The sequence below is a fragment of the Nocardia sp. NPDC003345 genome (assembly GCF_053589395.1).
Window position 1 is genome coordinate 1 of record NZ_JBSFRU010000001.1, and the last position, 54,696, is coordinate 54,696.

Below are 54,696 nucleotides of genomic sequence, written 5' to 3' on the forward strand. Positions count from 1 at the left end.
GCATCGAGTTCCGCGCGCCGGACTCCTCGGGCAACCCGTACCTGGCCTTCGCCGCCATGCTGATGGCCGGCCTGGACGGCATCAAGAAGAAGATCGAGCCGCTGGCCCCGGTCGACAAGGACCTCTACGAGCTCCCGCCGGAGGAGGCCAAGAACATCCCGCAGGCCCCCACCAGCCTGGCGTCGGTGATCGACCGCCTCGAGGCCGACCACGAGTACCTCACCGAGGGCAACGTCTTCACCGAGGACCTCATCGAGACCTGGATCGGCATCAAGCGCGACCAGGAAATCGCCCCGGTGAACCTGCGCCCGCACCCCTACGAGTTCGAGCTCTACTTCGACGTGTAATCCCTACCTGCATTACCAACTCCGTTGCCGGCGTTCGGTACGCAGTGGGTGCGCAGTAGAAGGTTTTCGAGTCCACCCGCTCGGTGATATCAGATGCGGTCACCGAGCGGGTGGACTCGTCTATGTCGGGCAAGAGATTGCCGTGGCGAGTTCATTGCCGAGGAGATCGCCTTCGGCCAGGCGGATCCGCGAGCGGAGTCTCCGACTGTTTCGTCGGTGCCGAACACGCCACGGTGCCCGAAACCACATGAGTGCACTATGAGTGCACTTTGATAGCATCGATAACATGACGACGAAAGCCAAGGCCAAAACCCGCAAGTCCGTCGCCAAAAAGGTTACGGCCGCCGCCTCGAACCTGAACGTCCGCAACCTCGACCCCGCGGTCAAGGCCACCATCCAGCGGCGCGCCACCCGCCACGGACGTTCGATGGAAGCCGAGGTTCGTGACATCCTGGCTCGTGCTGTGAACGAAGACGATGCCCCCGGCGCACCGAACCCACTGTCCGGGGCGGCCCTGCTGGCACGTCTCGCAGTTCTGCGCGAAGCCCTCGACGGTGAGACCCCGGAGTTCGATACGTCATTTCTCGAAGCGTCCGAGGGTCGCTGAATGCTGATCTTGGATACCAATGTGATCTCCGCTGCGATGGCCCCGGAGAAGCACCCCATCGTCGCCGGGTGGCTGGCCACCCAAACTGGTTTATATACAACGTCTATCACTGTGTTGGAAGTAGCGAACGGCATCGCCCTGCTGGCCGAGGGCCGTAAGCGGTCGATGCTCGAAGCTGCCGCCCTGACCGTGTTCGAACCGCTCGAGACAGCCGGGCGTGTCTTGCCGTTCGCCCATGCTGCCGCATACCTGTATGCCGGGTTGATGGTGAAGCGGCCGAAGCCGACCGCCGCGGAGATCTTCGACGCCCAGATCTTGGCTATCGCGTTGGCCCATGACGCGACGGTGGTTACCCAGAACGTGAAGGATTTCGGCGGGCGCGGCGCGGCGATATTCAATCCGGCGACAGGAACTGATCATTGAAGCGCTGAACCGTCCCTCCAGCGTCCGCCGCGGTCCGCATCCCGGTCACCGGCAACAACCCGAAGGCCAAGCGCATCGAGTTCCGCGCGCCGGACTCCTCGGGCAACCCGTACCTGGCCTTCGCCGCGGTGCTGCTGGCGCTCGTGGTCGCGGTGCGCCGGTGGGGCTGGGGCTGATCGCGCAAGGCTGGCAGGGTGCCCGGCCGGACCCGGTGGGTATAGCGGCCGGGTTGGGTGCGGCGGTGTGTTCGGCCGGGTTCTTCCTGCTCGGCGAGCACGGCGCGCGTAGGCACGACCCGTTCGGGATGACGGCGGCCGGATTGCTGCTCGGGGCGATGGTGATGGCGGTGGTCGCCGCGCCGTGGACACTGCCCTTCGACCTGTTCCCGGCCGTCGCGACGCTGGGCGGTCTGCAGGTCCCCGTATGGCTGGTCCTGCTGGTGCTGGCCGTGGTGGGTACCGCGTTGCCGTACCTGGCCGGGCTGTGGGCGCTGCGCGAGTTGCCGGCGCCGCTCGCCGGTGCGCTGGGGCTGCTGGAACCTATCGTCGCCGCCGCGCTGGCCTGGATGCTGCTCGGCCAGGCGCTTCGTCCCGCGCAGCTGGCCGGGGTGGCGCTACTGCTGCTGTGCGCGGTCCTGGTGCAGCGTGGCATGCCTTAGTCCTCCGGCGACGACCCTCATGCGGTCGATCGGCCGATCCTCAGGTGTAGGTGTTCCAGGCGTCTGACCAGCAGGCTCGGTAACCACCGCCCGGTACCCGCGGCCCGCACCGTGGTGGTGTGCTCGAGAAGGTGGCCGAGCACGATGCGTGCTTCGAGCCGGGCGAGTGCGGCGCCGACACAGAAATGTGCCCCTTTGCCGAAACCGAGGTGATTCTTCGGGGCGGGCCGGTCGAGCCGGAATTCGCCGGGATCGTCGAAATGCGACGGATCCCGGTTGGCCGCACCCCACAGCAGGAACAGGCGCGTTCCGGCCCGCAGGCGCGTCCCACCCAGTTCCGTATCGCGGACAACGTGCCGGTAATGGCCCCGGAAGGGCGGCTCGTAGCGCAGGACTTCCTCGAGGAAGACGCCCAGAAGATCGGGTTGTTCCCGGATCCGCCGCTGGATATCGGGACGGGTCGCGAGAATCCATGCCGCGGACCCGATCAGCGAGGCCGTGGATTCTCCACCGGCGCTGAACAGGGTGATCATCATGGTCAGCGCGGTGGTTTCGTCGAGCTGTCCGGTGGCGCATGCCGTGGCCAGATCACCCAGGAGATCCCGGCGTGGGCCGGCGGCGGCCTGCCGGAACTGTGCGTCGATGTAACCGGCCAGTTTCAGCACAGCGACGCCCGCGGCTTCCAGCGTCGCTTCCGTGACCAGTCCCTCGACCACCTGGGTAGCGGAGTACCCCCATCGGATCAGCCGGTCGACGTCGGTATCGGGAACGCCGATGATCCGCGCCACGATCATCATGGGCAGTCTGTCGGCCATCGTGGCCATCCATTCGATATCGCCGTCGCCGGTGTCCGGGTTCCACAGCCGCTCGGCGGTCCGCGCGATGAAGGGTTCGGCGGCGCGGATGTGTTTCGCCGCCAGATGCGGTAGCAAGAGCTTGCGATGCACCGTGTGGTCCGGGTCGTCGGCCGTCGCCAAGGCCTGTGTGGCGCCTCCGACCTCACCCATCGGAAACGCGGTGACGCCACCGGCGGGCCGGTACATCATGGTGGCCGTCAGGTTGGAGGAGAAATCGTCGCAGCGGGTGAGCGCTTCGTGCACCGCGTCCCAGCCGCTCACCGCGTAGAACCCGGAATCACCGATCCGGTGTACCGGTCCGGTTCGATGCATCCGCTCGTACAACGGGTACGGATCCTGGATATTGCGGTCCTCGAACAATGCGAGGCCGAGGCCGCCCTCGAGCGCAGTCATGACCCAACGGTGCGCGGACGCCGCGACCACGTCAACGACCTGCGGAAAAGCTGAGATACCGCGTTCGACCACCCGACTCGGATCGTCTCACCGCCCCGGCCGCACCTGCGAAAAGGCTGAAACAACTCTCGTTGGACGTCTCAGAATTGATAATTCGGATGGATACGACTCGAGGAGGTGGTCACGGATGGTCCGCGACGACTGGGTGGCGGGGAAGAGCCGGCAGGCGGCCGCGGCCGAGCGCATCTACGCGGCCGCCACCGACCTCGTCGTCGCGCACGGCCTGGACGCTCTCGATATCGACACCCTCGCCGCGCGGGTGCACTGCTCGCGCGCCACCATCTACCGATACGCCGGCGGCAAGGACCGGATCCGCGACGCGGTACTGATGCGCCTGGCTTCCGGGATCGTCGAGACGGTCCGGCGCGCTGTCGACGGCCTCGACGGCGCCGAACGGGTGACCACCGCCATCACGGTGGCGCTCGATCAGATCAGGTCCAATCCGCTGCGACCCATGCTGCTCGGTTCGCAGACGCTGGAGCTGGGCCGGATGCACACCTCACCGCTGCTCGGCCGGATCGCCGCGGATCTCACCGGGATCGCCGGTGACGATCCGCACGCGGCCCAGTGGATCGTGCGTGTGGTCATGTCCTTCGCGCACTGGCCCATACCGGATCCCGGCGTCGAAGAGCAGATGATCCGCGACTATGTCGCGCCCGCGTTCGGCCCGTGAACCAGCCCTTTCTGCCCTCCCCGCGATCAGCTGGAGAGTGATACGGGACACAGTCCGATGGTCGGCGATGAATCTGCGATCGGTGGCTCGTCTTCTGATCAGGTTCACAACGAGCGAGGAGATCGACCATGCCGAACGCCCCCAAGGGCCCCGCGTCCTACTTTCCCTCCATCGAAGCGAAATACGGGCGCGGCATCGACGAATGGAAAGCGGTACTCCGCGATTCCGGGCCGGCGTCGCACAAGGAGCTGGTCGAGCTGCTGAAGACCGAACACGGTTTCGGCCATGGGCACGCCAACGCCCTCGTGCAGCACTACCTGCACCCCGAGAAATGGGCGGCCGCCTGAGCGGTCCACCCGGCGTGGTGGACGAGCCGGACGGGAGAGGCTCCGCGGGGTGCGCCTCTCCATGCGGCACTGGCCGCGGCCGACCCCGCTCGGCTCGACACGGCCGGGCCGGCCCGGTGCCGAGATCGCCGACTCGCGGGAACCCGCGGGCGGGCGCCGATTCGATACGTTCACCGGGGAGCGGCGGTAGGCTGACCCGGGTTGCCGCCGGCCGGACGACGAGGAGGCTCTGTGGAGCAGCGGGCGCATTTCCTGACACTCGCGACGGCCGACCTCGACGCGGCCCGCCGGTTCTATGTCGACGGACTCGGCTGGCAACCGCTGATGGACGTACCGGGGGAGATCATCTTCTTCCAAATCGCGCCCGGACTGGTTCTGGGCTTCTTTCTCGCGGAGAAATTCAATGCCGATATCGCCGACGGCGCCGATCGTGCGACGGTATCCGGCCTGACCCTCTCGCATAACGTCGGTGACCGCGACGAGGTCCTCAGCACCGTGCGGGCCATGACCGCCGCCGGCGGTACGATCCTGAAAACACCGCGGGAGAGCGATTTCGGCGGGATCTTCAACGGTCATGTGGCCGACCCGAACGGGGTCGTCTGGGAAATCGCGCACAACCCGGCCTGGCATATCGAATCGGACGGAACGGTTGTGCTGTGACCATTCGCGAAAGACTGGGCCTTCCGGCCGCCGACACCACGGCGGTCTACGGTGAACCGTTCGAAACGGCCGACGGCACGATCGTCATCACGGTTTCCCGCCGCAGCATCCTGAGTGCCACTATGCGGCCCGCGGGCGTCTTCGTCGTCCGCGACGGCGCGGCTACCTGGGTTCCCGCTGTCGATGTCAACCGGCTGGCGCTCATGGGGGAGTTGATCGGACTGCTGGCCGCCGTGATCGGCAGCCTCGCGGTCCTGCGCCGCCCACCATGGCCGGACCTGCGGTTCCACAACTGATCGGCTACACCGATATCGCAGTGCTCTTGGTCGGCGGCTGTTTGACGACACCGACGATCTGCCCGGACCCCATGGCGTAGTCGTTGCGTTGCACCCGGTCGCTGGAATTGCCTTCGATGGTGTGGATCCGGCCGCCCTGTACGGATTCCACGATGCCGATATGGTCCGGAGTGCCGTCGCCCTTCCAGTCGAAAACGATCAGATCCCCGGGCTGCGCTTCGGAGGCCCGCGCCGCAAGATCCATCTGTGGCGAATTGGCGTCGTTCCAGATGGCCGGCACGTAGTTCTTGTTCGTCCAATCGACGTCGTACCCGGCCTTTTCCCACAACCAGCTGGTGAACGATGCGCACCAGGCATCGTTGATGTTGTAGGGCGCGTCGACCCGGTTGTTCGCGAACTCGCTGACGCCGAGCTGGCTTCGGGCGAGGTCGAGTGCGCTGCCCACTGGGTCGTCCGGATCGGTGACCACGTAGCTCGCGTTGCTGAAGCCGCTGGGTCCGGCGGTCGCGGTGTACGCCGTGGTGATACCGCCGCCGCTCGGTACCGAGGGAACCGACGCCGCGATGGTGCGGGCATGGGTGTCGATATCGCCCTGGGCGTCGGCGACCGAGCTGTCCACCCGGTCCACTGCGGTGAGCAGCGCGGCGATCAGCCCGATTTCGGTGGCGGCCGACAACCGGTAGATCCCGTCCTCGCCTTTCCGGGGCGCCGGGGCGTTCGCGAGCGTCGACTGCAACTCGCTCACGGTCGTCCGGATTTCCTTGAAGGTTTTGTTCGTAGTGGAGAGTGTGAGAAACCGTGAGCTGTCCACGCTGTCGTTCTGCCGCCTGAGCTCGGCGGCCCGGTCCGTGATCTCTTTGTGGTGAGTCGAATAGCCCTCGGCCATCATCGATTCGCCCGGCCGTTCCTTCAGACCCTTGTCACTGAGCAGACCTTTGTCTTCCAGCCAGTCGACGAGGTCCTGCTGATTGCCGGTATCGCCGGTGGCCAGCGTCAACACGGATTTCCGTAGCGATTCCTGCGAGGCGTCGATGATCGCGTCGAGGCCCGGGCTGGACCCGTCCGGGTGTGAGAGCGTGGTGTCGATCGGTTCGGCCTTGGTCGGACTCATCCGGCTCCTTCACTCCGACGGCCCGGCCGGCTACCGGGACGGCCTCGCCTACAACGAATCCGCCGGCGGCGCCGGGGCTTCGACGCGACATATCGCCATTATCGGACATTCTCCCGGTTGGGAAATCGCCGACCGCCGGAGTGGTGATACCAGCCGATCAGTTCGTATCGCCGCGGCGCGCGTCGCCGAGCAGCCGGATCGCGCGCGGTCCCACGCCGTGCAGGGCGAGAAGATCTTCGAGCCGCTCCGGCAGGTCGCTGATCGACAGGTAGCCGGCGTCGATCAGCGCCCCGGTCGCCGGCCGGCCGATTTTCACACCGTCGAACAGCGGGCCGCGATCCCCAGACGTCATAAGCCGAAACCTACCCGAACGCCCCCGAGCCGGAACGATTCATCGGCGATATGGGGTGGCTGCCTTTCACCCGGACGGGTCACAACTCCGACGGTATCGATTCGAACAGCCGCCACCACGCAGCCGCGGAACCCTTCGGCCCGATCAGCGGTCTGCGTGCGCAGGATCGTCGAAGTCGTGAGATCACAGTGGAGTCGGGCGAGAAATCCTCTGTCTACGGCGACGTCGGATCGGCGCGACGGTGCCCCATGTGGGGGTGCCGTATACGTTGAGTTTTCCCGGGCCGCGGTCGGTGGACAAACCCAACCCGATGGCCGAGTACCTCCAGTCTGCTCCACTGGATCGCGCGGCGTCGGTCAATGCGTCGACCGGCTCGGTCGATCCGTAGTGCCGGGCAGCCAGTGCTCGCACGGTGCCGGTGAGATCGTCACCTTGCTTTGCGCCGAGATGCAATGCGAATCCTCCCCTGGTGCAACAGGCGAAGAAGCTGTACCGGTGGAGCCGCGCGGCATCGATGCCGCATTCGACGAGTTCGTTCAACACCTGCCATGCCGGATCTCCGAAATGCCGGACGAGTTTCATCGGAACGGCGATGTCGTTGTTACGGGCCCCGTAGTAGATCTTGTGGTTCACTTCGCCGCGGGCGTCGATTTCGATGGCCGCACCAGCGGGCCGGATCAGGTCCTCGGATTCCGGCACCGAGGCCAGATCGGCGAACTGTGGCCATTCGCCACACAGGCGCTGCATCCCACCCTTCACGATCGCGGGACTTCCGTATACCTTGAGCCGCGCCAGTTGAGAGGGGATGTCTATGTGGTGGACGATTCCCGTCCAGGTCGCGAATCTGAATCGATCCGGGATATCGGCGGGAGTGGGATACAGGGTTTCGACAAAGGACCGCAGCAACTCGGCGGTCCGGTCGTCGCTACCGGGCAGGCGGGTCACCAGTTCGCCGATCGCGGACAGTTGAGCAGCCAGCCGGGAATCGAACCGCATATCCTGGCTCGCGGCCTCGGCCGTGTACCGGACGGCAGGAACAAATGTCCCGCCACCACCGGCCACGCTCACCTCGAAGGGGGTGCCGGAGATCGTCAGATTGCTGGCACGGTCTCCATCCGGCGCTGTGGATTCGAGTCGGCCGCCACATGCCAGTTCCACCACGGTGCGAATCGCCGCCGTATCGGATCCCGGAGCGATTCGATCGGCGAGATGGGCGAGGAAGTCTCCGGCGTCTTCAACTGTCACGGTCACTCCCGTCATCCCTGCCGCCCGAGCGCTGGGCCGGAGTCCCCGCAGTCACGATCGGAAGGTGTGCGTTGACATGCTCCAGGCGGTGGGAGGCGCGTAGCCGGGCCAATTTGTCCAGATCGGCGCCATAGAGCCGGCGGGCGAGTGGGTCATCGAGTTCGTTCGCGCCGTACAGGTATGGGCGGCCACCGAGATCATGGCAGCGTTCCAGAAGTCGGCGGAACACCGCACGCACGGATGCGATCGCCCGCGAGTCCCGGGGCACCGATGTATAGACACCGAGGCCGATCGACAACGGCGCCTGTCCGGCGGCCGCGAATGCGAAGGGAGTCGCGGCAGCGGGACGCCGGATGACCAGGATGTACAGCATGGTGAGGAAGGAACCCAGTGGGGTGTGCTGGCGCGTTTTCTCGACTGCGGTGAGCATGGCCACGAATTGTGTCGATGGCACTACGAAATCGGTCCATAGCCGTACCTCGTCGGTCGACGCCGGGTGAGGCCGGGCGTCGGCGTGCCCAGCAGCGGGCCGGTTTCGCGCGACGATACAGTCCGGGCGATCGTGGCACCCTGTTCTGTCGTTCGCACGCCAACCGGTCACAGAACTGAACACGCCGTCACGCCAGAAAGCGCTGTAGGTGTCCACATCCTCGCGCTGCGCGACCGATTCGGTGAATTCGGCGAGTTCGCGTGCGGTGGCGTGGAATGTCCGGTGCAGGTGCGTGAATCGAAGATACGGCGCACAGCGCAGAACGGCACGCTCGATCAGCCCGACGGTGCCGAGACCACCGAGTGCGAACCGGAAGAGTTCCGGATGCTCAGTCCGTGAGCACCACCGGCTCCTCCCGGTGCCGTCGGTCAGCTGAATCCGCTCCACGTGATCCGGCTGCATACCACGGCGGATCGAGTCGATCCCTACCGCGCCGACGGAGAGAGTTCCGCCGACCGACATCCGTAGATAGTCCGGCAGTACCGGAACGGACAGGCCATGCCGATTCAGAGTTCGCTCGAGGTCGTACCAGCTCATATCCGCGGGTACTTCGACCAGTCCGTCTCCGAGGTCGCGGATCCGGTGCATTGCCGAGCCGGACGAGTAGGCCACGAGCAGATCGCCGTCGGTAATGGTCTGACCGCCGCACGAGTGGCCCGCACCCCGCAGGGTCAACGGTTGCCCGGCGCCGAGCAGGGTGGAGGGAAACGCAGCGGGGATCCTGTGCACTGCCTTCGGTACGGCGAACCGCGAACGACCGTAGTCGGTGGCGAACTCGTCGATGATGGCCTCGCGGTATCCGTGGTGGCGCCGGGGATGGGCTCACTCGAAGTATAGGCAATATTCCCACTGTAGGGAATGATTGCGGATTCCGGTGGGTGCCCGTACGGCAAGTAGGGTCGACAACTGTGTGCTCGGAGGCCGGACGCCCGGAGTCGAGAGATTCGAGTGAGCGACGGCAGGGCCGGAAGTATCTCCTCGACCCGAACTGTTGCAACGGGGATGCCGTACGGCCCGGTCGGCGAATGAGTGAGGAACCATGAGGGAGATCCACCCCGACGTACGTGCCGGTCTCGCCATGATGAGGGAATTGCGGCACCGTGTCGCCGCGGTGCGCGAACGGGCCGACGAGATATTTGCCCGCCGCCCGTCACCGAGTGGGTTGGTGATTCCCGAAGTGGACGCGCGGGGCCGCCTACGCGATCTCTATCTGGCGCCCGGCACCTGCGCTCGCTTCGGAAGTGAGGAACTGGCCGCGGAGATCTTGGCCGCGATCAGCGAAAGCAGCGCGGACGCGCGTCGTCAGTACAGCATCGTCATGAACGACAGCGGGAACTACCCGCGGCCGATTTCCGAAGTCATGCGGGAGTGGAGGTCCGGAACCGGCACCGACCAGCAGATCCCCAACTTTGGGAAGGCGGAACAATAATACGGGGATAGATGGCGGGAGGATTGTCCGGAGCATGGCTTACCTGGATATCGAGCCGGACGAGCTGCGTAGAATGGCCGGGCAGCACCATGCGCTGGCCGCGAAAATCCGGAAGTGGGGCGAGATTCCGCACACCTGGCTGGCCGATTTCGCCCCGTCGTACGGCACGATAGCCGATCCTGTCCGGGCAGCGGTGTCCGATTACTATCAGGACCGGCATGAGAAGGCCGAGCGGCGCGCTCTCCATCACGAACAGACAAGGGATCTCCTGTTCGCGGCGGCGACCGAGATGGAAGCCGCCGATGGGAGTGGCGGCCGCCTGGTCGACGGCGCAGGCGACCGGATGGGTGACATCCCACCGAACGGTTCGGGACCGGGATCGCCCTCGCCCTTGCAGCAGGCGATTCCCACCGGGCCGGTCGGTATCGGCCCCGGACCCCGGCCGGCTGCTCATCTCGCTGCCGATCGTCCCCCTGCCGTGTCCGATACGATGCGGCCCACCGCATTCGCCGAACCGCCTGTTCGTTCCGAGTCGCGCAACGGCGCCCCGCCGGTATCGCCACCTGCCCAGGCGGCGAGTTCGTCTCCCGCGGCACCGGTTGCACGGATGCCTTCGGATGCAATCGGCGCGGTCGGGGCGCCCACCGGCGAAGTGGTCCCTCCCGCGGGCTCGCAGCTACCGGGATCCCCTCCTGTGAACCCGCCTCCGGTCGCCGCCGTTCCGGCTGCTCCGTCTGTAGTCGGGGCGCTTGTGCCGTCGCCGGGGATACCGGCCCCCAGTTTGTCTTCGACACCCGATACTGCCGGCGCCGGAGCGGCACCGACCATGCCCGTACCGCTGTCTCCCGGCCCGCTTGTAGCGGTTGCCCGCACCAGCGGTGACGGCAAGGAGGTTCGCTCGCTCGTAGTGGGGGAGCGGGCAGCCGACGATATGGAGCTGGCCCGCAACCTGCTCGCGGCGACCCTGGCCGCCGCACCGGTCTCGCCGCGTGGTCTCGAGTGGGCCGTCGCGGTTTTGCGGACCCCGCTCGGGCCGTTGGTCTTCGTGACCTCGACCGAAGGCAGGGGATGGCTGCCGCCGGGGGTTTTCTTTCCAGCTGAGGTCGCTCTTCCCTGGAAGTGGGATGCCGCTCTCGGCTCCGCGGCCGGGAAGGCGACCTCCGCCGTCGAGGGAACCGCCGATCCGGCACGGATGCTGGTCGAATTCGGTCTGATCGCCCGCCGTCGGGGGGCTCGTATCAGCGCGGTGGCGTCCTCGGCGCCGATACCCGACTATTTGGGCGCGGCGCTCGGCGATGAGGTACTCCTCGAGGGCCGGGTATCGGCTACCGATTCCGTTATTGATCTGTTGGAGCCCGGTGCGGGTTTGGTCGACCGGCTGACTCTCGCCGGTTCGCACGCTTTGCTGGAGCGAGCGGAAACGGTGCCCGATTCCCAGGTGCGAGCCGCCTGCCTCGAGTTGGCGTGGATGGCCGACGCGCAGGTCCGCGCCGCCGCCGCTCTGTCCGGTATCGGCACGTCCGAGACCGGCCGCATACGCCGGGAGATCATCGGGGCGTTTCGCGGCGGTCGTCCCGTGCCCACGAGCCTATGGGATGCGCTGCGGGTCGCCGATGAACGATCCGCCGCGAGCTTGTCGTCCGCACGGACCCATATCGTGCATGTTCCGGTCGGTCGTGCCCGGGCGCCGGGGGTGGGGGCGGAGGCGATGCGCTGTGCGGTGTTCGAGCGCCGTGCCGATGAGATCTTGCGGTCACTCGCGGCCGGCCCGCCGGATCGGCAGACCTTGCGGGACACGCTTTACGCCTATGGCCAGATAGTCGAACATCCGCAGTTCCCGGCGGCGGCGCGGGCCGCCATTTCCGAAGCGGCGGCCCCGGGGGGTGTCGCAGCGCGGATACCCGACGCAGTGGCCGGGGCGATCGCGGACGGGGTTGCGGCGGGGTCGGCTCGATACGAGAGGGGCCGTTCGCGGCCGGAGGAACCCGATGTCCACTATCCGATAGCGGCAGATCGCGTGGTAGTAGGCGAGACCGGACCGGGCGGTTTCCTCGGTGAGCAGAGGAGAAGCTGATGGGCACAGTAGATTACGGCAAAGTGGACAAAGTCGTCGATACCTACAACAAAGAAGAGCATGTGGGTTTCTGGGATGGAAATACGAACTTCGCAGACGACGAGGACAAGAAGGTGTTGGATGAAATTGCCAAGTTGAATGGCGATGAATTCCAACACTTCCTGAACAGAATCGACGAAGAGTCCAGGATCAACCTGGTCGAAGATGCCGACGATGATTTATTGAAGGATCCGAAATACAAGAATATTATTCTGGGACTGTCAAGCGGCAACGCCGACGCCTACAAGAAAGAGAAGATCGATGCCGACAAGCCGGAATTCGTCAAGGGTGGATGGGAAAAGGCGGACGGTAAAGAGAAGCATGCATATTGGGTGGATCTCTATCAGCCGAAAGGCGCCTCTCAGTCGTTGATAATGCTGATCGAGGACACCGAATTCACGATGCAATGGGGTTTCGATACGCTGGGTGTTCGTAATCCGAAAGCGGCGCCGGACTTCAATAAATATCTCGAAAGTAAAGAGGATATCTCCGCGAAGAGTTGGTCCGAACTGGTCAGTAGCCACGGCGACTTGACGACCGAATTGCAGAACAGACAGACCATCGCGGGTACCACCCTCAAGGGTGTCGAATTGGATACCTTCGACACGAAGGTGTTGGGCCATGACACATTTGAAAAACTCAAGACCATTGTAACCGAACTCAACGAACACCTTCAGTACGAGCCGTCGGATCTCAAGCGGGATGGCGACATGCTGACGGAAAGCTCCGGTGGCCGACCCACCTCCGAAGTGCAGGTTCCGGTCTACAAGAAGAACACGAACGAAGCCGACAAAGACAAGGAAGGATCTTCGTACGGTAAATTCGTTCTGACGCCCGAAGCGGAGCATCGCTACTATGTGCGGAACATAGACGAAGCGGTCGAAAGATGGGAGAAGGTGTACGCGGACGCGACCGAGAAGTTCCAGAAGAAATCCGGTGAAATCGATGACAAGGGTGGCACCGGCGAGGGTGGCAACAAGGGGAACAAGGGCGGCAACAACAATAACAACAACAACAACGGCGGCAACAACGGCGGCAACAACGGCGGCGGTAACAACAACGGAGACCCCAACTTCGGCGGTAACAACAACGGCAACAACGGCGGCAACACGAATACCGAGAAGCCGGGGGATGCCGAGCCGATCGATGTCGAGAGTGAATTCGACAAGATCGTCGGGGGCGATTCGACCACCACACCGACCGGCTCCAACGCAGTCGATGATTTACTCGGTGGCGCCGGCGCGGGGACCGGGGAGGATTCCAAGAGTTTCCAAGACAAGTTGATGGATTACGTCACCGGCACAACCGGCGAGCAGCAGCAGGGCGGCACCCAGCAACAGCAGCAACCCGCCGTTCAGCAGGCCGGGCAGCAGGCCGATCCCACCGCGGGGATCGGGCAGGCATTGATGATGTCGAGTCTGATGGGGCCGCTGTCGAAGGGGCTCACCGGTGACGACGCCGGCAAGGACGACAAGGACAAGGACAAGGACGAGGACGACGATCCGCGGGAAGAGGATCGGCCGGTCCCCGGACCCTCGCAGCAGTCTCCGGGCGTGACGGCAGCCGTCGATCAGGGTGCGCAGCCGCAGCCGCAGCAAGTGGTCACCGCCCAGGCCGACAACGCGCCGCCCCCGGTCGTCAATACTCCCGGCGCCCCCGTGGATCACCGGCTGCCGGATGGTTCACCTGTCAAGGTGACCCAGGCCGTGGCCGACGCGTTGACCAAACAGGAGTCGAACCCGGCGATCGACGCGGGCACCGCCTATGCCGATACCCCGGCCGCGCAGAGTGTGGAGAAGCCCTGGGAGGTGCGGGATGTGGCCAACCTGCAGACCGGCGATGTGGTCGCGTGGGAGAAGCACAGCGCGATCGTGATCGACAACGGGAACGGCCCGCATTTCATCGACAACGGTCAGCTGGTCCGGCTGGATACCACCAACCTGGACAGTCAGCAGTACGGAAAGTTCCAGAACTTCTTCCACCCGACCGGCCTCGATTCCGGTACCCCGGCCGGCCCCGGAGCGGAAGCCCCCAACGAACTGCCCGACCCGAAGGTCACCCAGTCGGCGCCGCCCGCGCCGCCGCCGGTGCAGGCGCCGCAGCAGACCTGAGATCACCGGAAACGTCGCGGAGGTTTCCGGCTCCCACCGGTGACCTGAAACCTCCGGCGGCGAATGCTAGTCTCCGCTGGAGATCGCCAGAGGGAGGCTGCCATCGACGCGCTGTTGCTCGTTCTGCTGCTCATCGTGCTCGTGGTGGCCGGTGTGGCGGTGTATCTGCTGCTGCGCAAGCGCAGGACGCCCGCGGCTCCGGCGGGTCCGGTGGATCCGTTCGCCGATAAGGATTCCGATGCCCTGCGCGGGGATCCGCGTGCCCTGAAGGCCGGGGATATCGTCGATATCTTCGGCGAGACCTACAGCGTTCGCGGGTCGCTGCGCCTGAAGGAGGGCGGCTACCGGTGGAGCGAGCATCTGCTGGATACCGCGAAGGGCAGCCGGAAGTGGCTGTCGGTGGAAGAGGACCCCGATCTCGAACTCGTGCTGTGGACCGAGACGCCCGGGATCCCGGCGCCGGGCGGCAAGGATATCGAGCACGACGGTAAACGGTTCCGGCTGGACGAGTCGGGGAACGCGCAGTACGTGAGTGAGGCGACCACCGGGCTCACGCCGTCGGGCACGTTGGCCTACCACGACTATGTCGCCGAGGACGGAACGCGGCTGTCGTTCGAGGATTTCGGGGAATCCGGAAAAAAGGAAGCCGCGATCGGGCAGGTGCTCTACCGGAGTGCGATTATGATCTACCCGCAGTCGCCGTCCTGAGGAACTGCGTAACGAGACGGGCTGCGTGCCGGACGGGGGAAGGTTTCAGTGAGTCGTAAATCCTGGGTGATCGCTGCCATGTGCGCGGTCCTGGCCGCGGTGCTCGTGGGCTGTGGGTCCGATGACGACGACAACAGCGGTGCGCGCTCCTATATCGGATCGCATTACACCCGGGCGGCCAAACTGGACGAGGCGAACAACGGGATGGCCTACACCGCGAACAAGGCGCCCAACACCGCGGCCGACGAGATCGCGAAGGCGTCGCGCCCGCTGGACCGGCGGACCTCGGGTCCGATGACGTTCCTGCAGTACCGCGACGACATCATCGCGGTCTCCCCGAACGGGTCCGGCGCCAAGATCCTGGTCGACGACTACCGCAACGGTCACCGCCGGCATCACAGCTACGTCAGCGCGTTCGGCTGGCCCAGCGATAACAGTGGTTTCCGCGGCGGCGGTTCCGGCGACGGTAAATAGCCGCGTTTCGCAGACAGACCGATTTCCAGGAGGAAGCAATGCTCGAAGACCTGCCCGCGAACGCCGGGGCCGCGGCGGCCTACTCCGGGCTCGGCATCGTGCTGATGGTGCTCGGGTTCGTCATGGTGGATGTGCTCACCCCCGGCAATCTGCGGCATCAGATCTGGATCGAACGCAACCGCAACGCGGCGCTGCTGGTGGCGGCGAACATGCTGGGCGTCGGGATCATCGTCGCCACGGCGATCTGGACCTCGGAGGGCGCGATCGGCCGGGCGCTGGTGTCGAGCGCGGTGTACGGGATCATCGGCCTGGTCGCGATGGCACTGGCGTTCCTCATCCTGGAATTCACCACGCCGGGCGAGTTCCGGGGTGTGGTGAACGAGCACGAACTGCATCCGGGGGTGTGGGTGAGCGCGGCCATCCATATCGCGGTCGCGGCGGTGGTCGCGTCCGCGCTCACCTGAGTTGACGGCGCGAGAGACCACCGGAGACCAGGTCGCCGTCGACGCCGGTGCGGTGCGTCGGGAATCCGGAACATCCGGGGCCGCGCCCGCCGCCGGAGCGGGCTCCTCGTCCGGAAGCGGCGACGACCCCGGTAGTGGCCACCTGCCCGGGAATTCCGTCCCGGCCAAGGACGATCCGGTATCCGGCGGCATCCCGGGACGGTTCGCCCGGGTCGCCTTGCTGACCACGGTTTTCGTCTGCGCGGCATGCGGGCTGGTCTACGAACTGTCCCTGGTGACGCTGGGCAGCTACCTGATCGGCGACACCGCGACCCAGGCGTCCATCACCCTCAGCGTGATGGTCTGCGCGATGGGCGTCGGCGCGCTCGCCGCGAAACCGCTGCGGCACCGGGCGGCCGCCGCGTTCGTCGCGGTGGAACTGGCGCTGGCGCTGTTCGGCGGGCTGTCGGTGCTGATGCTGTACGCGGCCTATGCCTGGCTGAACCTGTACACGGCGGCGCTGGTGCTGGCGGCGTGTGTGATCGGCGCGCTGGTGGGCGCGGAGATCCCGCTGCTGATGGAGATGCTGCAGCGGATCCGTCGCCAGGACGCCGGGAGCGCGGTGGCGGATCTGTTCGCCGCCGACTATGTGGGCGCGCTACTGGGCGGGCTGGCGTTTCCGTTCCTGCTGCTACCGGTGTTCGGGCAGATCCGCGGCAGCCTGATCGTCGGCGTGGTGAACGCGGTCGCCGGGCTGGTGCTGATCATCGTGTGGTTCCGCCGCGACCTCTCGCATCTGCTGCGGGTGGCGCTGGGCGCGGTGACCCTGGCCGTCGCCGCCGTTCTCGTCGGCAGCTATATCTACGCCGACCGGTTCGAGGCCACCGCCCAGCAGGCGCTGTTCGCGTATCCGATCGTCCGGCAGCAGCAGACCGAATACCAGAAGATCGTGCTCACCGAATCGGTGTCCCCGTTCGGCACCCGCGACACTCGGCTTTTCCTCAACGGCGACCTGCAGTTCTCCTCGGTGGACGAATACCGTTACCACGAGGCGATGGTGCATCCGGCGCTGGCCGGACCCCGCAGGAATGTACTGGTCATCGGTGGGGGTGACGGTCTGGCGCTGCGGGAGATCCTGACCTACCCGGACGTGGAGTCCGTGACCCTGGTGGAGCTCGATCCCGCCATGACCGAACTGGCGCGTACCGACGCCCGGCTCACCGAGCTCAACCGGAACGCGTTCGCCGATCCCCGGGTGCGGGCCGTCAACGCCGACGCGTTCGCCTGGCTGCGCACCGCCGAATCCGATTACGACGCGGTGATCGTCGATGTCCCCGACCCCGACCAGACCTCCATCGCCAAGCTCTACTCCACCGAGTTCTACGCGATGGCGACCCAGGTGCTGGCGCCCGGCGCGACAATGGTGGTGCAGTCGGGTTCGCCGTTCTTCGCGCCCCATTCGTACTGGTGTATCGGGGCGACGATCCGCGCCTCCGGACTGCATGTGCTGCCCTATCACGTGGATGTGCCGAGCTTCGGCGACTGGGGTTTCTTCCTGGCGACCCGCGAACCGGCCCCCCGGCTCGCGCTCGATCCGCCGGCCCCGCTGCGTTCGATCGACCGGCAGAGCCTGCCCGCGGCGACCGTTTTCGCCCCGGACCGCCGTGATACCGGCGAACAGCCCTCCACGCTGATGCACCCGGTGATACTGGACCTCGCCCGGAGCGAATGGGTCTGACCCGGCGCGCACTCCGCTAGGCCCGGCCCGGCGGCTCCCAGGCCAGCACCGGCCGGAGGGCGCGCAGCGCCGCGCTGCCCGGCGCCAGGCGCAGTGCGGTGTTCCGCACCGAAACGGCCGGGCCCCAGGGCAGTTGCAGCGCGATACCCATGCGCCGGGACAGGCGCAGCAGGGGTTCGACCCGCCGGCGCCGGACGCGATCGTATTCGGCCAGTGCCAGCGGGATCCGCGGTAGCCGGTCGAGGACCGCGGCCAGGTTCACCGCGTCCTCGATCGCCAGATTCGCGCCCTGCCCGAGGTTGGGGGTCATGGCGTGGGCGGCGTCGCCGAGCAGCGCCACCCGGTCGCGGGCGTAGGTGCGCAGGGGCGGTAGCTCGTAGATGTCGTGATGCAGGACGGCGGCCGGATCGGCCGCGTCGAGCAGGGCGGGGACGGGGTCGTGCCAGTCGCGGAAGCGACGGCGCAACGTCTCCAGGTCACCTCCGGGATTCCGCTGTCCGGCGGGTGCGTTCGCGGCGGCGAACCAGTACACCCGGCCGTCGTGCATCGGGGCGATACCGAAACGTGTGCCGCGGCCCAGGGTCTCACCACCGGACCGCACGGGTGTCGCGGGTGTGACGATCGCACGCCACGCGGTGTATCCGGCGTAGACGGGAGCCGGAGCGTCCGGCCACAGGGCGGCGCGGACCGTGCTGTTGATCCCGTCCGCGCCCAGCACCAGATCGGCCTCGGAGCTGCCGTGATCGTGGTGGACGCGGACTCCTGGAGCGGTCGGCTCGACGGTGCGCACCCTTGTTCCGATCCGCAGCGGCTCGCTTCCCAGTGCGGTGCGCAGGATCTCCGAGAGCGCGGTGCGGTGGATCATCACCAGATCGCCGTAGCGTTCGCGCAGGTCGGCGATATCGATACGCGACAGCCACCGGCCCGAGGTGTCGCGCATCCCGCCTTCGGTGGCGGTCAGGGCCCGGGCGCGCACCTGCGGGCCGACTCCGATCGCATCGAGTCCCCGTAAACCGTTGGGCCACAGAGAGAGCCCTGATCCGGCGGGCCCGATCTCGGGAGCACGTTCCAGCACCTCGACCTGCCATCCCCGCTGCCGCAGGGCCAGGGCCGCGGTGAGCCCAGCGACTCCGGCGCCGACGATAACGGCCCGGCGGTCTGTGCCTGCGGTTTCCGGTGTCATCGCTACCTCCGAGGCCGGGCTCCGCTGCCCGGGTCGAGTCCGATTATCGCCTGCTGCCCACCGTGGCCGATGTCCGCGACCGGTGTGTGATCGGACTCCTCATAAGGCTTGGAGCACAGACGCGCAGACCGCTCGAACAGGCAGGTGGACGCCGTTGCTGCTCTGGGCCCGCACACGTAGCCGCACCGGGCTGACGATACCTACGTCCCGTCGGTGGGCCTCGACAGGTGATACCGACCCGTGTGGATGGCGCCGACGGGCCTTACCCGGTCGGCGTGACCTCAGCGGTGGTGGTTGTGCTGCCGTCGAGGGTGGTGGCGATCGTGCTGCCGTGCGGGGTGGACGGTGTGCTGCTGGCCGGGGCGGTGGCAGTACCGGTCGTGGTGGCGGCCGGGCTCCGCGTACCGGTCGCCTCTCTCGTCATTCCGGCCGCGGCCGAGGTGCCCTTGGCGGACGGTATCGCGGAGGGGGTGGTCGAGGGCGCGGAGGTGGTCGTGGGCGGAGTCGAAGCAGCGGTCGTCGTCGGGTCCGGTGTCTCGGTGGTGGTGTCCGGCGGTGGCTCGGAGGTTTCCGTTGCGGGAGGTGGGACCGGTGGTGGGGCGGGCGGTGTCGTGTCGGGCGGTGTCGTGTCGGGCGGGGCGGTGGCCCCGGGCTCGGCCACGGGATCGCCGGGAAGGACCTGCGAGGTCGTCGGAGCGGGTTCGGCGGCCGGGGCGCCGGTGGCCGGTACCACGGTGACGGAGGTGGGCGGTCCCGCCGGGGCCGGATCGTCGGCGGGAACCGTCCCGGCGGGCACGGAGTCGTCCGGTAGCGGAGCGACCGGATCACCCAGCGGCGCGGCCGGGGCCACGGTGGCCGGGACCGGTGCCCCGGGGGCCGGTGCGTCTGTCACCACCGTGGACCCGGTGCGGGTCAGCGCCAGCGCCGAACCCACGGCGACCGCGAAGATCAGTACCGCCGCCGCTGTGCCGAGGGCCCGCTGTGGCCGGCGCGGGGGAGCGTCCATCCGGGCCAGGGCCCGTTGGGCGGCCGCGGCCAGGTCGCCGGCCGACGCGTAGCGGGCGTCCGGCTTCTTCGCCATGCCCTTGGCGATCACCGCGTCGAAAGCGGCCGGGATTCCGGTGGTGGAGGGCCGCGGCGGCTTCTCGTTGAGATGTGCCGCGATCTGCCGCTGCACGCTCTCACCCGTATACGGTTTCGCGCCGGTGAGGCATTCGTAGAGCACACAGGTCAGCGAGTACACATCCGAGGGCACACCGGAGTCGTCGTCGGTCAGGCGCTCCGGGGCCATATAGGCGAAGGTGCCGATCATCGCGCCGGTGGCGGTGAGGGTGGTGTCGCCCTCGCTGCGAGCGATGCCGAAATCGATCAGATACGCGAAATCGTCGGCGGCGATCAGGATGTTCGACGGTTTCACATCCCGGTGCACCAGCCCTTCGGCGTGCGCGGCGTCCAAGGCGGCGGCGATCTGGCCGATCACCGCGACCGCGGCGGCGGGGGTGAGCCGCTTCTCGTCGGCGAGCAGGCGGGCCAGGTTCGGGCCCTCCACCAGCCGCATCTCCAGGAAGAGCCGGCCGCCGATCTCACCGAAATCGTGGATGGGCACGATATGCGGTTCGCGCAGTTTCGCCGCGGCCCGTGCCTCCCGCTGGAAACGGCTGCGATACACCTCGTCGTCGACGAACTGCGGGGCCAGCACCTTCAGCGCCACGACGCGGTCGGTATCGGTGTCGTAGGCACGGTGCACCTCGCCCATGGCGCCCGACCCCAGTGGTTCCAGCAGCCGATAGCGACCGAACGGTGTACCTTCCACGAGCTACCGATACCACATACCGTGACGGGTCACATCACCGCTCGAGGGTGTGACGAGAACGGGGACGGCTCTGGAAACCCCGTGGAGAACGCTTATTTCGACTCCCCGGAACGATCGGCCGGGCCGATGGACGGGTCGGCGAAAACGGTGATCGCCGGATCGGCGGCCAGGCGGGCCGCCGCGCGCGCGGCCACCCGCAGCGCGAACCGGCCGCTGCCCGGATCGAGATCGATCAGGCCGTACTCGCCGTCGACCTCGTCCTCGGCGAGCCCGAGCGCGCGCACGGCGTCGGCGAGCACCGAGCCGGGCGCGAGAACTACGGTCAGAAGCGGCACCCCTTCACGTTACGCGCGTGCGGCGACCTTCCGCAGTTCCGCCAGCAGGGCGCCCGGATCGACGATGCCGTGACCGAAGTCGTAGTCGAAACCCGCCGCACCGGCCGCGCCGGCGGTGCTCAGCAGCAGTTCGCGCAACCGGGCCGGCGGGACCACGGTCGCCGGCCACCGGGTTCGGAACGCGGCCACGACCCCGGCCAGGACGGGGCAGGCGGTCGAGGTGCCGGAATCGGGCGCCTGCGGGCCGAACGCGGTGGAACCCAGGAAATGCGAGTAGGCGCAGATATCCGGTTTGCGATCGCTGAGCCGGCCCGGGCCCTGCGAGGAGTAGCCGATCCGCCCGGCTCCGGTATCGACAGCGGCCACCGACAGCGCCGACGGATGCGAGTTGGCGCCGGTGATGGGCCGTTCGGGGTAGGCGCAGCGGCCGTCCGGGCAGTCGCGACCGCAGTTGCCGGCGGCGAAGAGGATATCCGCGCCGGCCGCGTCCAGCGAACCCACGATGACGTTGAAGGGGTGATCGGGGTTGTCGGAGTAGTTGCCCGGATCGCCGACCGGGAAATCCCAGCGGGGGGAGAACGATCCCCAGCTGTTGCTGATCACCAGGGCCCGGCGGTCCTCGGGTTGTGCGGTGAGCACGGTACGCAGATGCGCGAAGGCGGCGATGGCGTCGGAGAGCAGTCCGTCCATCCGGCTGCCCCCGGATCGGGTGCTCAGCATCGCGGGGATATCGAGGAAGGTCGCGCGCGGGGCGGCGATGAGCGCGTCGAAGGCGCACATCGTGCCGTGGTCGACCTCGAATTCACCGGCCTTGCCGGTGACTCCGGCGGGATTCCAGCTGCGGGCGGCGTCGACGGCGATGGTGGCACCGCTGACCTGATTCACCTTCGCCGCGTTGATCCCGGTATCCACGATGGCCAGCGCCACGCCCGCACCGGTGAGCCCGGCCGCGGCCAGTTCGTCGCGGCCGAGCCGGGCGGCGACATCGTTCCAGGTGCCGACCGGGCCGTCGTCGCCGCAGGTGAGTACCGGCTCGATCACCGGATCGGCGAAGATGCCGGTGACTCCGGCGGCCCCGGCCAGGGCGGTGCGGGCGGCGGTATCGTCGTCGGGGATCTCGCCCCGGACCAGCAGGGTTGCGGTCTGCTGCCGGGTGGAGTCGCTGACCGGTGTGGCACCGGGCAGGACCACCGGCGGGAATACCGGGTCGAGAGTGAATCCGGGGAGGGGGCCGGTGATATCGGCGGCCGAGATCGCGGTCGCGGATTCGATTGCGGCGGATACCACTTCGGGCGCAGGACGGAGCTCGATCACGACTCGCATGCCCGCCATAGTGCCCGCCACTCCCGGGCTTGGCAATCGCCGGGCATCCGCGAGCCCGCTGGGGCAGACTCGACCTACTGTGCGCTGTCCCCGAGTGATCAGGAGCAGGTCGATGAGAATCAGTCGTATCGCCGTCGCGGGCCTCGTATGCGCGGCGCTGTCCGGAATGCCCCTGGTGGCGGGCGCCGCGGAGCCCTGGATTCCCCGCAATACCGTCCCGGCGGGGGAATACCTGGTGATCACACCACCGCAGGGGCCAATACCCACCACGTTCTCCGGTACCCCGCTGGAGAACTGCCGGATGTTCGTCGCCGGTGACGGTATCGGTGTCGAATTGGCCTGCGGTGCCCATCGTTTCCCCGGTCGTCAGACACCGAACGGGCCGAACGAGACCTATCTGACTTTCGGGGCCGTACCGCTGGGGCTGGCCTTCACCCCGCAGGTCACGCCCGGATACTGGCAGGGCCGGGTAACCGTCGCGGGCACACCGGTCGTGGTGTATCCGGCCGGTTTGTGGTTGCGTCCGCTACCGCTGTGACCCCGGATCAGACCGCGGCGGGAACGCGGTGGGCGGCCAGCCGGGCGAGTACGGCCTGATTGGCCTCCCAGCCGTCGGGGAATTTGACCGGCACCCCGAGATAGACCGGTTCGGCCGAGGGGTGGGCGTCGAGCAGTTCACCGATCCCCGCGCGGCCGACGACGATACAGGCGTGCCGGTGCCGCGACGCCAGCACGCACAACCGGCCGGCTTCGAGATGGAAGGCGCCCGCGTCGCGCCGGCCCGACAGTGGATGCAGGATGACGGTGACATCGTATTCGCGGCCCTGCAGCCGGTTCGCGGTATCGACGGTGACCGTGGCGGCGACGGTACCGGCGAGCGCGTCCCGGACCGCCTGGGCCTGGTCGCGGTGGGCGGTGCCGACCGCGATCCGGCTCGCGTCGATCTCACGGGTGCCGTGTTCGGAATGCGCCACCCCGCCGCGTTCCAGCAGCCGGCAGGTGAGGTCGGCGATGGCGGCCACCGCCTCGGCATCGGTGCGCAGCGTATGCCGGGCGGGCAGTTCGTAATACGCCCAGCCGTGCGCCGCCGCAACGTCGAGCACCTCGTCGACCGGGCCCCGCAACCCGCGGGTGGTGAACTCCATACTCCGCTGCTCGGGCCGGGTGCCCGCCGCGAACGGGGCGAAGGGGTAGAAGGCCGAGGACACCACCTCCGCGGCCGAGGGCGGCAACCGCCACGACACCGGCAGCGTATGCACCGGAATGCCCTGGTTGTGGTTGAGCATCACCGCGACCGCGCTCATGGTCGGGTCCCAGGACAGGCCGGCCCAGCGGTCGGAATCGACGGTGGCGAAGGGGTCGAGCTGGCCGGGATCGCCCACGAAGAGTCCGCGTTCGAACCGGTTCGCGATGCGCAGCAACATATCCGAGCGCATCTGATAGGCCTCGTCGACGATCGCGTGGGTCCAGCGGCCCTCGTCCAGGGTGGCCCATTTCGCGGCGGTCCCGATCACCAGCGCGCAGCGTTCCAGGTCGGCGGCGCGATTGGCGACGTCCACGTTCTCGCGGTCGATGCGGGCGCTGGGGCGGTAGTCACCGGCGGAGAGGCGGCCGATACGCAGCGCGGGGTCGGCGGTGGCGAGCCGGTCGATGAGATCGTCGACCTGTTCGTTGGTCTGCGCGACGATCATGCGCTGTTCGTCGTCGGCGGCGGCCATCTGGCGTGCCGCCCGCACCACCAGGGTGGATTTCCCCGCGCCGGGCGGGGAGTCCACGACCAGCGCGCGATGGGCGGGATCGTCGAGATCGGCGAGGATCCGGCCGATGACCTCGTCCGCGGTGCTCACGACCATTCCTCCACGGGTTCGAGGCCCGGTTCCGGCGGGGGCCCGCCGTGGGTCCACGGAGTTTCCTCGCGGGGCGGGAGTTTGGCGGGCGGACCGGCGAAACCGGTGGGGGAGAAGCGCGCGAAACCGATGGCGTCGCCCTCCTCCGGCACGCTGCCCGGGGCGGGGTTCTTGCCCTGGCCCATACCGCTCACCAATTCGAGCTGGATGAGGTCGTCGTCCACCGCGACCACCTCCGCTTTCTGGGCGGGGCGGTCGATCCGGATCAGGGTTTCCCCGATTCGCCCGCGGAATGGGTCGGTGGTATGCACCCAGAGGTAGGGGCGCGGCACCTCCCGGGATTTCGGTTTGGCCCGCCGCTCGGGTTCGCAGTCGGCGACCGTGCCCTGGAATGCCTCGCCCACCAGCCGGTATTCGATGAGGACCCGGGGGTCGTCGAAGGCGCGCTGCGCCTGGAAGGTGTCCAGGGCCTGTTCCTGTTTGAGCAGCCGCCGGGTGGCCGAGACCGCCGAATCCCGGCGCGCCTGCGGATAGCCCTCCGGGATATCGGAGACGAACCAGGAGAACGCCGACCGGTCGTCGGTCCACCGTTTCTCCACGCTCGCTCCCTCCGGGAGGGCGCGCAGCAGTTCCACCGCCCGCCACATCAGCTGCCAGGTCGGTTCGAGCTGACCGCGTAGTGCCTGTTCGAGCCGTTCCGCCGCGATCACCTTCGCCCATTCGTGTTCGGCGCCGTCGTAGGCGGTGATCAGCGGTGCGAGTTCCTCGTTGTCGAATCCCGGATCGGTGGCCGGACCCGCCGGGGGTGCGGTCAGCGGATCCTCGGCGAGCGCGGCGGCCTGCGGTCCGGTCAGGCCGGCGGGCGGGTCGATCCAGCCGAGCAGGGCGGCCAGATTGCCGTCCTCGAGCGCGGACTGGCCGGAGGCCCAATGGGTGGTGAGTACCGAGGTCATCGCCAGGCAGGCACTCGACCCCGGAAAATCGGAGCGATCGCCGAACCAGGTGAGCCAGCGGCCCAGCAGCGGCAGCGATTCGACCACGGCGTTATCGCCCTCGGTGCGATGGAAACGCACCGAACGGCCCAGCAGGCGCAGGAATTGCACCCCGGCGGGGTTCGGCAGCAGCAGTTGCGGTGCGTCGAGGTAGCGCAGATAGGTCTCGCCGGTCGATTTCACCGTCAGCTCCTCGGCCTCCTCGCAGAACGCCGAGATATAGGGGAGCACCCGGTCGGCGAGTTGTTCGACGAAACGCAGGCGCAGCACCCGGTCGCGCGGCTGGGCCACGATCAGCACCGTCGAATCGTGCGGCCCCGACCCGAACATCACCGCCAGCGGTGCGGCGGCCTCACCGGCCAGCCGCAGCGGCACCAGCACCAGCGGGCGGGCCGAGAGGTGGTAGTGCCGCCGGTCGGCGATGGGCTCGGCGCGGCCGGTACGGGCCGCGGTGGCCTTCGCCAGCGCGCCGAGCACGCTCATCGGGCGACCTCCAGGCGCAACGCGTGTGCCCGCCGCAGCATTTCGGCGATATCGGCGTGTTCGGGACCGGGGGTCAGTGCGCCCTCGGCCAACCCGAGCACGGTGTCGAGATTGTCGATACCGCCGAGATCGTCGCAGACGCCCCGGCCCAGGGTGTCCACCGAGCCGTTGTCGCGGGCCTCGGCCCGGCAGGCGAAAGCCAGTTCGCAGCTGGACATACATTCCGGCGCGTATCGCGAGGGGATGGCGGCGACGGTGTCGCGCAGTCCCTCGCCCGGGGTGAACGAGGCGCCCGGCGGTACCAGATCCAGCAGTGCGTCCACGGAGGTGAGCCGTGACAGCTGGCGGCCGATCACCGCCAGTTGTTTGCGCAGATCCAGCATGGCCGCGACCGGGCGGTTGGTGAAATCCCGGGCGGCCACCAGGATCGCCTGGTGGGCCACGTCGTCGGGGGAGCGCCCGAGTTCGCGCAGCAGTTCCCGCATCGCCAGCACGTACACCGCCGACTGCCGCGCCGCCGAGGCGACCTGCGCCGGATCGGCCTGGCCGTCCACGACGGCGAAGGATTTGATCTCGACCACGTAGAACTTGCCGCCGATCTGCAGTGCCACCACATCGGGTTCGAGATAGGCGGGGGCGCCGGCGATCTCCAGGCGCAGCATGGGGTGGTCGAACAGCGTGCCCTGGCCGGAGGTGAGCGCCTGGCCCAGGAGTTGTTTGGTGCGCTGGTAGCGGATCGAATTCGTCGCGTTGTCGCCGACGGTCGCCAGATCGTGGTACCCCACTTCGGGAATGGTGAGACCCAATTCCTCCCGCAGCAGACGTAGTAGTTCCGCGCAGCCGTGCGCCTTCACCATGGCCTCGAAGGAATTACCCCGGGTGATAGCGAAGGGCGACTGACCGAATTGCGCCGGGAATCCCAGTTCCCGGGCCACTTCCGTTTTGTCCACGGCGGCGGCGTCGAGTAACGCGCGGCGCGCGCAGCCGGGATTGGCGGTGAGCGCGGCGATGGTGCGAGCGTTGTGGCGGCTGGTGGCCGCCGCCCCGCGTAATTCGTCCAGGCGGGCGGTCAGTGATTTCTCGGCCGGCATCATCTCTTTCAGGCCCCGTTCCGTCGGCTTTCGGCCACCGCGAGCCGAACGCCGAACAATTGCGCCGCGGGATCCGCCAATTGCCGCCCCGCCCGCTCCGCGGCGTCGGCCCGCTGCTGTGTGTCGTCGTCTCTGTGTACCTCTAGTTCGCGTTCCGCGGCCGCCAGCACCACGTCCGGGTCGATATTCTTCCCGTCCGCCGCCCCGGGTATCGATACCGCCAGCTGCCACAGCACCCGCTGCCCGGCCGGTGGGCACCCGTGATCGATGGTGTGCCGGGAGAGCCGGATGGCCGCCGTGAGCAGATCCACCCGCGGACTCAACGGCCCGACCATACGCTGCGCCAACGGCCAGGTACTCACCGCCAGCAGACCACGCGCGGGTGCCAGCAGATCCGTGGTCATGGCCGCACACAGGTAGTACGGCCGCGCGAACGGCGCGGCCCGGAAGGACCGCTCCTCGTCACGGCGCAGGCTGGTGAGCCGGGCCGCGACCAGGTCGCCGGAGAAGAACGCCTCGTGCACCGCGAGCACCAGCTTGGGGGCGGCGGGCACCGACAGCAGTGTCAGCGCCCGGTGCACATGTTCGCGCACCGGCACCGCGGCCGAGGTCTGCCGGGGCGGCTCGGGATTCTCGGCGCCGCCGAGGACCGCGGTATCCCAATCCGCCTCGGCGGCGCGGAGTTCGGCACGCAGCCGGCGGGCCGCGGTCCGGTCTCCGGAACCGGCGGCGCGGCGCACCTGGGCGCGCAGCTCGGCTATGCGCTGTTCCAGCGCCTCGGCGGTGGGCATGGGGGAGAATCTAAACGGCGATTCCAGGGAAGTCCAGTAAATGCCAGTATTTGCCGCGGTGTGTCGGGAATGTGAGGGAATATTCGAAGGCTCCGCTCCATACTCTCGGGTATGGTACGGTCCGGATATGACTGCGGCAGAGTCGGATAACGCGGCGCTGATCACCCAGGATTTCGTCGACGAACTCGCCGATCGGGCCCGCGAAGCCGAGGAATTGCGCCGATTGCCCCAGGCCACCCTCGATGCCGCCGCCGCTTCCGGATTCTTCGAACTGCTGGCACCCAAGCGATTCGGCGGACACGAGGCGAAGTTTCCCGCCATCCTCGACCCCATTCGCCGCATGGCACACGGCTGCGTTTCCAGCGCCTGGACCCTCGGTTTCTATTCGCTGCACAACTGGCTGCTGGCGCTGTTTCCCGAACAGGCCCAGATCGACGCGTCCGCCGCCCGGCCCTTCCTGTGCCCGGCCCCGCTCGCCCCGACCGGTCGCGGCACCCCGGTCGAAGGAGGTGTGCGCCTGTCGGGCCGGTGGTCGTGGGCGACCGGTGTGATGGGCGGGAACTGGATCATGGTGGGCGCGCTGTGCGGTCCGGCCGACGGCCTCTACCCGGCGCTGGCGCTGCTCCCCGCCGCCGCGATCACCATCGACGATGTCTGGCATACCGAAGGGATGCGGGCCACCGGCTCGAACGATGTCGTGATCGGCGATGCGCTGGTACCCACCCACCGCCTGGTGCGTTCCGCCGATATCAACAGCGGCTCGGCCCCCGGCTCCGCCCTGCACGACGCCACCACCTACCGCTGGCCGCTGGTCCCCGCCCTCGCTCTGGCGGCATCGATGCCCGCGCTCGGCGCCGCCGAACGGGCCACCGCGCTCTACGCCGACCGGCTCGAGGGTCGTGTCCTCTATGAGGGCGGCACCCGGCAGCAGGACAAGCCGATGGCACGGTCGCACCTCGGCCAGGCCCGCGTGCGGTTACGGGCGCTGCGGGGTCTGCGCGACGATACGGTGGCCGAGATCGAGGGCCTGCTCGACGCGGGTGTCCCGGTCGCGGTGGGGGTGCGTGCCGACGCCCGTCTCGCCGCCGCTCATATCGTGCGCGAATCCCGCGCGATCATCGCCGACCTGCTGCACGCCTCCGGCGGCAGTGTCCATTTCACCGATCATCCGATGCAGCGGCTCAAACGCGATGTCGATGTGCTGAGCGGGCACGTGATCTTCGACTACGACACCACCCGCGAACTCGCCGGATCAACCGCCATCGGCCTGAAGACTCCACGTACCGCCCTGCTCTGAACCCGGTCGGTCGGGCTCGTCCGGATGTGGACCGTAGCGGGCCGCGGCCAATCCGACGACACGATGATGCCGACCCGGACTCGGACCGGCCGGAACCTAGACGATCCCCTGTGACCGCAGCGCCTCCAGGTCGGCCGTGGACCTGCCGAGCAACCCGCCGTAGACCTCGTCGTTGTGCTGACCCGGCCGCACCGAACCGGCGTTGCGGATGGTGCCCGGTGTCGCCGAGAGCACCGGAACCACGCCGGGCCCTTTCACCGTGCGTTCGATCCGCTCGTCGTAGTGATCGGCGATCATGCCGCGCGCCAGGAACTGCGGATCCTCGACCACCTGTGCCACGGTGTTGATCGGGCCGCTGATCACACCGGCCTCGCTCAGGGTGGCGATGATCTCGTCGGGCCGGCGTCGCGCGGCCCAGGCTCCGATGATGTCGTCGAGTTCGTCCTGGTTGCGGCCGCGGGCGGTATGGCCGGCGAAGCGTTCGTCGGTGGCCAGTTCGGGGCGGTCCATCGCCGCGCACAGGCGGCGGAAGACGGTGTCCTGGTTGGCGGCGATCACGACCCAGCTGCCGTCGGCGGTCCGGTAGATATTTGACGGCGCGATACCTTCCAGCCGGGTGCCCGACGGTCCCCGCACCACGCCGCCGATGTCGTAGTCGGGAATGGTGGATTCCTGTACCGCGAGGCAGGCTTCGGTGAGCGCGGCGTCAACGATCTGGCCTTCGCCGGTGACGGTCCGCCGGTACAGCGCGGCCAGCGCGCCCTGCGCGGCGAACATCCCGGCGAGACTGTCGCCGAGGGAGAGCGCCAGGCGCGGCGGCGGCCCGCCGGGGAACCCGTTCATATGCCGCAGCCCGCTGGCGGCCTCGGCGACCGACGCGTATCCGGCCTTGTGTGCCTCCGGACCCGTCTGGCCGTAACCGGAAACCCGCACCAGGATGATGCCGCGGTTGCGTTCGCGCAGGACGTCGTAACCGAGACCCCACCGTTCCAGAGTGCCGGGGCGCAGATTCTCGACGATGATGTCGGATTTCTCGGCGAGTTCGAGGAAGAGGTCGCGGCCGGTGTCCTCGCGCAGGTTGAGGGTGACGGCCTTCTTGTTGCGGGCGTGCACGGTCCAGAAGAAGTGGTGCCCGTCCAGTTCGGCCTGCCCCCAGGTGCGGAGCGGGTCGGGCGCGTCCGGCGGTTCGAGTTTGATGACCTCGGCGCCCATATCGCCGAGCAGGCGACCGGCGAAGGGGCCGGAGATCAGGGTGCCGATCTCGAGTACGCGGATGCCGTCCAGCGCGCCGGTTGTCGCGGAGTCCATCGCGGCATTATCTCCCTGGTCGCCGGGTGTCGTGTCGAGGGGTGCGGTGGCGCCGCGGATTCGGGCCCCGGCCGCTTATCCGGCCGGGCCGAAACCGCGGGCACGCAACCAGCCGTCCACGACCCCGATCGCCTTCGCCAGCGGTTCTCGCTGGTCGGGGCCCAGATAGTAGTGGTTGGCCCCGGGGATCTCGTGCAATTCCTTGTCCGCGCAGCCGAGTGCCGCGTGGATGCGGTGCGCGTGCGAGGGGGTGCAGACATTGTCGGCGGCGTTGTAGAGCACCAGCGTGGGGACGGTGATATCCGGCCCGCAGGCCACCGCGTCGCCGCGGGCGTCGTCGATACTCCACTGGGACAGCCAGCTGCGCAGTGTCGTGAAGCGGGCCAGACCGAACGCGCCGGTGTTCACCTCCTGCGGTTCACCGAGATACGACTCGCCGGGGGTGCGGTCGTTGGGATCGAGGGTGGGGTCGAGCACGGTGGGATCGGCCATGGTTCCGTGGACGACGAAACAGAATTCGTCCTGGGGACGGCCGGAGGCCTGGATCGTGGCCAGTTTTTCCTTGACCCAGGCCGTGATTCGCCGGTTGCGGTCTTCCTGGGCCGCGCGGAACCGGGCGACGAACTCGGGATCGTAGGGCGGCCGGTTGGGATTGTCCGGGTTGTAGAGATCCAGTTCGGGATCGCGCCGGGTGGGGTCGGACTCGTCGAGGATGGACGGGTCGATGCATTCGGTGAGCGTGTGATGGCGGCTGATGTGCGCGGCCATCAGCAGGATGCCGTCGACGGGGATCAGGCCGAGTTCGGTGAGGTCGGGGCCGTCGCCCGAGGGGGCCGAGGTCACCGTCGGATGCTGGGCCTGCTGCTGGTAGTACACCGAGAGCGATCCGCCGCCGCTCCACCCGGCCAGCACCACCTTGCGGTAGCCGAGCCGCTGTCTGGCATCGCGGACGCATTCGCCGAGGTCCTGTACGACCTTCTCCATCAGCAGCGCCGCGTCGGCGCCCCGGTACCGGCTGTTGCAGACGATGATGTGATGCCCCGCCTTCGCGAGCGCGGTGACGATCGGCAGGTAGGTGCCGCTGGATACCGGATGCATGAGCACCAGCACCGTGTCGGACTCGACGTCGCGCGGTTTCACCAGGATCGAGTCGAGGGTGACCATCTCGGTGAGACCGCCGTAGGCATCCCGGGTGCCGGAGGTGTTCGCGTACGCGACGACATACGGGACCCGTTCGACATGATGCGACATCGGTTGCCTGCCTTCGTTGTTCGGTATGAGCGGCGTCGTGGGCCCGCCGGTCGGGTGCCGCGCGGGCGTATCCGGCCGGGTGCGGGCTCAGTGAGCGCCGAGATTGTTCGCCATGACCTCGGGAGAGGGAATCAGCCGGCGCCGGGTGTCGACGGCGATCGTGGTCCAGCCGATGGTGGTGATCTCCTCGCGCTTGCGGCGCGCCCGTTCCCGCATCTTCTCCGGGGCGCCGTGGTGAACTCCCTGCGGCGCGTGGGAGATCAGTCCCGGCGGCATCGGCACCCCGTACATGTCACCGCCGTGGAAGAACGCGATCTCGTCGTAGTCGGCATTGCGGTGATACCACGGAATCGTCTCGGTCCCCGGCGCCGATTCGGCCCGTTTGGGCAGGAAGTTCATGATGTACACGCCGGTGGCCTGCATGAACAGATGCACGGTGGCGGGCAGATGCACGGTGTCGGAGAGTACGACGTTGTAATCGGCGATATTGAAGGTGAAGGGGAAGTTGTCGCCCTGCCAGCCCACCACGTCCAGCGGATGGTGCGGGTAGAACAGGGAGGTCGGACCGCCCTCGTGCATCAGCCGCACTTCGTATTCGTCGCGGCCGTCGTCGTCCATGGCCCGCGGCTCGGGGACGACGACGCGGGCGGGGTCGAACGGGAAGTGCCGGCCCAGCGGTCCGGCGGGCGGCACCCGGAACTCCTCGGTGGCCTCCACCATCAGCAGGGTGGTCTCGCTGTCGGGGACCTGCCGGAAGGTGCACGCCTTCGGGATGTAGACCCAGTCGCCCTCGCGATAGCGCAACGGCCCGAATTCGGTTTCCAGCAGGCCGGACCCCTTGTGCACGAACGACAGCAGATCGCCGTCGATATAGCGGACGAGGAACGGCATCTCCCGGGTGCGGCGGCTGAGCAGGATCCGGCAGTCGGCGTTCGAGAACAGCAGCAGCGGGCTACCCGCGGGATCGGTGGAATCGGTGGGTTTCAGCGCGTCGGCGAGGACGTCCACGGGCGTCAGCGGACCTTCGGCGCGATAGCTGACCGGATCGTTGCGACGGTACAGCTGGGCCGTGCGACCGGTGAACCCACCGCGACCCAGCTCATCGTCCTTGAGGCCGTCGAGATCGGCGTGCAGCCGGTCGGGAGTGGTGCCTTTCCGCAGGTGCACAAAGGATTCCATAACAGCATCCCGTTCTCGTCGGGGTGCGGACGGGTCGCGGGCCGGACGCGGCCGGGGCGCTGCGATCCGCCACACCGCGGAACCAAGTGATGGCAGTCACCCTCGCAGATAAATTGATTGGGGTCAATATAATCGCGGCCATGGACGCTGTGGCCGCATCCGGACCGCGGGGCCCCCGCAAGGCCCGCGGCCGCCCGCCCGCCGGTGATTCCCCGGCCTCCGCCGACGAGATCCTCGCGGCGGCGCTGCGGGTTTTCGCGCGCGACGGTTTCGCGGGCGCCTCGGTGGCGGCGGTGAACCGTGAACTGGGCGTCAGTCACAATCTGATCCATCAGCGTTTCGGGTCCAAGGAGGCGCTCTGGTATTCGGTGGTGGACTGGATCTTCGCCAACGCGTTCACCCTGCTGAAGATCCGGCCGGCGAAGTCCGGGCTGCCGCCGATGGCGGAATTCCGGGCGGGCATCATCCGCTTCCTGGAGTTGCAGGCCGAATATCCGGATGTGGTGCGGTTGATCAGTATGGAGGCCGCCATCGAGGGCCCCCGCCTGACCTACCTCTACGACCGGCATATCGAGCCGATGCTGATCCTGCTGGCCGAACCACTGAAACCGCTGATCCGGGACAAGGTCCTCAGCCGTGCCGACCTGCGATCGCTGCATTTCCTCATCGCGCACGGTGCCACCGCGCCCTTCTCCATGCTGCCCATGGCCCAGCGGATGGCCCCGGCCGATCCCCGGAGCCCGGCGGCGGTCCGGCGGCATGCCCGCCTGGTCGCGGACACAATCGTGGCCGGGGTCGAAGCGCGCGCCGCACGGCCCGGGTGAGGCGATCGGGTCGTAGGGAACCGGAATCGGTCCGGGACCGTCCAACCCCTGTGTGTATCCGTGCCTGCGCCACCGCGAGGCGGGAGCGCGGGTCCGGCGTGCGTTTGTGGAGAGGAAAAGCAGGTTGGCAGGGAAATACTCTCTCTACGGAGATGACGAGGACGAGGGGTACGACCCCTGGCGCCCCCGAGACGATTTCCGTCCGGGTGGCGCGGCGGTATCCGGGCCCGTCATCGAGAAGTCCGTGCTCGTCGATGTGGAGGTCGGACCGGACCGTCTGCCCACCGCGATCACCCTGAAGCGCGCGTGGAAAGACGCCTTCGCCCCCGACAGGTACGGGAAGTCGATCATGGACGCCCATCGGTGGGCGGTCGGGCAGCTGACCGAACGGCTGATAGCGACGGGTACGAGACCTCCGGCGACGATCCCGACGCTGCGGGAGGCCACACCCCTGCTGCTCCGGACCCGTACCTACGACGAGTACCGCGAGCTCCACGAGGAGTTGTTCACCCAGCAGCCGCATACGGTGCACGGTCCCGGCTACAACCGCTACGACGAACCGGGGATCACCGTGGTCGCCACCCGGTCGAAGCTGATCTCGATCACGGTCGATCCCGATTGGGCCGCCCGTACCGACCAGAAGTACATCGCGCAGGACATCGTCGAGTGCTGTGCGCTGATCCGGGCCCGCGCGCCGGAGGTCGTACGGGACGTCTTCCTGGACCGCGAGACCGACCGGGAACTGGCGGCCCGCGTCATCCGGCACGAGAACTACCTGTTGGAAAGCGAAATCTGATGGTACGCGAACTGAAAGCGGATCTGGATCTGCTCGAGAAGGTATCCAAGGGATGGCTGAACGAGGCCGCTCCGGAATTGCGGAAAGCGGCCGGCGCCATCGACGGGCTGGAATACACGGTGGTGCAGTTCGGCCCGCTCTTCATCGGCGCCTGGGAGTCCTACCGCAAGGCCGCGGCCTATATCCAGGACCGGTTGAACGAGGGCGCCACCTCATCCGAGCAGGTCGGCAACGCCCTGCATGCCACGGCACTGAGTTTCGGCGCCCAGGAGCTGGCGAATCAGGAGGCACTGAACCAGGTGGCCGGAGAAACGGATCACCACATCTGATGAGCGGTGATCTGACCGAGGAGAAACTGGCCGAACTCCGCGACCTGTTCACCGAGAAGGTGGACGAGGTGAAGAAACTGCCGGACCGGATCAACGACGAGTTCGACAAACTCAAATTCATCAGCCCCGCGGCGTATCTGATGCTCACCGGCGATCGCGACGATATGCAGGCGAAGCTGAAAGAACTCCTGGACAAGCTGGCGCAGCCGATCGAGGGCATGTTCGCGCCCTGGCTCTTCGTCGACTACGCGGCCCGATGGCAGGTGCTCGGCGCGCAGGTCGCGGGCGTCACGGGCCGGATGAACCGTCCCGAATTCAATCTGGAGGGGAACTGGGACGGCAGCGCCTACAAGGCGTACAACGCCTCGAAGACCTCGCAGCTGGCCGCGGTCGACGGCATCAAAGCACTCTGCGACACGATCCACGGCGAACTCGTCACCGTCGCAGAAGAGGGCCGCAAGCTCTACACCACGATCGTCAACAAACTCGGCACACTCCTCGGCGAGGTTGGGGTGGCCCTGGGAGAATCGGCGGCCACCGGTGGCGCGGCACTGGTCTGGACGGTGAACAATATGAACTCCGCGATCGTGGCGGGGGTCGAGTTGATCGTCGAGGCGATCACCGGGTTCGTCGAAACCCAGACCAAGGTCTATCTCGCGACTCGGCACCTCGAGAACATGATCACCAACCCGGCCGGGATGATGGTGAACGCCGAGGGGAAGAGTACTTGGCCCACAACCGAATCCCAGGAATACGACAACCAGGACGACGGGTGGAAACAGGACGGAGTCGAAGAGTGAGCGCCGGACCCCACGGTGGATCGCGGGGGATCGCGGCCGGCGTCCTGCCGGTCCTCCTCGTTCTGACGGCATGCGGCGGGGAACAGGCCGGTACGGCGGATGCGCAACCGGTGTTCGCCGGGATCGCGGATTCCTGCGCGGTGGTCGCCGCACCGGTACTGGATGCCGTCCGTCATTTCACCGGCCCGCTGTTCAGTGATTCGGTTCGTTTCGAAGACTCGAGTGAGCACCTGTCCCGGCCGCGACAGCCGGTGAAGGTCTGCCGGGCGGATTACGCGGCAACGACACCCTGGACCTCCGGGGCGCCGATATCGCGAACCATCACGCTGTCGATTTCGCTACATCTCGGTGACGACGCGGCCGGGGCAGCGGCAGCGCATTTCGACCGCGCTCGCGAGAACGTGCAGGGTAGCCCGACAATCGGGCTCGGGGAAGAGTCCTACGCGGCCTGGGGCGCACCGGCGGATACCGCCACCAGCGCTTTCCGGACCGGCAACGCCTTCGTCACCGCCGAGGTGTTCGGCACGAATATGTCCGGCCGGGAGGGTATCGCCGGTCCGCGGGCCGCCCGGGAAGAGCTGGAACCCGGCGCCGCCGCCATTGGCCGGGCGCTGGCCTCCGGTCTGGGCTCCGTTCTCACCTCGCGGTGATCGCTGTGCCCGAACACGGAGCCAGGGGTGGTTCGCGGAGACGTGTCGCCGACGCGGTCGCGGCCGTCGTGTTGTGGGCCGGGGTCGGCGTCCTCGCGGTGGTGAGCGGATTCCGGTCGCTGTGGCTGGTGGCGTGGAGCGGGACCTTCTCCTCGCCGTCGTGTACCGGGCAGCCGGACCTGTGTGCCGAACAGCAGGCCCGGATGCATCTGGACCTGCTGCTGCTCGGTGCCTTCGGGGCGCCGGTGCTCGCGCTGCTCGCGACCGTCGTGGTGTGGGTGGCCGGGCGCCGGTCCTCGCGGCGCGGGACCGGGCGCCGCGGCGTGCCACTGTTCGTCTGGCCCGCGCTCGCGGTCCTGGTCCAGGCCGGATGCCTGTGGTGGGCGCTGGGCTGACGTGGACGCCCGGGCCATGCCCTCATTCCCGGGGCAGCAGGGTGCCCAGCGGCCCGAGGTCGATATTGAGATCCTCGGGCGTGAGTCCGAAGTGGTCGCGTAGTTCGTCCATCCGCTCCTCGAGCAGCATCAGGGTGGTGCCGATGCGCTCGATCCGGTCCTCGTCCAGATCACCCTGGTCCACGCGCCGCAGGGCCTGCCGTTCCATCAGTTGGCGCAGCAGTTCGACCAGGGTGAGGACCAGCGTGACCAGCCCGCGCTCGACGGATTCCGGATCGGCGTCGATCCGGGGCCGGAGGTCGCCGGAATCAGTCATCGGCGGTGCCCTCCAGCGCGGGCCGCGACACCGTGTCGAGGGCGTCGCCGGACAGCGCGGAGATGGACGAGATCAATGCCCGCAGCGAGATCTGGACCAGATCGACATCGGCGATGGAGAGCCGTATGTCGCCGGATATGACGACGCCGCCGGCCAGCACCCGGTCCAGCAGATCGATGAGCGCGACCCGGCGCTCACGGTCGGGGTGGGTCACGAGGTATCCCGCTCCACACCCGCGAAGGAATACGGCGGCCACGGACCGGTCAGTTCCAGCCGGATTCCGGGTAGTGCGGCGCCCAGTTCGTCCACGGTGGCGGCGAATTCGTCGGTGCGGGTGTCGTCGACGAGGTAGGTGCCGTTGAGCACCATCCAGTCCCGGGTGCCGCTCAGCACCGGATCCGTGACCGGCTGGCACCTTCCGGCCGCGGCACCGCGAACCAGGCGGCGGTGGATCTCCTCGGCCCGCGCCGCGGCGTCGCGTTCCACCGACTCCCGGGCGGAGAGCTGGGCACGGCGGCGTCGCAGATACGCGGTACCCCGGCCGGTGGGGGCACCGGTGGACCCGGATTCGGCGACCGCGGTGGTACGGGCGGTGCGGTCGCAGTACACCTTGACGCCCCATTCGGTGCGGTCCCGCACCAGTGCCAGCGCCGATTCGAAATCGGCGCGGCGTTCATGCAGGAGATCCCGCACCCGCCGGTCGTCGTGGAAGACGGTCGCCAGCCGCAGCGGCACCACCGCGCCCTGCCGCAGGAGCACGGAGACGACCGCGTCGTGCGCGCGGGCGGTCGCTTCCAGCCAGTCCAGGTCTTCGAGATTGCGGCGTAGCGGCTCGTCCCCGAATACCGCGAGCGGTACCGATCCGGCCACGGCCGCGAGCGGGCCCGAGGTCACGACGCGTGGTATCTCACCCGCCACACCGGTGATCTCGGCCAGCTCGTCCGGGAGCCGGTCGTCGCCGACCACCGCGTACAGCCAGACCCCGGTGTCCTCAGCCACCGTCCTGTTCCTCCTCGGTTGCACGGGTGCGTTCGAGAGACCGCCGGGGCGCCCGGCCCGCTTCCAGTTCGGCGACCCGGTCGCGCAGTTTCCGGTTCTCGAGTTCGAGGTCGTGGTCGGCCTGCTGCACGCGCCGCGCGTTGCTGTTGAGCCAGGGATCGGTCTCCCACCAGTCGATCCCGACCGCTTTGGCGGTCTCGAGCGAGGCGACGACCAACCGCAGTTTGATGGTCAGCAGTTCGATATCGAGCAGGTTCACCTGGATGTCTCCGGCGATCACCAGGCCCTTGTCGAGTACCCGTTCGAGGATGTCGCCGAGATTGCTCGACTGATGACCGCCGCCGTACGGCTGCGGCGGATATCCGCCGCCACCCACCACTGTCATCGTCACCCCCTCCCGCCGATATCGGAGCTACCGCGTGCGTAGCGCCGGGTCCGGTGGTAGGCCAGCAGATTTCCGTCCTCGTCGATCTCCACCTCGTACAGCGCCAGCATGTCCGACGAGGAGGGGATACGCCGGTCCTCCAGTACCTCGATCTCCACCAGCCATCCGGCGTCGGTCGGTTCGGTCGACGTGGCGCCGAGGATCTGTTTCGGGGTCAGTTCGCCGAGTTGCGCGATCGCGGCCGAACCCGCCTGCGCCGCGCTCACTACCGGCGGTTCCGATTCGACATCGTCCACCTGGTATCACTCCTCCGGGGCGCCGGTCGGGCCGCCCGACGGCCGGATCATCCGGTCGAGCAACTCCTGCTGCGCACGTCTGTGTTCTGCGTCGGAAAGCAGTCCGGCCGCCGCTGCCCGGTCGATCTCGTCGAGCTCCCGCCGGATGGCCGCGGGGTCGTGCCGTTGCCGATCGACCTGGTCCTGGATCACCTCGCCCAGCCAGATCACCCCGCGCACGGGAGCGAGCGGTAGCGAGACGATCGCGGAGAGCAGACCCATGATCAATCCTCCGGTTCGCGTTTCATGACGAAGTCGTAGGCGGCCATGGGACCCAGAAGTTCCACCGCCACGCGGTCGTCCCATTGCCCGGCGACCTCGGACACGGCCTCTTCCAGCTCGTCGCGGCGCGCGAGCTCGACGAGAATCGCGAGGTGGACGGCGTCCAGGTCGTGCGTGGGGGGTCGTTCGCTGATCACCGGTCGCAGGGGCTCGAGCGATTCGACCGCTCGCCGGGCGTCCGCGGCGCGTGCGGATTCGAGTGCGTGATAGATGTTCTCGCCCAGCGCCATCCGCGCGTCGCGGGCTGCTTCCGGGCCGGTGGCCCGGATCCGTTCGCGCAGCCGATCGGCCTCGGGGTTCTCGGCGAGGACCTCCCGCAGGATCGCGTCCTCCGAATAGCGTCCTTTGACGACGAACTGCGCCCGGCCCTCCAATTGCTCCAGCGCCGAGGCGAACTCGTCGTAGTTGGCTTCGAGCAGGTCGTGCTCCACCGATTCCGCGTCCGGCAGCACGGCGCCGAAGCGCAGCGGGAGCACCGGCGCGACCGCCGCCGAACCGTCCAGCAGAGCGGCGTGTGCGGTCAGATCCTCCGGGGTGCCGAGAGGGCGGTCGCTGATCTCGCTGACCAGTGCCCCGATCCCGCGGTGCCGAATCACGGCGACCTCGGCGGGTGGATCCCCGACACCGGTGGCGCCATCCTGCGGCTCGACGTCCGCGGGGACCACGCCGTACACGTAGAACCCGGCCGCGGAGCGGGCGGCGGTGTCCTGTGCGGTGGACATCAGTCCGACCTGCTCCCGGCCTGCCGGTGCTTCTCCTCCATTTCGTCGAAGAAGCCCATCACCTTCTCACCGGCGGCATCCAGCGCGCCCTTGGTCTTGTGCCGGGCCCCGCCTTCGGCGACGTTTCCGACCAGATCCGGGAGCCCGGTCGGTTCGCTGCCGGATATCTCGAGCCGGTCGACGGCCTCGGCGAATCGCAGATAGGTGTCGACGCTGGCCACCACCACCCGGGCGTCGATGGTCAGCAGTTCGATGCCGACCAGTGACACCCGGACGAAGGCATCGATGACCAGCCCTTTGTCCAGGATCGTATCCACCACGTCGGCCAGGCTCGACGAGTTGGGTCGGGCCGTCATGGTGCCGCCGCCACCGCCCGCGGGTTCGATGGTCATGCTCGGCCCCCTCGGGTGGGGGCCGAGCGGCGAGCGGTCGAGGTACGCCGCCGTGCCGCCGGCCTGCGCCGCGGCGCGGGCTCCCCGGCTTCCTCGTCCGCGCCGCCGTCGGCCTCGGATATTTCCTCATCCGCGGGCTCGGCGTCGTCTTCGTCATCCTCGGGCTCGTCGTCTTCGCCGTCGTCGTCCTCGTATTCGTCGTCCGCCCGCCGGTCCTCGTCGTCTTGTTCGTCGCGGTCCTGTTCGTCGCGGCGCGCGGTCTCGTCGTCCACGACGACCTCGTTGTCCCGGATCTCCCCGTGCCAGCCCACGATGTCCTCGGCATGGAGCACCCCTTCGGTCATGAGGTGGCGCTGGAAATGTTTCAGTTCCAGCCGGACCCGCCGGCCCGTGGCCCGCCAGAGGTTCGCGGTCTTCTCGAAGAAGCCGCCGGGGTGGTACTCGAGGATGACGATGATGCGGGTGAGGTCCGGTGTCAGCTCGTGGAAGGTCACCGCGCCGTCGATGAAGCCCTTCTCGCCCTTGGAGCGCCACACGATTCGTTCGAACGGCACCTGCTCGACGATGGTGGACTGCCAGCTGCGTTTGGACCAGAACACCTTGCCGGACCAATCGAGTTTCTCGTCGGAGACCTGATCGACGGTTTCGAGCTTTTTCATGAATTTCGGGAAGTCGGCGAACTGGGTCCATTGGTCGTAGGCGAGGTCGATCGGCACACCCACGTCGAGCTGTTCGACGATATTGGTGAGCTTGAGCTTCTTCCCGCCGGAACCTTTACCCTTTCCGCCGGTCAGAGCCTCCTTCGCGCCCTGGAACTTCTCCTTGATACCTCGTCCGATCTTGCTCGCGCCGGCGCTCATCACAGCCGAGAGCGGGGATTTACCCTCTGCCAGCTTCTCGGCGCCGGTCACCGCCGACAGCAGCGTGCCGCCACCGCCCTCGGCCACTTTGTTGAGGCGGTCGGCGGTACCGCTGACCCGGTCGGAGACCCCCGAAACGGCGCGTCCGGCGAGGGTCGCGCCGAGTGCCTGCAGCGACTGCCGCAGCTGGTCGGTGGGCGTGGCGGTCGCACCGGCCTTGTTCAGGACATCTTTTCCGGTCTTCGTGGCCATGGCTCATCTCCTCGTACGCCGGACCGGCGCGCTGTCCGCGGTCCGGCTCTCGGCGCCGGCCCGCGAGCGGCGTGCGGTCGCCGACCGGCGCTCGCCGGATCGAGTGGAGGTCCGAGCGGGCTGCTCGGCCGTGCGGCGGCGGGTGGTGCTCGTCGCCCGTCGCGCCGGTGCCCGGCGGGGGCGTTTTTCGGGTTCGCCGGTATCGCTGGTGTGCGCATCGTCGGCCGATACCTCGTCCTCGGAGCCTTCGTCGGCCACGTCTTCGGCCGTATCGTCCTCGTCGTCGTCCTCGCCGGGCTCCGCGGTGTCGTCGGGATGCGGCTGCAACCTGGCGTTCAACGCGTCGATGCGGTGCCCGGCGGCGGTGATGGCGGCCGAACGGGCGGCGTCGAGCAGCTCACCGCGCACCGAATCGGTGATCTTGGAGAGTTCGGCCGGGGAACCGGCCAGCGAGGTCGCCCGCTCCCGCAGTTCACGTATCCCGTCCTGCCTGGCCAGGCCGTATCCGGCGAGCGCCAGCGCCAGTTTCATCTTGCGTGTCCGGCCCAGGACGTAGCCCACCCCGACCGCCCCTGCCATCCTCATTCCACATTTCATGGAGAACTCCCTGTTCGGCGACGCCCGCTCACAAGGGGGTGGGCTCGGATATAGCCACGAGCATTAAAATGTGGCCTACGCCACTAAAATGGTCTAAAGCCGACCGTACGCCCCTGATAGGGCCCGCGTAACCCGTCGAGCCGGGTCGACAGCACGCAGAAGCCGCCAGGACGCTCCGCGATCGCGGCCAGGTGCCGCGGCGTTGCCGGAAACGGCGCGTCGAGTCGCCGCGTGGGCGTAGTGGGATCCGGGCGCGTGCGGTCGGGATCACCGGCGCGTGGATCGGGCGCGCGGGATCAGTCGCCGGGATGCAGGATCTTGTCGGAGAGACCGCGGTACTCCGCCGGGATCGAGTCCTGATGCCAGTGCGGGTAGATCAACTCGGGTGCGCTGATCCGGTTCAGGAATCGCAGTTCATCCGGTTCGAGTTCGATCTCGCCGGCCCGCAGGGTTTCGGCCAGCTGGTCCTCGTCGCGGGCGCCGACCACCAGCGTGCTGACGGCGGGCCGGGTCAGCAGATAGGCGAGGGCGATCTGGGCGGGCGCGACACCGTGGGCGTCGGCGATGCGGACCACCGCGTCGATGGTGTCGTAGAGCTTCTCCCGGTTCCGGACCGGCGGTTCGCTCGATCCGCCGACGTGGCGGCCCTGTTCGGGTTCCCGGTCCCGCCGGTATTTGCCGGTGAGCAATCCGCCCGCCAACGGGCTCCAGACCATGACGCCCAGCCCCTGGTCCACCGACAGCGGCAGCAGTTCGTACTCTGCGTCCCGGCTCTCCAGCGAGTAATAGATCTGATTGCTCACGAACCGCTGATAACCGTGCAGCTCCGAGATCGACAGCGCCTTCATCAGTTGCCAGCCCGCGTAATTGGACACCCCGAGGTAGCGGACCTTGCCCGCCTGTACGAGTGAGTCCAGCGCCTGCATCGTCTCCTCGAGCGGGGCCAGACCGTCCCATTCGTGCACGTGGTAGATGTCCACATAGTCGGTGCGCAGCCGGCGCAGGCTCGCGTCCATCGCCCGGAGGATGTGGTGGCGCGACAGTCCGGCATCGTTGGGGCCCTCGCCCACCGGGAACCGCACCTTGGTCGAGAGGACGACCGAATCGCGGCGGGCGCCGAGAGCCTCGCCGATGATCTCCTCCGAGCGCCCGCCGGCGTAGGCGTCGGCGGTGTCGATGAGATTGACGCCCGCGTCGAGGCAGCGGTCGATCTGGCGGCGGGCCTGGGGCAGATCGATACACGACCAACCGGCCGGGTCGGTATTGCCGAAGGTCGCGGTGCCGAGGGTGAAGGTCGACACCCGCAGACCCGAATTGCCGAGCTGACGGTATTTCACACGATGCCCCGTTCCTCGTCGACGAACCTCTCCCGCACCGACGCTACCGGCACCCGGGGCCCTACCGCGATGACACGCGTGCGGTGAGCAGCTCGGTGAATTCGCGGGCGTACGCGAGCTGCCGGGCGAGCCGGTCGGCGTTCTCGCGGGCTCGGTCGCGGTAGTCGAGCAGGCCGGCGTTCGCGGTGGCGCGCTGCTCGGGGGTGGCCGTCGGGTCGCCGAGAATGTCGACGGTGTCGAGAAGCTGTTTCATCTCGGCGAGACTGAAACCCAGTGGTTTCATCCGGCGGATCACCAGCAGCCGGTCGATATCGGCCCGGGTGTAGAGCCGGAACCCGCCCGCCGAACGCGCCGAGGGCTGTACCAGGCCGACCTCGTCGTAGTGGCGAATGGTCTTCAGGGACAGCTCGGTTCGTTCGGCAACCTGCCCGATCTGCAGGTATTGCGTCGTGTCGTCCGGCATTTCAGTGGGCGGAGGTGAGATGGCCCGACAGTTGCCGGTGCCGGGCGACGGAGGCGGAATTCAGTCCGGTGATCTCCACCTTCTTGCCCTTGGCGGCGTATTTGGTGGTGACGGCGTCCAGGGCGGCGACCGTCGAGGCGTCCCAGATATGCGTATCGGACATATCGATCACGATATTGTCCGGATCGCCGGTGTAGTCGAACTGATGCACGAGATCGTTGCTGGAGGCGAAGAACAGCTCTCCGCGCACCTTGTAGACGCGGGTGTCCGGGGCTGTCGCGTCGTCGACCGCGGCGACCTCGGTGAAACGCGCGACGCGTTGCGCGAAGGCGACCATGGCGGTGAGTACTCCGGCGATAACGCCGAAGGCGAGGTTGTGGGTGGCCACGGTGACGCCGACCGTCATCAGCATCACGGTGGTCTCGGCGATCGGCATCCGGCGCAGGGTGCGCGGATCGACCGAATGCCAATCCATCGTCCCCACCGACACCATGATCATGACCGCGACCAGGGCCGCCATCGGGATCTGTGCCACCAATCCGCCCAGGCCGACCACCAGAACCAGCAGGAGAGCCCCGGCCAGGAAGGTGGAGATCCGGGTGCGGGCACCGGAGACCTTCACGTTGATCATGGTCTGGCCGATCATGGCGCAACCGCCCATCCCGCCGAAGAATCCGGTCACGATATTGGCGACCCCCTGCCCCCAGCCCTCACGCGTCTTATCGGAGGGGGTGTCGGTGATATCGTCCACGAGCTTCGCGGTCAGCAGCGATTCCAGCAGTCCGACCAGTGCCATGGCCAGCGCGTAGGGCGCGATGATCCGCAGGGTGTCCACGGTGAACGGCACGTCCGGCAGCAGCGGGACCGGCAGGTTCGACGGCAATTCGCCCTCATCGCCCACGTTCGGCACCTGGAAGGCGAAGGTCAGGGTTATCGCGGTGAGGACCACGATCGCCACCAGCGGAGCGGGCACGGCGGTGGTGAGTTTCGGCAGTCCCACGATGATCGCCAGACCCGCCGCCACCATCGGATACACCAGCCACGGCACCCCGAACAGATGCGGGAGCTGGGCGATGAAGATGAGAATCGCGAGTGAGTTGACGAATCCCACCATCACACTGCGCGGGATGAACCGCATGAGTTTCGCGACGCCGGCCGCGCTCAGCGCCACCTGGATGATCCCGCCCAGGATCACCGTCGCGATCAGATAGTCGAGGCCGTGGTCGCGCACCACCGGCGCCACCACCAGCGCGACCGCGCCGGTGGCGGCCGAGATCATGGCGGGCCGCCCGCCGGTGATCGCGATGGTGACGGCCATGGTGAACGAGGCGAACAGGCCGACCCGCGGATCGACTCCGGCGATGATGGAGAACGAGATCGCTTCCGGGATCAGCGCGAGCGCCACCACCAGCCCCGCCAGCACTTCCACGCGCAGCCGTTTCGGGCTGCGCAGCGCCGCTCGCACCGAGACCACGGAATTCCCGGCGGGGAGTGTCGTCGCCACGATCGCTGACTCCGTTCACTGGTTGGGCGCGCGAGCGCGGCCGGCGATGATCGTCGGCGGGATATCGGGGGGCCGAGTACCGGAGTGGGCGCGGCAGCGCTGCCGGGCGGTGACTCAGCGATCAGGACCATACTCTCCCGTGGGGGGAGGGTTGCAAATCGGCGGAAGCCGAAGTGGTCCACGCCTCACTGCCGGCCTGCGCCGGGCGGAGACAAATATCCAAGTCCGCCGGGTGGACGCTTGCGCATACTCGCCCCATGAGTATCGATCGGATCGTCGCGAAATTGGTCGTCGAGGGCGCGGACGCGGCCATCGGGTATTACGGCGAGGTGTTCGGCGCCACCCTCGTGCAGCGGCACGAGGCGGCCGGGCGGGTCGTCTTCGCCGAACTCGATCTGCCGGGCGGGCAGACCTTCACCGTGAAGGACGCCGACGAGTTCGACCGTGACCCGCTGCGGATCGGCGGCCGTGGCGTACTGCTGACCGTGGTGACCACCGAGCCCGACGACCTCGCCCGGCGCATGGTGACCGCGGGCGGGGAGGTGGTGTTCGAGGTGGCGGATCAGCCCTACGGTGCCCGGCAGGGGCGGATACGGGATCCGTTCGGACACGAATGGATCGTCGGTACGGCCATTCCGCGGCCGGCGGATGCGACGGAGGTGCGGACGCAGCGGGTCGGGAAATGACCGGACCCCGGGAGCCTGGAACGGCTTCCGGGGTCCGGGGTCACGGACTGGACTCTCGTGACCTGCGCAGATTTGGGGTGGAGCATGTTCCTCGTCGGGGCGGCCGCGCCCGGCGTACAGGGGCCGCGATCACCGAACCGGAACGGGTGCGGCTGTTACTTGGCCGGGGCCTCGGCGGAACCGGACAGCAGCAGCGGCAGCAGCGGCAGCAGGACATCGGAGGAACCGGTCCCCGCCTCATCGTTGACCTCCGCGTTGGCCGGCGCCTCGGCGGAGCCGGACAGCAGCAGCGGGAGCAGCGGCAGCAGCGCGTCCGCCGATCCCGTGCCCGCCTCGCCCTGGGCCTCGCCGGTGACCGGCGCGGCCTCCGTCAGGGGAAGAGGGGCGGCGTTCGCGGCACCCGCCGCCGCGCCGACCCCGGCCGCGGCGATGGCAACGGCGCCGGCGAACGTACGGAATCTCTTGGCTTTCATTCGAGTCCTCTCAGGCATATCCCGGAGTGGGATACTTTTATTTACGGTCACATATGTAGCACCACGCGCATTGTGTTACTGACCGAATTCGGGTTTTCGGTCCCGAGAGGTTCGAGTGCGTCGCGTCACACCGGCGCCGGGCGACGGACCGATCAGTTCGCCGGGAGCCCGACCGACTGTGCCAGGAACGGCCAGGAGCTGCGCAGATCGTCCTCCCAATAGCCCCAGGAGTGGGTGCCCACGGGCCGGTCGTGCAGCGTGACCGGGATATTCAGCTCCCGCAGCCGGTTGGTGAGATTCAGGGTGCAGCCGCGGATGGCCGCCTCGATGGGCCCGCCGAACGCGATCTGCACCGGCAGCGGGATGCGGCCCTCCTGCACTCGCTTATCGAACGGAGTGTCGTGCGGCGCCGCCGGGATACCGCTGCCGGTGCTGAGGTAGACGGCCGTGCCGCGCAGCCCCTCCGCGTTCACCAGCGGATCATTGGCGCGCCACAGCGGGCCGTCGCTCGGCCCCCACATGTTCTCCACGCTCTGCCCGCCGCCCCAGTTCTCCACCGTGATCCGGACGAATTCGTGCCCGATGGGGTCGGAGGTCTGCGCGCAGCCGCTGTAGGACGCGACGCTCTTCCAGAAGCCGGGTTTGGCGATGGCCAGATTCAGCACCGAGGTGCCGCTCATCGAGACCCCGGCCAGCATCCGGTTGCCGTCCGCGTTCAGGTAGGCCTCGACAACGGGCGGGAGTTCTTCGTTGAGGAAGGTCTGCCACTTGTTGTAGCCGAGTTTCGCGTCGTTGCGGATCCAGTCCGTGTAGTAGGAGTTGCTGCCGCCGTAGGGGGTGACGACATTGACATCCTTGCCGCCCAGAAAGCCGAAGGCGTCGGTCTGGACATCCCAGCCGCTCTCGTTGGGGCCGCCGCCGGACCCGTTCAGCAGATAGAGGGTCGGCCGCGACGGATTCTTCGCCCGGATGACCTGTATGGGAATCGGCCGGTTCATCGCGGGAGAGAACACGTTTACGACCTCGACGCCGTTCACCTGCTCCACCGAGACCACGCCGGGCGGTTCGGCGGTCGCGGTACCGGTCGTGGCGAAGAGACCGGCGGCGGTGAGCGCACCGGCCAGTGCCAGGCGCAGGGCCGTGGCGGGCGTGTATCGCGGGGTTCGCACTGAGGAGACCTTCCGTGTAGTCCTCGTCGTCGGCCGATCGGGACGGGCGCGCCGGGCGCCCTGGTTCGGCATCCGTTGGGGTTCGCAGCGGACCCCGGTGCGGTTTGGTCCCGCTGGGAAATAGCCCGGTTTCCGCTGAGTAGGACGGCGGACTGCGGCCGCCGCCGGCAGCGGCTTGCATGGGGCGGATGACCGAGCATCACCCCGCGCTCTTCCGGCCGCTCACCGTTCGTGCCCTGGATATTCCGAACCGGATCGTCATGTCGCCCATGACCCGTTCGGCCTCGCCGGGCGGGGTGCCCGGCCCCGATGTCGCGCGGTACTACGCGCGCCGCGCCGCCGGGGGCACCGGTCTCATCGTCACCGAAGGCGTCGGTATCGACCATCCGGCGGCGGTCGACAACCCCCGCGTGCCCCGGCTGTCCGGTGCCGCGGCCGCGGACGGCTGGCGGGTCGTGCTCGACGAGGTGCACGCGGCGGGCGGCCGTATCGTTGCGCAGCTCTGGCATGTCGGGCCGCTGTGGGGCGCGATGGGTGAGCCGGATCCGGCCGTGACGCCGATGCGGCCGTCCGGGCGGTGGGGTACCGCGGGTGCCACCTCGTATTCCGGTGAATATCTCGCGCGTGCCGCGCGCGCGGTACCGCCGATGACCGATAACGATATCGCCGAAGTTCTCGACGCCTATGTGCGCGCGGCGATCACCGCCGCCGAACTGGGCTTCGACGGTATCGCCCTGCACGGGGGACACGGCTATCTGCTGGACGCGTTCCTGTGGCACGACACCAACACCCGCGACGACCGCTGGGGCGGAGACCATCTGGGGCGCACCCGGTTCCCGGCGGAGGTGGTACGGGCCATCCGCGCCGCCGTCGGCGCCGAACTGCCGATCTTCTTCCGCTTCTCCCAGCACAAACAGCAGGACTACCGGGCCCGTATCGCCGAGACGCCGCAGGAACTGGAGACGGTCCTGGGATCCCTCGCCGATGCCGGTGTGGACGTTTTCGACGCCAGTATCCGCCGTTTCGACCTACCGGCCTTCGCGGGCAGCGAGCTGTCGCTGGCGGGATGGGCGAAAAAACTCACCGGCGCGTACGCGATGGCGGTGGGAAGCGTCGGCCTGGCGAAACCGCTGCGCGACAGTCGCGCCGAGGGCGCCGCGCAGGTCGCGGACAATATCGGTGAGGTCGGGCGGCGGCTGGAATCCGGCGAGTTCGACCTGATCGCGATCGGACGCCTGCATCTGGCCGACCCGGCGCTGGCGACCACCCTGCGCACCGGTGCGCCGCTGACACCGTTCGACCGCGCCGTCCACGAAGGCAGCCTGTACTGACCCCGCGGACCCGGCCCGGACCGGGCCTGCCGCGCCGGTCAGCGGTCCATGCGGGCGAAGAGTTCACGCGCGGCGAGGCTGCCGTCGAGCAGCCGCGCGGTGCGCTTGCGGATCAGCCAGGTCCCCTCGGCGCGGACCAGCTCGAAACGGTTGGCGGTGACGCGCCACACCCGGAAGGCGTCCTCGCCGGGATCGCGGCGCAGCAGCAGCGAATGACAGGTCGCGACGGCGGTGTCCCCGTCGATCCGGATATGGACCGGGTCCAGCAGGTGCCCGCAGCCTTCGTGGATGTAGTCCTGATGCGGTGCGGTGCGCACCATCTCGGTGATCGCGTCGCGCCCCCGCATCACCCGGATATCGATGTCGTACACGGCGTCCTCGGCCCACAACCGGCCGACCGCCTCGGCGTCCCCCGCGTCGACGGCCGGGCCGTAGGCCGTGAGCACCTCGTGGACGGCGGCTTTGTCCTCGAGGAGTTGTACTCGTGCCAGTAGCGAGGCCACCGGATCCGCGGTGTCGGTCATATCGGTCCTTCCCGGAGGTTCGCGGCGGTGCCGCCCGCTCTGTTCTACCGGTTGCCCCCGGCGCGGGCCGGAGGCATTCCGCTGATCGGAAACGCGCAAATGGGGCCGCCGATCCGGCGACCCCATCCGCTCGCGAACCGAGACCGGCTAGGCGATTTCGGCGAGTGCCGGGCGGCGGTTCAGGACCGCCGTGGCCGAGGCGATCAGACCGGCCACCGCGACCGCGGTGACCAGGTAGAGCCCGGGCCGGTAACCGGCGATGCCGTCGGTGGCGGCATGGCCGATGAGGCCGGTGGCGACGGCGAGCACCACGGCGCCGCCGATCTGGAACGAGGTCTGCACCAGGCCCGAGGCCAGACCCTGCTCATGGTCGGCGATGCCCTCGGTGGCCTGCGACATCACCGCGGAGAAACCGAGGGCGAAGCCGAGGCCCAGCAGCAGGAACGCGGGCAGGTAGTCCACGGCGTAGACCGGGTCGGCGCTGCCGCCTCGGGTGAGGAACCAGGCGTATCCGGCGACGAACGAGGCGAGGGCCGCGATGATCATCGGAGCGGTCCCGAACCGGTCGATGAGTTTGCCGGCCAGCGGCGACAGCACGGCCACGATGATGCCCGCCGGCGCCATGGCGAGCGCCATCTGCAGCGGCTGCCACTCCAGGGTGTTCTGCAGGTACAGCGACACGATGGTCTGGAAGCTCAGGTAGGAGCCGAAGATGGCCAGGGCGGCCAGGTTCGCCCGCACGATCGACCGCACCCGGAAGATGCTCAGGCGCACCAGCGGATGGCGTACCCGGTTCTCGACCACGAAGAAGGTTCCCAGCAGGCCGACCGCCAGGACGGTGGTCGCGATGACCGTGGTGGTGAAACCGGTCTCCGGTGCGGTGACGATCGTGTAGACCGCCGCGAGCATGCCGCCGGTGAGCAGCGCCGCCCCGGTGTAGTCGATACGGCCTTCTTCCTTCTCGATATTGCGCGGCACCACGATGTAGGCGGCGACGAGCACCAGGGCGACCACGACGACCGGCATATAGAAGGTGAGCCGCCAGTCGATGCCGGTGAGCAGCCCGGACACGATCAGCCCGGAGGCGTAACCGGTGGCGCCGAAGATGGTGAAGATCGACAGCGCGCGGTTGCGGTCGGGCCCCTCCTTGAAGGTGGTGGTGACGATCGAGAGCGCGGCCGGTGCGGTGAAGGCGGCGGCGATGCCCTTGACGATGCGGGTGGCGATCAGCAGCCAGCCCTCGTCGACGAGACCGCCGACAAGGGAGGCGATTGCGAAGACCACCAGCGCGGTGAGGAAGACCTGGCGGCGTCCGAGCAGGTCGGCGGCGCGTCCACCGAGAAGCAGCAGACCGCCGTAGCCGAGGATGTAGCCGTTGACGATCCATTGCAGCGCGGAGGTGTCGAGTCCGAGGTCGGCGCCGATGGAGGGGAGTGCCACGCCGACCATGGAGACGTCGAGCGCGTCGAGGAACATCGCCAGTCCGGCGACGAAGAGAATCGCCCACAGCTTCGGCCCCCAGCGGCCGGAGGCCGGCGCTGCGGATTCGGCAGAGGCGAGGTTCTGCGGTGTGGTTGCGGTGAGGGTCACCCGAGAAAACTTAGATGCACGAGCATTGAATGTCAACGCATGAAATGCACTGTCATGAAATGACCATGCATTAAATGACTTGACATGCTAATCTCGGCTCATGTACCACGACTCCGACAACGATGTCTGTGCGAAGTGGTCCGAAACTCTGCGTCGGTACCACGTCACCTCTTGCGAGCTGGAGAACGCGCTGCAGGCCGATCATCGGCTCGGGCTCAGCGAATTCGAACTCCTGCAGGTCCTCGGCGGCCGCTGCGGAGCGGCGGAATCCAAGGTCAGGATGAAGGACATCGAAGCGGAGATGTATCTCAGCCAGAGCGCGCTGTCACGCACCGTGACCAGGCTGGAGAAGGCCGGTCTGGTCCAGCGCGCCGCGTGCGAGAACGACCGCCGCGCCAATTTCCTGGCCCTCACCGACGAAGGCCGCGACCGGTTGAACCAGGCCCGCCCCACCCATCTCGAGGTGCTGCGCAAACATCTGACCTGAACTCGGCCGCACGCCGGGTTACCCTCGGGAGCATGCCGAGCGAGCACACTGTGCCGCCTGAGCGGACACCCTCGTTCCATCTCGACGCCCTCGCCGCCGACCGCGACGAGGGTCCGGCCCCGCCCGGCGACGATCCGATGGCATTACTGGTCACCATGCTGGACCTGCAGGCGGAGCTGCCCGGTATCCGGCGGATGCGCGAATGGGGGCATCGGGCGCTGGCCGCCGGGGCGGGGGAGCGGGTGCTGGATGTGGGATCGGGGACCGGGAGCGAAGTCGTGGATCTCGCCGCGCGGGTCGGCCCGGACGGCGCGGCCGTCGGCGTGGACCCCAATCCGGCGATGCTCGCCGTCGCCCGGGAACGCGCGGCGGCGGCCGGAGTCCGGTGCCGGTTCGTGGAAGGTGATGTCTACCGGCTGCCGTTCGACGGCGAGACCTTCGACGCGGTGCGCTGTGAGCGGGTCTACCAGCATCTCGACGATCCGGACGCCGCCACCGACGAGATCGCCCGGGTGCTGCGGCCGGGTGGGCGGGTGCTGCTCGTCGACAGCGATTGGCAGACCGCGATCCTGCACCCCGGTGATACCGAGGTGGTCGCGCGGATGACCGCGGCGATGCTCGAATCCACCCCCAACGCCCGTTCCGGCCGCCGCTTGCGCGGCCGGCTGATCGGGGCCGGTTTCGAGATCGACGATATGGGCTCGGAGGCGGTCATCTGGGATCCGGTGGCCGTCCGCCCGATGTTCGGGCAACTGGGCGGCAGCGCACTCGCCACCGGAGTGATCACCGGGGACGAATTCGGTGAACTCGTGGCGGGGATGGACGCCGCGATCGCCACCGGCGACCACCACCTGTCCGTGACGATGTTCGCGGTACTCGCCCATCTGCCCACGTCCTGAGCGTGCCCCAGGGACGAGGCCCGTGGTCCACCCGGGTCCGGTCCGCGGGTATCACGGGGGATAGTCGAACGGCACCCGTCGTGGCCGAGATTCCCGCACCCCCCCGAGCGGAGGCGCCGTGAAATACGCAGAGCCCGATATTCGTCCACCGGCCCAGGGGCCGCCGCGGCCGCCCGAGGTCGATATCACCCTCGATGTGAACGGGGCGGCCCATCATCTACGGGTCGACACCCGGGTGACCCTGCTGGACGCACTCCGTGACCATCTGGCCCTCACCGGGGCGAAGAAGGGGTGCGATCAGGGTGCGTGCGGGGCCTGCACCGTGATGGTGGACGGGAAACGGGTGGTGTCGTGTCTGATCCTGGCCGCCCGATGCGAGGGCCGCGCGATCATCACCGTCGAGGGCCTGGCCGCCGACGGGGAACCACATCCGATGCAGGCGGCCTTCGCCCGCCACGACGCCTTCCAGTGCGGATACTGCACATCCGGCCAGATCATCTCCGCGATCTGCCTGATCGCCGAGGGCCGGGCCGGATCCGACGCCGATATCCGCGAATACATGAGCGGCAACCTGTGCCGCTGCGGCGCCTACCCGAATATCCGCGCGGCGATCCGCGACGCCCGAGAGGAGCGGTGACGGTGCATCCTTTCGAATACGAGGTGGCGGCCGAGACCGGGCGCGCGGTCGCCACGGTGACCGCCGATCCCGGCACCTCCTTCCTGGCGGGCGGGACGACCCAGCTGGATCTCATGAAGGACGGTGTGCTGCGGCCCGCGCGGCTGGTCGACATCACCCGCCTTCCGCTCACCGGTATCACCGCGACCGAGACCACGCTCCGCGTCGGGGCACTGACCACCATGGAGGAACTCGCGGCCGATCCGGTGGTGCGGGAGCGGCTGCCGTTCGTCCGGGAGGCGCTGCTGCTCGGGGCCTCGGTCCAGTTGCGCAATACCGCGACCCTCGGCGGCAACCTGCTGCAGCGCACCCGGTGCCGCTATTTCCGCGATCCCACCGTCGCGGCCTGCAACAAACGCGATCCCGGGTCCGGATGCGCCGCGATCGGCGGTATCCAGCGCATGCATGCCGTCCTCGGCGTCAGCGAGCACTGCATCGCCCTGCACGCCTCGGATGTGGCGGTCCCGCTCACGGCGGTGGACGCGGTCGTGCACACCCGGGCCGCCGGCGGTACCCGCGAGATCCCGCTGACCCGGTTCTATCTGCCGCCGCACGACACACCGCATCGCGAGAACGTGCTGCAGCACGGGGAACTCGTCACCGAGATCGAGATCCCGCTGCTTCCGGCCGGGACGCGGTCGCACTACCTCAAGGTCCGGGACCGGGTGTCCTACGAATTCGCGCTGGTCTCGGCGGGTGTGGCGCTGACGGTCGAGGACGGGGTGATCGAGGACGCGCGGGTGGCGCTGGGCGGGGTGGGAACGGTGCCCTGGCGCGCCTGGGGCGCCGAGGACGCACTGCGCGGCGCCGCCCCGGAACCGGCCGTCTTCGCCGCGGCCGCCGAAGCCGCGATGGAGGGCGCCCGGCCGCTGCGGGGAACGGCGTTCAAACTCGACCTCGCCCCACGCACCCTGATCCGCGCGCTGGAAACCGTTACGGGAGGCGTCCCGTGACCGCCGTCGATTCCCGGACCGTGATCGGCGCGGGCATCGACCGAGTCGATGCCGCCCCGAAGGTGACCGGAGCCGCGCACTATCCCAACGATTTCGCCTATCCCGGGATGGTGCACGCCGCACTGGTCGGCAGCACGATCGCCGCCGGCCGGGTGCGGCGTATCGACGCGTCACGCGCGGAGGCCGAACCGGGTGTCCTGGCCGTGATCACCCACCGCACCGCGCCCGCCCTGCGTCGTGCCCCGGACAATCTGCTGGGCTGCTCGCCCCCCGCCCCGTTGTGCGACGACCGGATCCTGCACTACGGGCAGCATCTCGCGGTGGTGGTGGCCGAAACGCCGGAACAGGCGCGATACGCGGCGCGACTGGTGCGGATCGACTACGAGCCCGGCGAACCGGTGCTGGAGATGGACGACCCGCGCGCCGAGATCCTCGACGACCCGTGGGGCCAGGACACCGACCGCGGGGACGTCGAGGCGGGATTCGCCCGGGCCGACGCCGTCGTGGCGGCCACCTACACCACTCCCGACAACACCAACAACCCGTTGGGCCTGATGGCGACCCTGGCGGTGTGGCAGGGCGATTCGCTCACCGTGCACGACTCCACCCAGTGGCCGCACAACGTCCGGACCTCGCTGGCCGCGATCTTCGAAGTACCCGAGAGCGGGGTCCGGGTGCTCGCTCCCTATGTGGGCGGGGGGTTCGGGGCGGGATTGCGGGTGTGGTCGCATGTGATCCTCACCGCGCTCGCGGCACGGCTGCTCGAACGGCCGGTGAAACTGGTGCTGACCCGTCCCGAGATGTTCACCTCTGTGGGACACCGGCCGCTCAGCGTGCAGCGGATCCGGGTCGGCGCCACCGTCGACGGTGATCTCCTGGCCATCGAGCATCACGCCCTCTCGCCGGTCGCGCGGGAGGACGACGACTACGAGGCGGTGTCCTATGGTTCGACCTTCTCCTACGCCTGCCCGAACGTCCGCACCCGCGACCGGCAGGCCCGGCTGAACATCCCCTGCCCGGGGTCGATGCGCGCCCCGGCCGAAGCGCAGGGCAATTTCGCGCTGGAATCGGCGATCGACGAAATCGCCTATGCCGTGGGGAAGGACCCGCTCGATATCCGGCTGCGCAACTACGCCGAGGTGCATCCGGTCTCGGGGCTGCCCTGGTCGAGCAAGGCCCTGCGGGAGTGCTACCGGGTGGGCGCCGAACGGTTCGGCTGGGCGCGGCGCGCACCCGAACCGG

General features: G+C 68.2%; 62 protein-coding genes and 3 pseudogenes (1 of these 65 only partly in view). 32 read left to right on the forward strand and 33 right to left on the reverse strand.

The features are described from left to right. From ACWDU1_RS00005 to ACWDU1_RS00025, 5 genes and pseudogenes are all read left to right on the forward strand, one after another. Window positions 1-347: pseudogene (locus tag ACWDU1_RS00005) on the forward strand (type I glutamate--ammonia ligase); the annotation flags it as partial. A 286-nt stretch (window positions 348-633) separates the two neighbouring features. Beyond that, complete coding sequence (locus ACWDU1_RS00010; RefSeq protein ID WP_449994340.1) at window positions 634-954, forward strand: FitA-like ribbon-helix-helix domain-containing protein; 321 nt, start codon at window positions 634-636, stop codon at window positions 952-954. Further along, window positions 955-1,377, forward strand: a complete 423-nt coding sequence (locus ACWDU1_RS00015; protein WP_449994342.1) for a PIN domain-containing protein — start codon at window positions 955-957, stop codon at window positions 1,375-1,377. A gap of 23 nt (window positions 1,378-1,400) precedes the next feature. Beyond that, window positions 1,401-1,535: pseudogene (locus ACWDU1_RS00020) on the forward strand (hypothetical protein); the annotation flags it as partial. Window positions 1,536-1,537: 2 nt separating this feature from the next. Further along, on the forward strand, window positions 1,538-2,035 hold the full coding sequence (locus tag ACWDU1_RS00025; protein WP_449994344.1) for an EamA family transporter: 498 nt from the start codon (window positions 1,538-1,540) through the stop codon (window positions 2,033-2,035). 17 nt (window positions 2,036-2,052) lie between these two features. On the opposite strand, the gene ACWDU1_RS00030 is transcribed toward ACWDU1_RS00025, so the two are convergent. Beyond that, window positions 2,053-3,285: a cytochrome P450 gene (locus ACWDU1_RS00030; RefSeq protein WP_449994346.1), complete on the reverse strand. Its 1,233-nt coding sequence runs from the start codon at window positions 3,283-3,285 to the stop codon at window positions 2,053-2,055. 187 nt (window positions 3,286-3,472) lie between these two features. Here ACWDU1_RS00030 and ACWDU1_RS00035 point away from each other — a divergent pair, with 187 nt between their 5' ends. From ACWDU1_RS00035 to ACWDU1_RS00050, 4 genes are all read left to right on the forward strand, one after another. Beyond that, window positions 3,473-4,018 carry a TetR/AcrR family transcriptional regulator gene (locus ACWDU1_RS00035; protein WP_449994348.1) on the forward strand — a complete coding sequence of 182 codons (546 nt, stop codon included), beginning with the start codon at window positions 3,473-3,475 and terminating at the stop codon, window positions 4,016-4,018. A gap of 128 nt (window positions 4,019-4,146) precedes the next feature. Beyond that, window positions 4,147-4,365: a DUF4287 domain-containing protein gene (locus ACWDU1_RS00040; protein WP_449994350.1), complete on the forward strand. Its 219-nt coding sequence runs from the start codon at window positions 4,147-4,149 to the stop codon at window positions 4,363-4,365. Window positions 4,366-4,596: 231 nt separating this feature from the next. Beyond that, window positions 4,597-5,025: a VOC family protein gene (locus tag ACWDU1_RS00045; protein ID WP_449994352.1), complete on the forward strand. Its 429-nt coding sequence runs from the start codon at window positions 4,597-4,599 to the stop codon at window positions 5,023-5,025. After that, a complete protein-coding gene (locus ACWDU1_RS00050; RefSeq protein WP_449994354.1) occupies window positions 5,022-5,321 on the forward strand; it encodes a hypothetical protein in 300 nt (99 codons plus the stop codon). The genes ACWDU1_RS00045 and ACWDU1_RS00050 overlap by 4 nt, the downstream gene beginning before the upstream one ends. Window positions 5,322-5,325: 4 nt before the next feature. Here ACWDU1_RS00050 and ACWDU1_RS00055 read toward each other — a convergent pair whose 3' ends face one another. The 4 genes from ACWDU1_RS00055 to ACWDU1_RS00070 form a co-directional block, all read right to left on the reverse strand. Beyond that, a complete protein-coding gene (locus tag ACWDU1_RS00055; protein ID WP_449994356.1) occupies window positions 5,326-6,432 on the reverse strand; it encodes a CHAP domain-containing protein in 1,107 nt (368 codons plus the stop codon). A 157-nt stretch (window positions 6,433-6,589) separates the two neighbouring features. Further along, complete coding sequence (locus tag ACWDU1_RS00060) at window positions 6,590-6,784, reverse strand: helix-hairpin-helix domain-containing protein (RefSeq protein ID WP_449994358.1); 195 nt, start codon at window positions 6,782-6,784, stop codon at window positions 6,590-6,592. Window positions 6,785-6,967: 183 nt separating this feature from the next. Then, entirely contained in the window at window positions 6,968-8,029 is a 1,062-nt protein-coding gene (locus ACWDU1_RS00065) for a hypothetical protein (protein WP_449994360.1), read from the reverse strand. After that, window positions 8,019-9,248 (reverse strand): FAD-binding protein, encoded by a 1,230-nt coding sequence (locus ACWDU1_RS00070; RefSeq protein WP_449994362.1) that lies wholly within the window; start codon window positions 9,246-9,248, stop codon window positions 8,019-8,021. The genes ACWDU1_RS00065 and ACWDU1_RS00070 overlap by 11 nt, the downstream gene beginning before the upstream one ends. 310 nt (window positions 9,249-9,558) lie before the next feature. Between ACWDU1_RS00070 and ACWDU1_RS00075 the strand changes: the two genes are divergently transcribed. The 8 genes and pseudogenes from ACWDU1_RS00075 (at window position 9,559) to ACWDU1_RS00110 (ending at window position 17,535) form a co-directional block, all read left to right on the forward strand. Next, window positions 9,559-9,948: a hypothetical protein gene (locus ACWDU1_RS00075; protein ID WP_449994364.1), complete on the forward strand. Its 390-nt coding sequence runs from the start codon at window positions 9,559-9,561 to the stop codon at window positions 9,946-9,948. Between the two features lie 34 nt (window positions 9,949-9,982). After that, window positions 9,983-10,255, forward strand: a pseudogene (locus tag ACWDU1_RS00080) (type VII secretion target); the annotation flags it as partial. 519 nt (window positions 10,256-10,774) lie between these two features. Beyond that, on the forward strand, window positions 10,775-12,022 hold the full coding sequence (locus tag ACWDU1_RS00085; RefSeq protein WP_449994493.1) for a hypothetical protein: 1,248 nt from the start codon (window positions 10,775-10,777) through the stop codon (window positions 12,020-12,022). Next, a complete protein-coding gene (locus tag ACWDU1_RS00090; RefSeq protein ID WP_449994366.1) occupies window positions 12,022-14,172 on the forward strand; it encodes a hypothetical protein in 2,151 nt (716 codons plus the stop codon). Before ACWDU1_RS00085 ends, ACWDU1_RS00090 begins: the two co-directional genes overlap by 1 nt. Before the next feature lie 63 nt (window positions 14,173-14,235). Next, window positions 14,236-14,880: a DUF4178 domain-containing protein gene (locus tag ACWDU1_RS00095; protein ID WP_449994368.1), complete on the forward strand. Its 645-nt coding sequence runs from the start codon at window positions 14,236-14,238 to the stop codon at window positions 14,878-14,880. A gap of 48 nt (window positions 14,881-14,928) precedes the next feature. Next, on the forward strand, window positions 14,929-15,354 hold the full coding sequence (locus ACWDU1_RS00100; RefSeq protein WP_449994370.1) for a DUF4247 domain-containing protein: 426 nt from the start codon (window positions 14,929-14,931) through the stop codon (window positions 15,352-15,354). A gap of 38 nt (window positions 15,355-15,392) precedes the next feature. After that, window positions 15,393-15,818 carry a DUF350 domain-containing protein gene (locus ACWDU1_RS00105; protein WP_449994372.1) on the forward strand — a complete coding sequence of 142 codons (426 nt, stop codon included), beginning with the start codon at window positions 15,393-15,395 and terminating at the stop codon, window positions 15,816-15,818. A 142-nt stretch (window positions 15,819-15,960) separates the two neighbouring features. Continuing rightward, window positions 15,961-17,535 carry a polyamine aminopropyltransferase gene (locus ACWDU1_RS00110; RefSeq protein WP_449994483.1) on the forward strand — a complete coding sequence of 525 codons (1,575 nt, stop codon included), beginning with the start codon at window positions 15,961-15,963 and terminating at the stop codon, window positions 17,533-17,535. Between the two features lie 16 nt (window positions 17,536-17,551). Here the strand turns inward: ACWDU1_RS00110 and ACWDU1_RS00115 are convergent, their stop codons facing one another. From ACWDU1_RS00115 to ACWDU1_RS00130, 4 genes are all read right to left on the reverse strand, one after another. Further along, complete coding sequence (locus ACWDU1_RS00115) at window positions 17,552-18,718, reverse strand: FAD-dependent oxidoreductase (protein WP_449994374.1); 1,167 nt, start codon at window positions 18,716-18,718, stop codon at window positions 17,552-17,554. Window positions 18,719-18,980: 262 nt separating this feature from the next. Further along, window positions 18,981-20,531 carry a protein kinase domain-containing protein gene (locus ACWDU1_RS00120; RefSeq protein WP_449994376.1) on the reverse strand — a complete coding sequence of 517 codons (1,551 nt, stop codon included), beginning with the start codon at window positions 20,529-20,531 and terminating at the stop codon, window positions 18,981-18,983. Window positions 20,532-20,623: 92 nt separating this feature from the next. Beyond that, window positions 20,624-20,866: a hypothetical protein gene (locus tag ACWDU1_RS00125; RefSeq protein ID WP_449994378.1), complete on the reverse strand. Its 243-nt coding sequence runs from the start codon at window positions 20,864-20,866 to the stop codon at window positions 20,624-20,626. Between the two features lie 9 nt (window positions 20,867-20,875). Continuing rightward, window positions 20,876-22,189: a S8 family serine peptidase gene (locus ACWDU1_RS00130; RefSeq protein WP_449994380.1), complete on the reverse strand. Its 1,314-nt coding sequence runs from the start codon at window positions 22,187-22,189 to the stop codon at window positions 20,876-20,878. A gap of 112 nt (window positions 22,190-22,301) precedes the next feature. On the opposite strand from ACWDU1_RS00130, the gene ACWDU1_RS00135 reads away from it, so the two are divergent. Then, window positions 22,302-22,727: a hypothetical protein gene (locus tag ACWDU1_RS00135; RefSeq protein WP_449994382.1), complete on the forward strand. Its 426-nt coding sequence runs from the start codon at window positions 22,302-22,304 to the stop codon at window positions 22,725-22,727. Between the two features lie 7 nt (window positions 22,728-22,734). Here ACWDU1_RS00135 and ACWDU1_RS00140 read toward each other — a convergent pair whose 3' ends face one another. Genes ACWDU1_RS00140 through ACWDU1_RS00155 form a run of 4 tightly spaced genes read right to left on the reverse strand, consistent with a single transcriptional unit; the run spans window position 22,735 to window position 27,393 of the window. Beyond that, complete coding sequence (locus ACWDU1_RS00140; RefSeq protein ID WP_449994384.1) at window positions 22,735-24,036, reverse strand: AAA domain-containing protein; 1,302 nt, start codon at window positions 24,034-24,036, stop codon at window positions 22,735-22,737. After that, window positions 24,033-25,511, reverse strand: coding sequence for a hypothetical protein (locus tag ACWDU1_RS00145; protein WP_449994386.1), 1,479 nt, complete (start codon window positions 25,509-25,511; stop codon window positions 24,033-24,035). The genes ACWDU1_RS00140 and ACWDU1_RS00145 overlap by 4 nt, the downstream gene beginning before the upstream one ends. Next, on the reverse strand, window positions 25,508-26,605 hold the full coding sequence (locus ACWDU1_RS00150) for a hypothetical protein (protein ID WP_449994388.1): 1,098 nt from the start codon (window positions 26,603-26,605) through the stop codon (window positions 25,508-25,510). Before ACWDU1_RS00150 ends, ACWDU1_RS00145 begins: the two co-directional genes overlap by 4 nt. Before the next feature lie 5 nt (window positions 26,606-26,610). Beyond that, window positions 26,611-27,393: a hypothetical protein gene (locus tag ACWDU1_RS00155; RefSeq protein ID WP_449994390.1), complete on the reverse strand. Its 783-nt coding sequence runs from the start codon at window positions 27,391-27,393 to the stop codon at window positions 26,611-26,613. 127 nt (window positions 27,394-27,520) lie between these two features. On the opposite strand from ACWDU1_RS00155, the gene ACWDU1_RS00160 reads away from it, so the two are divergent. Beyond that, window positions 27,521-28,690, forward strand: coding sequence for an acyl-CoA dehydrogenase family protein (locus ACWDU1_RS00160; protein ID WP_449994392.1), 1,170 nt, complete (start codon window positions 27,521-27,523; stop codon window positions 28,688-28,690). Window positions 28,691-28,786: 96 nt separating this feature from the next. On the opposite strand, the gene ACWDU1_RS00165 is transcribed toward ACWDU1_RS00160, so the two are convergent. The 3 genes from ACWDU1_RS00165 to ACWDU1_RS00175 form a co-directional block, all read right to left on the reverse strand. Beyond that, entirely contained in the window at window positions 28,787-29,998 is a 1,212-nt protein-coding gene (locus ACWDU1_RS00165) for a CaiB/BaiF CoA transferase family protein (protein WP_449994394.1), read from the reverse strand. 75 nt (window positions 29,999-30,073) lie between these two features. Continuing rightward, window positions 30,074-31,249, reverse strand: coding sequence for a serine aminopeptidase domain-containing protein (locus ACWDU1_RS00170; protein WP_449994395.1), 1,176 nt, complete (start codon window positions 31,247-31,249; stop codon window positions 30,074-30,076). Window positions 31,250-31,336: 87 nt separating this feature from the next. Then, window positions 31,337-32,428: a homogentisate 1,2-dioxygenase gene (locus tag ACWDU1_RS00175; RefSeq protein WP_449994397.1), complete on the reverse strand. Its 1,092-nt coding sequence runs from the start codon at window positions 32,426-32,428 to the stop codon at window positions 31,337-31,339. 140 nt (window positions 32,429-32,568) lie between these two features. Here ACWDU1_RS00175 and ACWDU1_RS00180 point away from each other — a divergent pair, with 140 nt between their 5' ends. From ACWDU1_RS00180 to ACWDU1_RS00205, 6 genes are all read left to right on the forward strand, one after another. Next, complete coding sequence (locus ACWDU1_RS00180; protein WP_449994399.1) at window positions 32,569-33,252, forward strand: TetR/AcrR family transcriptional regulator; 684 nt, start codon at window positions 32,569-32,571, stop codon at window positions 33,250-33,252. Window positions 33,253-33,376: 124 nt separating this feature from the next. Further along, window positions 33,377-34,048, forward strand: coding sequence for a hypothetical protein (locus ACWDU1_RS00185; protein WP_449994401.1), 672 nt, complete (start codon window positions 33,377-33,379; stop codon window positions 34,046-34,048). Further along, window positions 34,048-34,377: a hypothetical protein gene (locus tag ACWDU1_RS00190; protein ID WP_449994403.1), complete on the forward strand. Its 330-nt coding sequence runs from the start codon at window positions 34,048-34,050 to the stop codon at window positions 34,375-34,377. Before ACWDU1_RS00185 ends, ACWDU1_RS00190 begins: the two co-directional genes overlap by 1 nt. After that, window positions 34,377-35,177: a hypothetical protein gene (locus ACWDU1_RS00195; protein ID WP_449994405.1), complete on the forward strand. Its 801-nt coding sequence runs from the start codon at window positions 34,377-34,379 to the stop codon at window positions 35,175-35,177. Before ACWDU1_RS00190 ends, ACWDU1_RS00195 begins: the two co-directional genes overlap by 1 nt. Then, window positions 35,174-35,827 (forward strand): hypothetical protein, encoded by a 654-nt coding sequence (locus tag ACWDU1_RS00200; protein ID WP_449994406.1) that lies wholly within the window; start codon window positions 35,174-35,176, stop codon window positions 35,825-35,827. Before ACWDU1_RS00195 ends, ACWDU1_RS00200 begins: the two co-directional genes overlap by 4 nt. Window positions 35,828-35,832: 5 nt before the next feature. Continuing rightward, window positions 35,833-36,222: a hypothetical protein gene (locus ACWDU1_RS00205; protein ID WP_449994408.1), complete on the forward strand. Its 390-nt coding sequence runs from the start codon at window positions 35,833-35,835 to the stop codon at window positions 36,220-36,222. A 22-nt stretch (window positions 36,223-36,244) separates the two neighbouring features. On the opposite strand, the gene ACWDU1_RS00210 is transcribed toward ACWDU1_RS00205, so the two are convergent. From ACWDU1_RS00210 to ACWDU1_RS00270, 13 genes are all read right to left on the reverse strand, one after another. Beyond that, window positions 36,245-36,538 carry a gas vesicle protein K gene (locus ACWDU1_RS00210; RefSeq protein WP_449994410.1) on the reverse strand — a complete coding sequence of 98 codons (294 nt, stop codon included), beginning with the start codon at window positions 36,536-36,538 and terminating at the stop codon, window positions 36,245-36,247. Further along, window positions 36,531-36,752 (reverse strand): gas vesicle protein, encoded by a 222-nt coding sequence (locus ACWDU1_RS00215; RefSeq protein WP_449994412.1) that lies wholly within the window; start codon window positions 36,750-36,752, stop codon window positions 36,531-36,533. The genes ACWDU1_RS00210 and ACWDU1_RS00215 overlap by 8 nt, the downstream gene beginning before the upstream one ends. Beyond that, complete coding sequence (locus ACWDU1_RS00220; protein ID WP_449994413.1) at window positions 36,749-37,537, reverse strand: GvpL/GvpF family gas vesicle protein; 789 nt, start codon at window positions 37,535-37,537, stop codon at window positions 36,749-36,751. The genes ACWDU1_RS00215 and ACWDU1_RS00220 overlap by 4 nt, the downstream gene beginning before the upstream one ends. Next, window positions 37,530-37,922, reverse strand: a complete 393-nt coding sequence (gvpJ, locus tag ACWDU1_RS00225) for a gas vesicle protein GvpJ (RefSeq protein WP_449994415.1) — start codon at window positions 37,920-37,922, stop codon at window positions 37,530-37,532. Before gvpJ (ACWDU1_RS00225) ends, ACWDU1_RS00220 begins: the two co-directional genes overlap by 8 nt. Before the next feature lie 2 nt (window positions 37,923-37,924). Then, window positions 37,925-38,188 carry a gas vesicle protein GvpO gene (gene gvpO / locus ACWDU1_RS00230; RefSeq protein ID WP_449994485.1) on the reverse strand — a complete coding sequence of 88 codons (264 nt, stop codon included), beginning with the start codon at window positions 38,186-38,188 and terminating at the stop codon, window positions 37,925-37,927. Between the two features lie 36 nt (window positions 38,189-38,224). Then, window positions 38,225-38,479, reverse strand: coding sequence for a gas vesicle protein GvpG (locus ACWDU1_RS00235; protein WP_449994417.1), 255 nt, complete (start codon window positions 38,477-38,479; stop codon window positions 38,225-38,227). 2 nt (window positions 38,480-38,481) lie between these two features. After that, window positions 38,482-39,261, reverse strand: coding sequence for a GvpL/GvpF family gas vesicle protein (locus ACWDU1_RS00240; protein ID WP_449994419.1), 780 nt, complete (start codon window positions 39,259-39,261; stop codon window positions 38,482-38,484). Then, window positions 39,261-39,653 (reverse strand): gas vesicle protein GvpJ, encoded by a 393-nt coding sequence (gene gvpJ / locus ACWDU1_RS00245; protein ID WP_449994421.1) that lies wholly within the window; start codon window positions 39,651-39,653, stop codon window positions 39,261-39,263. Before gvpJ (ACWDU1_RS00245) ends, ACWDU1_RS00240 begins: the two co-directional genes overlap by 1 nt. Beyond that, complete coding sequence (locus tag ACWDU1_RS00250; protein ID WP_449994423.1) at window positions 39,650-40,765, reverse strand: SRPBCC family protein; 1,116 nt, start codon at window positions 40,763-40,765, stop codon at window positions 39,650-39,652. The genes gvpJ (ACWDU1_RS00245) and ACWDU1_RS00250 overlap by 4 nt, the downstream gene beginning before the upstream one ends. 3 nt (window positions 40,766-40,768) lie before the next feature. Then, entirely contained in the window at window positions 40,769-41,344 is a 576-nt protein-coding gene (locus ACWDU1_RS00255) for a hypothetical protein (RefSeq protein WP_449994425.1), read from the reverse strand. A 314-nt stretch (window positions 41,345-41,658) separates the two neighbouring features. Next, on the reverse strand, window positions 41,659-42,699 hold the full coding sequence (locus ACWDU1_RS00260; RefSeq protein WP_449994427.1) for an aldo/keto reductase: 1,041 nt from the start codon (window positions 42,697-42,699) through the stop codon (window positions 41,659-41,661). Window positions 42,700-42,760: 61 nt separating this feature from the next. Beyond that, on the reverse strand, window positions 42,761-43,162 hold the full coding sequence (locus ACWDU1_RS00265; RefSeq protein WP_449994428.1) for a MerR family transcriptional regulator: 402 nt from the start codon (window positions 43,160-43,162) through the stop codon (window positions 42,761-42,763). Window position 43,163: 1 nt separating this feature from the next. Beyond that, on the reverse strand, window positions 43,164-44,666 hold the full coding sequence (locus tag ACWDU1_RS00270) for a SulP family inorganic anion transporter (RefSeq protein ID WP_449994429.1): 1,503 nt from the start codon (window positions 44,664-44,666) through the stop codon (window positions 43,164-43,166). A 257-nt stretch (window positions 44,667-44,923) separates the two neighbouring features. On the opposite strand from ACWDU1_RS00270, the gene ACWDU1_RS00275 reads away from it, so the two are divergent. Beyond that, window positions 44,924-45,352 (forward strand): VOC family protein, encoded by a 429-nt coding sequence (locus ACWDU1_RS00275; RefSeq protein ID WP_449994431.1) that lies wholly within the window; start codon window positions 44,924-44,926, stop codon window positions 45,350-45,352. A gap of 155 nt (window positions 45,353-45,507) precedes the next feature. Here the strand turns inward: ACWDU1_RS00275 and ACWDU1_RS00280 are convergent, their stop codons facing one another. Together ACWDU1_RS00280 and ACWDU1_RS00285 are read right to left on the reverse strand one after the other, a co-directional pair. After that, entirely contained in the window at window positions 45,508-45,825 is a 318-nt protein-coding gene (locus tag ACWDU1_RS00280; RefSeq protein WP_449994433.1) for a hypothetical protein, read from the reverse strand. Between the two features lie 152 nt (window positions 45,826-45,977). Continuing rightward, window positions 45,978-46,994 (reverse strand): alpha/beta hydrolase, encoded by a 1,017-nt coding sequence (locus tag ACWDU1_RS00285; RefSeq protein ID WP_449994435.1) that lies wholly within the window; start codon window positions 46,992-46,994, stop codon window positions 45,978-45,980. Window positions 46,995-47,182: 188 nt separating this feature from the next. Between ACWDU1_RS00285 and ACWDU1_RS00290 the strand changes: the two genes are divergently transcribed. Then, a complete protein-coding gene (locus tag ACWDU1_RS00290) occupies window positions 47,183-48,325 on the forward strand; it encodes an oxidoreductase (RefSeq protein ID WP_449994436.1) in 1,143 nt (380 codons plus the stop codon). Between the two features lie 38 nt (window positions 48,326-48,363). Here the strand turns inward: ACWDU1_RS00290 and ACWDU1_RS00295 are convergent, their stop codons facing one another. Both ACWDU1_RS00295 and ACWDU1_RS00300 read right to left on the reverse strand, forming a co-directional pair. After that, window positions 48,364-48,849: a nuclear transport factor 2 family protein gene (locus tag ACWDU1_RS00295; protein ID WP_449994438.1), complete on the reverse strand. Its 486-nt coding sequence runs from the start codon at window positions 48,847-48,849 to the stop codon at window positions 48,364-48,366. A 147-nt stretch (window positions 48,850-48,996) separates the two neighbouring features. Next, complete coding sequence (locus tag ACWDU1_RS00300; RefSeq protein WP_449994487.1) at window positions 48,997-50,325, reverse strand: MFS transporter; 1,329 nt, start codon at window positions 50,323-50,325, stop codon at window positions 48,997-48,999. A 214-nt stretch (window positions 50,326-50,539) separates the two neighbouring features. Here ACWDU1_RS00300 and ACWDU1_RS00305 point away from each other — a divergent pair, with 214 nt between their 5' ends. The 5 genes from ACWDU1_RS00305 to ACWDU1_RS00325 all read left to right on the forward strand — a co-directional run. Beyond that, entirely contained in the window at window positions 50,540-50,926 is a 387-nt protein-coding gene (locus ACWDU1_RS00305; RefSeq protein ID WP_449994439.1) for a MarR family winged helix-turn-helix transcriptional regulator, read from the forward strand. A 32-nt stretch (window positions 50,927-50,958) separates the two neighbouring features. Next, complete coding sequence (locus tag ACWDU1_RS00310) at window positions 50,959-51,825, forward strand: methyltransferase domain-containing protein (protein WP_449994441.1); 867 nt, start codon at window positions 50,959-50,961, stop codon at window positions 51,823-51,825. Window positions 51,826-51,964: 139 nt separating this feature from the next. Continuing rightward, on the forward strand, window positions 51,965-52,462 hold the full coding sequence (locus ACWDU1_RS00315) for a (2Fe-2S)-binding protein (protein WP_449994489.1): 498 nt from the start codon (window positions 51,965-51,967) through the stop codon (window positions 52,460-52,462). A gap of 2 nt (window positions 52,463-52,464) precedes the next feature. After that, on the forward strand, window positions 52,465-53,454 hold the full coding sequence (locus tag ACWDU1_RS00320; protein ID WP_449994491.1) for an FAD binding domain-containing protein: 990 nt from the start codon (window positions 52,465-52,467) through the stop codon (window positions 53,452-53,454). Then, a protein-coding gene (locus ACWDU1_RS00325; protein ID WP_449994443.1) for a xanthine dehydrogenase family protein molybdopterin-binding subunit crosses the window boundary here: on the forward strand, window positions 53,451-54,696 show its 5' portion. The gene runs 965 nt beyond the window's last position; 1,246 of the gene's 2,211 nt are visible here — the first part of the coding sequence; it begins with the start codon at window positions 53,451-53,453; its stop codon lies beyond the right edge, outside the window. The genes ACWDU1_RS00320 and ACWDU1_RS00325 overlap by 4 nt, the downstream gene beginning before the upstream one ends.

Bases quoted from the DNA above. Each gene is read 5' to 3' on its own strand.
- ACWDU1_RS00085 (WP_449994493.1), top strand. From the start codon at position 10,775: ATGCCCGTACCGCTGTCTCCCGGCCCGCTTGTAGCGGTTGCCCGCACC.
- ACWDU1_RS00115 (WP_449994374.1), bottom strand. From the start codon at position 18,718: ATGACACCGGAAACCGCAGGCACAGACCGCCGGGCCGTTATCGTCGGC.
- ACWDU1_RS00055 (WP_449994356.1), bottom strand. From the start codon at position 6,432: ATGAGTCCGACCAAGGCCGAACCGATCGACACCACGCTCTCACACCCG.
- ACWDU1_RS00015 (WP_449994342.1), top strand. From the start codon at position 955: ATGCTGATCTTGGATACCAATGTGATCTCCGCTGCGATGGCCCCGGAG.
- ACWDU1_RS00275 (WP_449994431.1), top strand. From the start codon at position 44,924: ATGAGTATCGATCGGATCGTCGCGAAATTGGTCGTCGAGGGCGCGGAC.
- ACWDU1_RS00240 (WP_449994419.1), bottom strand. From the start codon at position 39,261: ATGTCCACCGCACAGGACACCGCCGCCCGCTCCGCGGCCGGGTTCTAC.
- ACWDU1_RS00075 (WP_449994364.1), top strand. From the start codon at position 9,559: ATGAGGGAGATCCACCCCGACGTACGTGCCGGTCTCGCCATGATGAGG.
- ACWDU1_RS00130 (WP_449994380.1), bottom strand. From the start codon at position 22,189: ATGCGAGTCGTGATCGAGCTCCGTCCTGCGCCCGAAGTGGTATCCGCC.
- ACWDU1_RS00030 (WP_449994346.1), bottom strand. From the start codon at position 3,285: ATGACTGCGCTCGAGGGCGGCCTCGGCCTCGCATTGTTCGAGGACCGC.
- ACWDU1_RS00210 (WP_449994410.1), bottom strand. From the start codon at position 36,538: ATGACTGATTCCGGCGACCTCCGGCCCCGGATCGACGCCGATCCGGAA.
- ACWDU1_RS00150 (WP_449994388.1), bottom strand. From the start codon at position 26,605: ATGATGCCGGCCGAGAAATCACTGACCGCCCGCCTGGACGAATTACGC.
- ACWDU1_RS00170 (WP_449994395.1), bottom strand. From the start codon at position 31,249: ATGTCGCATCATGTCGAACGGGTCCCGTATGTCGTCGCGTACGCGAAC.
- ACWDU1_RS00040 (WP_449994350.1), top strand. From the start codon at position 4,147: ATGCCGAACGCCCCCAAGGGCCCCGCGTCCTACTTTCCCTCCATCGAA.
- gvpJ (WP_449994415.1), bottom strand. From the start codon at position 37,922: ATGACAGTGGTGGGTGGCGGCGGATATCCGCCGCAGCCGTACGGCGGC.
- ACWDU1_RS00035 (WP_449994348.1), top strand. From the start codon at position 3,473: ATGGTCCGCGACGACTGGGTGGCGGGGAAGAGCCGGCAGGCGGCCGCG.
- ACWDU1_RS00290 (WP_449994436.1), top strand. From the start codon at position 47,183: ATGACCGAGCATCACCCCGCGCTCTTCCGGCCGCTCACCGTTCGTGCC.
- ACWDU1_RS00190 (WP_449994403.1), top strand. From the start codon at position 34,048: ATGGTACGCGAACTGAAAGCGGATCTGGATCTGCTCGAGAAGGTATCC.
- ACWDU1_RS00010 (WP_449994340.1), top strand. From the start codon at position 634: ATGACGACGAAAGCCAAGGCCAAAACCCGCAAGTCCGTCGCCAAAAAG.
- ACWDU1_RS00135 (WP_449994382.1), top strand. From the start codon at position 22,302: ATGAGAATCAGTCGTATCGCCGTCGCGGGCCTCGTATGCGCGGCGCTG.
- ACWDU1_RS00195 (WP_449994405.1), top strand. From the start codon at position 34,377: ATGAGCGGTGATCTGACCGAGGAGAAACTGGCCGAACTCCGCGACCTG.
- ACWDU1_RS00095 (WP_449994368.1), top strand. From the start codon at position 14,236: ATGCTAGTCTCCGCTGGAGATCGCCAGAGGGAGGCTGCCATCGACGCG.
- ACWDU1_RS00300 (WP_449994487.1), bottom strand. From the start codon at position 50,325: ATGTTCCTCGACGCGCTCGACGTCTCCATGGTCGGCGTGGCACTCCCC.
- ACWDU1_RS00295 (WP_449994438.1), bottom strand. From the start codon at position 48,849: ATGACCGACACCGCGGATCCGGTGGCCTCGCTACTGGCACGAGTACAA.
- ACWDU1_RS00235 (WP_449994417.1), bottom strand. From the start codon at position 38,479: ATGGGTCTGCTCTCCGCGATCGTCTCGCTACCGCTCGCTCCCGTGCGC.
- ACWDU1_RS00145 (WP_449994386.1), bottom strand. From the start codon at position 25,511: ATGAGCGTGCTCGGCGCGCTGGCGAAGGCCACCGCGGCCCGTACCGGC.
- ACWDU1_RS00090 (WP_449994366.1), top strand. From the start codon at position 12,022: ATGGGCACAGTAGATTACGGCAAAGTGGACAAAGTCGTCGATACCTAC.
- ACWDU1_RS00175 (WP_449994397.1), bottom strand. From the start codon at position 32,428: ATGGAATCCTTTGTGCACCTGCGGAAAGGCACCACTCCCGACCGGCTG.
- ACWDU1_RS00310 (WP_449994441.1), top strand. From the start codon at position 50,959: ATGCCGAGCGAGCACACTGTGCCGCCTGAGCGGACACCCTCGTTCCAT.
- ACWDU1_RS00255 (WP_449994425.1), bottom strand. From the start codon at position 41,344: ATGGCAGGGGCGGTCGGGGTGGGCTACGTCCTGGGCCGGACACGCAAG.
- ACWDU1_RS00105 (WP_449994372.1), top strand. From the start codon at position 15,393: ATGCTCGAAGACCTGCCCGCGAACGCCGGGGCCGCGGCGGCCTACTCC.
- ACWDU1_RS00060 (WP_449994358.1), bottom strand. From the start codon at position 6,784: ATGACGTCTGGGGATCGCGGCCCGCTGTTCGACGGTGTGAAAATCGGC.
- gvpJ (WP_449994421.1), bottom strand. From the start codon at position 39,653: ATGACCATCGAACCCGCGGGCGGTGGCGGCGGCACCATGACGGCCCGA.
- ACWDU1_RS00165 (WP_449994394.1), bottom strand. From the start codon at position 29,998: ATGGACTCCGCGACAACCGGCGCGCTGGACGGCATCCGCGTACTCGAG.
- ACWDU1_RS00160 (WP_449994392.1), top strand. From the start codon at position 27,521: ATGACTGCGGCAGAGTCGGATAACGCGGCGCTGATCACCCAGGATTTC.
- ACWDU1_RS00265 (WP_449994428.1), bottom strand. From the start codon at position 43,162: ATGCCGGACGACACGACGCAATACCTGCAGATCGGGCAGGTTGCCGAA.
- ACWDU1_RS00250 (WP_449994423.1), bottom strand. From the start codon at position 40,765: ATGGCCACGAAGACCGGAAAAGATGTCCTGAACAAGGCCGGTGCGACC.
- ACWDU1_RS00180 (WP_449994399.1), top strand. From the start codon at position 32,569: ATGGACGCTGTGGCCGCATCCGGACCGCGGGGCCCCCGCAAGGCCCGC.
- ACWDU1_RS00305 (WP_449994439.1), top strand. From the start codon at position 50,540: ATGTACCACGACTCCGACAACGATGTCTGTGCGAAGTGGTCCGAAACT.
- ACWDU1_RS00155 (WP_449994390.1), bottom strand. From the start codon at position 27,393: ATGCCCACCGCCGAGGCGCTGGAACAGCGCATAGCCGAGCTGCGCGCC.
- ACWDU1_RS00280 (WP_449994433.1), bottom strand. From the start codon at position 45,825: ATGAAAGCCAAGAGATTCCGTACGTTCGCCGGCGCCGTTGCCATCGCC.